Below are 55937 nucleotides of genomic sequence, written 5' to 3' on the forward strand. Positions count from 1 at the left end.
GGATCCTGGCGGGCGGCGGCCCGGGCCCCCGCCCGTGCCGCGTCCACGCACTGGATCTGCGCGAGCACCACCAGCAGGACCCAGACCAGCGTCGTCACCACGAGCACCAGCACGGGCAGGACCATGGCGGCCTCCGCCGTCACGAACCCCGCGTCGTCGCCCACCCGTTCGGCTCGACGTGCCCGCACCCGTGCTCGTGCCCGTGCCCATGCCCGTTCACATCCGCGCACTGAGCGCTCGCTTCACGATGTTCTGCAACTCCGTCTTGACCTGGCCGCTCGTCACCACCTCGTAGAGCAGTACGGCGAACGCCACCGCCGCGATGATCCCCATCGCGTACTCGGACGTCACCATCCCCGCGTCCCGGCTCGCCAGGGCACGCAGCCGTGCCCATACCTTTCCGTACATCTCAGCCCCCGTGAGGTCTCGGTCTGTTGCTTGGCCTGTCGCTCGGCCTGTTGCCTGACTGTCGGTTCTCTGCCGGTTCCGTTCCGCCGCTGCCCTCAGCCACCACCTCCGCCCAGCAATCCGCCCGCGAGGCCGATCAGCACGGGCAGCACGCCCACCGCGACGAAGGCGGGCAGGAAGCACAGCCCCACCGGTGCGGTGACCAGCACCGCCGCCCGGCGTGCCCTGGCCGTCGCGGTGCGCGCCCGGTCGGCACGGACGTCGGCCGCGAGCCGGGCGGCCGGGCCGGCGGCGGGAAGGCCCGACTCGTCGGCCCGTTCCAGCAGCCGCGCCAGGGCCGCGGCTCCCGGTATCGAGGCGAGTCCGCGCCAGGCATCGGCAGGCTGTCCGCCGAGCCGGACCTGTGCGGCTCCGCGGGCCAGTGCGTCCCCGACGGGACCGCCCAGGGCCTCCCCAACGGCCTGGGCGGCGATCACCGGGCCGGCACCGGCCGCGACGCAGGCGGCCAGCAGGTCGGCCGCGAGCGGAAGTTGACGGGCGGCTTCAGCCGCGCCGGACTCCGCTTCCGGACGGTTCGCCGTCCTTCGCCGCCACTCCCACATCCCGGCCGCCCCGGCGAGCCCGAGCACGAGCCCGGTCAGCCCGCCGACCAGCACCCACCCGGCCCCGGCCACACCCACCGCCGGCAAGCACTGCCGCAGGTCACCCGCCGCACGGAGCCGTGCACGCGAGCCCCGTGCCTCCTCCGCCGTCCGCTCCGTCCCCAGCAGCGCGGCCGTCCGCCGCCGCGCGCTCCGCTCCCGGCCCATCGCCTCCAGCCATCTCACCGTCAGCCACAGGAGCGCCGCCGCCCCCGCGGCCATCCCCAGCCTGTGGACAACACCGCCCGCGCTCACATCGCCTCCGCCGCTCGCACGATCCGCAAGGCCCACCACAGGCCCGCGCCCTCCAGCACGCCACCGATGACCAGGCAGCCCAGACCCGCTCCCGTGTGCAGCAGCACTCGCAAGGGGTCGGCCCCCATGGCCGTGCCCAGCAGGAGTCCGAGGGCCGGCAGGCCGGCGAGCATGACGGCCGTGGCCCTGGCCCCCGACAACTGGGCTCGCAGATCCGCACGTTGGTCGCGCTCCGCCCGCAGTGCCCCTTCGAGCCGGTCCAGTCCGGCCGCCAGGCCCGCACCCTGGTCCACGGCGACCCGCCAGCAGGCCGCGAGGCCGCGCAGGCCCTCGGCACCCGGCTGGCGGGCCGCCCCGGCGAGCGCGGCGGGCACGTCCCCGCCGAACCGGGCCGCCGCCAGCACCGCCGCCTGCGCGTCGCCGAGCCCACCCGAGTCCCGCGCGGCGCACAGCAGCGCCTCGCCCGGCTGCCGCCCGGCCCGTACCTCTCCGGCGAGGGCCCCGCACAGGGCGATCACCGCGTCCGCCCGCCGCTCCTGCCGTCGGCGTGCCGCCCAGGCGACCCGGGTGCGGCGCAGCAGCGGCACCCCGACCGCCCCCGCGACGACCGGCAGCACCGAGGCGCCCAGCACCGCGAGCACCAGCCCGGCGGCCAGTGCCCACCACTCGGCACGCAACCGCTGCCGGACCCGGGCCAGTTGGCGAAGGATCCGGTCGGAGGACGGCTGTCCCGTGCCCTCCGACCCGCCGTCGGCGAACAGCACCCGCGCCCGCCGTGCCGGGGAGTGCCACTCGCCCACCAGCCACAGGCCCAGCAACCACACGGCCGCCCCGGCACACACCGCGCCGACGGCCACCCGGGCCGAGTCCGAGAACCCCTCATCCATCGCGGTCCTCGCCCCCTCTCCCGCTCTCCCTCCGGAGCAGCCCCCGCAGCCGCTCCCAGCCCGGTTCCGCCACGAACGCCTCCGCGCCCCAGCGCAGCGCCGGCACGGTCCGCACCAGTCCCGACGCATCCCGCTCCAGCACCCGCACCTCGGCGATCCGCCGCCGCCCGGAGCGGTCCCGCACGAGGTGCAGCACCACCGACAGCGCGGCCGCCAACTGGCTGTGCAGCGCTGCCCGGTCGAGCCCGGCGGCGGTGCCCAGCGCCTCCAGCCGGGCGGGGACGTCCGCCGCGGCGTTGGCGTGCACCGTGCCGCAGCCGCCTTCGTGGCCGGTGTTGAGGGCGGCCAGCAGATGGACCACCTCGCCGCCGCGCACCTCGCCCACGACCAGTCGGTCCGGCCGCATCCGCAGCGCCTGCCGCACCAGGTCCTCGAGGGTGACCAGGCCCGCGCCCTCCTGGTTGGCGGGTCTGGTCTCCAGGCGGACGACGTGCGGATGGTCGGGCCGCAACTCCGCCGAGTCCTCGGCGAGGACGATCCGCTCACCGGGCCCGGCCAGCCCGAGCAGCGCGCTGAGCAGCGTGGTCTTGCCGGTTCCGGTGCCTCCGCTGATGAGGAAGGACAGCCGGGCCTCGATCAGCGCCCGCAACACGCGGTCCCCGCCGGGCGGCACCGTGCCCGCCGCGACCAGTTCCTCCAGCGTGAACGCGCGTGGCCGAACGACGCGCAGGGACAGGCAGGTGCAGCCGACGGCGACGGGAGGCAGCACCGCGTGCAGCCGGGTGCCGTCGGGCAGCCGGGCGTCTACCCACGGCCGGGCGTCGTCCAGCCGGCGGCCGGCCACGGCGGCCAGGCGTTGCGCGAGGCGCCGTACGGCGGCCGCGTCGGGGAAGGCGACGGCGGCCCGCTCCAGTCCGCCGCCCCGGTCCACCCACACCCGGTCCGGGGCCGACACGAGGACGTCGGTCACCGACGGATCGGCCAGCAACGGCTCCAGCGGACCACTCCCGATCAGCTCGGAGCGCAACCGCTCGGCCGCACCGAGGACTTCCGCGTCCCCGAGCACCCGGCCCTGTTCGCGCAGGGCCTGCGCGACCCGCGCGGGCGTCGGCTCGGCCCCGCTCTCGGCGAGCCACTGCCGTACGCCGTCCAGCAACTCCGCCGGCATCCGGGCCCCGTTGGCGGGCTCGCGCGGCGCGTCCGCAGGCGCCGTCCGCAGGTGTTCGGCAACCGTCCTCATGTCGCCGCCGCCTCGATCAGGGCCCGCTCCCAGAAGGCGGTGCAGAAGCGGGCGAGCGGTCCGCGTGCCACCGCGCCGGGCGGGGTCCTGCCCTCGCCGGAGCGCCGCAGTGCCGAATCCACGGGCACCTCGCCCGCCAGCGGCAGGTTCAGCAGCCTGGCCACCTCACGGTCGTCGAGCCCGGGCGCGTACGGCCCTCGGACCGCCACCCGCAGATCGCGCAGGACCATGCCGACCGCGGAGGCCACCCGTGCCGCGGCCGCCACGGCGCGCAGCTCGGCGGGGACCACGAGCAGGCCGAGGTCGATCTGGGCGAGGGCCTCGGCGACCCCTTCGTCGACGCGGCGGGGCAGGTCGACCACCACGGCGCCGCCGCGCCGACGGGCGGCGGCCAGCACCGCCCGGACGGCCTGCGGCGGGACGGCCACGCAATCGCCGCGGTCCCAGCTGAGCACGCGCAGCGAGTGCAGTTCGGGCAGGGACTCCTCCAGCGCGCCGCCGCCGACTCTTCCGCGCGAGGCGGCGAACGCGGGCCAGCGCAGTCCTTCGGCCGTCTCCCCGCCCAGCAGGACGTCGAGGCCGCCGCCCAGCGGATCCGCGTCCACGAGGAGGGTGCGCAGGCCCTCCCGGGCGGAGGTGACGGCAAGCGCGCAGGCCAGCGTGGACGCGCCCGCTCCGCCACGGCCGCCGATGACGCCCACGGTGAGCGCGGGACGGCCGACGCCCTCCGCGACGTCGGCGATGCGGTCGACCAGCCACTGCTCGCCGTCGGGCAGCACCAGCACATGGTCGGCGCCGATCTCGATGGCGCGCCGCCAGATCCCGGAGTCGTCCTGGTCGCGGCCGACCAGCACCACCCCGCGCCGGCGGGCGGCCCCGCGCACCCGCCGGGCGGCGTCGTCGCCGACCAGCACCAGCGGTGCCGTCTCCCAGCCGCCTCTGCGCTCGGGCAGGCCGTGATGGACCTCGGGTGTGGCGCCGGCCGCCGCGCACAGGCGCAGCAGGTCGTCGAGGAGTCCGGCGTCCTCGGTGACGATCAGTGGTCTGCCCTGCGGCCCTCCGGCCCCGGGCGGTGAATCGTGTGTGACGGTTCCGGCCACGGGTCGAACCCCCTTCACTGCTACCTGTGCGCGGCCGAGCGGCCCCGCGAATCCCGAACATGAGAAGAACCGGCGATCGGCCTTCCCTTTGGACGGCCGATACGGAACCGGCCGCACGCGCCCGGACAATCGGAACCGGCCAAGAACTCGCCGGGAGCGGTGCGCGTCGGAATCACGGTGCAGTGATCCGGAAAATCGTGTGGATCTTGGTCAAAAACTGTGGACGACTCGATGCCTGTGAATATCGCCGTCACCCATACCAGTGACCCGTGTGCTGGTTCCCGTGCGACTTCCACAGAGCAGCGTCACGACTACGCACCGTGACAGATCATGGAGATGGCCCAAAACACCGTGATGCGGCCGATTCGGCCCGGCAACCACGGACGGAAAGGGAGAAACCCACCCGGACATGCGACGACCCCCGCCGGGGGGGAGAGCGGGGGTCGTCTTCACGGCCGACTCGGGGGGGGAGGAGTCGGACCGCGTTGGCACGGTCGCGAACGATCCGTGACTTCCATGGTGTACCCGAGAGCCTTCTCAGGCAAACCCACACGCCCACCTTACGCCGAATGGGCTGCCCCTATGCTCAGGGGCGTGGAAAACCACTCCTTGCCCCGCACAGCGGCCTTCTTCGATCTGGACAAGACGGTCATTGCGAAGTCGAGCACGCTCACCTTCAGCAAGTCGTTCTACCAAGGCGGACTGATCAACCGCAGGGCCGTGTTGCGAACGGCTTACGCCCAGTTCGTCTTCCTCGCCGGCGGTGCCGACCACGACCAGATGGAGCGCATGCGCGAGTACCTGTCCGCGCTGTGCCGCGGCTGGAACGTGCGACAGGTCAAGGAGATCGTCGCCGAGACGCTGCACGACCTGATCGACCCGATCATCTACGACGAGGCCGCTTCCCTCATCGAGGAGCACCACAGCGCCGGCCGCGACGTGGTCATCGTGTCCACCTCGGGCGCGGAGGTGGTCGAGCCGATCGGCGAACTGCTGGGCGCGGACCGCGTGGTGGCCACCCGGATGGTGGTGGGAGAGGACGGCTGCTTCACCGGCGAGGTGGAGTACTACGCCTACGGCCCGACGAAGGCGGAGGCGATCCGCGAGCTGGCCGAGTCCGAGGGGTACGACCTCAGTCGCTGCTACGCCTACAGCGACTCGGTGACCGATCTGCCGATGCTGGAGTCGGTCGGGCATCCGCACGCCGTGAACCCCGACCGGGCGCTGCGCCGGGAGGCCGTCGCGCGCGCGTGGCCGGTTCTCGACTTCCACCGGCCGGTGCGGCTGAAGCAGCGACTGCCCGCCTTCTCGGTGCCGCCGCGTCCGGCCCTGGTCGCGATGGCAGCCATAGGCGCGGCGGCGGCCACCGCGGGGCTCGTCTGGTACACGAGCCGGCGCCGGAACTCGATCGCCTGATCCGCCGCTGGGCCACCTTGGAATGCCGCACGGCACTTGCGCGTCCGTTTAGTTCCTGTTTGAACCCGAAAGTAAAGAAGTGCAGCCGGGGGTTCCGCTTGTACCCCGCTTGCAGTACAAAGGACTCGACGGCCCGCGAGACCGAAGGACATCCGCAAGGATCACCTTCAAGAGCGCTATTGGCCCCACGGACCGAGCATGAACACCGGGCACCCACGCGACGTCGACCCGTCGATTACGGGCCAGCCGCACCAGGAACGGGCAAAGATCCCGACCTGATGGGCGACATTTCGAGGACGCTTGGTAACTCGATGCTCATGCCAGCGGCGGTACGAGTTCTCGTACCGCCGCATCCCTGTGTCCGGGTCCGTCACGCCGCCCCGCGCTGGAGCGCCTCACACACCGCCGTGGACTCGCGCGCGCCCAGTTCCACCGCCCTGGCGCAGTGGGCGATCCAGGCCGCCATGCCCTCCGGGGTGCCGGAGACATAGCCGTCGAGGGCGGCCAGGTAGGCCGCGCGGCCCAGTTCGGCGTGGCCGACCTCGGCGGGGCAGACCGACTTGGGGTCGAGACCGCTGCCGACCAGGACGATGCGCTCGGCCGCCCGGGCGATCAGCCCGTTGCGGGAGACGAAGGGGCGCAGCGCCAGAAGCTCGCCGTGCACCACGGCCGCCGTCACCAGGGCGGGCGCGGAGCTGCCGGCGATGAGCAGCTCCGACAGGCCCTCCAGCCGCCCGGAGACCTCGTCGGCGCTCGGCGGCGGCAGTTCGATCAGCGGCTCACCGACTTCCTCACCCGCCTGGCGCGGCCGTCCGACCGCGTCCTCCTGGCTCGCGGCGGCGACCAGGTGCAGCCGGGCCAGCACCCGCAGGGGCGACTGCCGCCAGATGGACAGCAGTTGCCCGGCCTCCGCCGTCAGCCGCAGGGCGGCGCCCACCACCCGCGCCTCGTCGTCACCGCTGAAGTCGGAGCGGCGGCGCACCTCCTCCAGCGCCCAGTCCGCACCGGACAGGGCGGCGGAGCCGCGCGCGGCGCGCAGCGCCGCCTCGGAGGTGACCTCGTTGCTCCTGCGCCGCATGACCCGGTGCCCGTACACCCGGTCCACGGCCTTGCGTACGGACTCCACGGACTCGGCCACACCGGGCAGCACACCCAGGGCCGCGAGGGGATCCCGCATGCTCGAGCTCGTTCGGGAGCTTGGCGGAGGCTCGGCGGTCGCGCCTGTCGTACTCATGAGTAAGACCCTACGGGCCCGAGCAACCCCGCCCCACGATGGAGTGGTCTTCTTCACGCACCCCTCCACGCTCAGCGATCGGGCCGCTACGCTTCGTGAACATGAAAATTGCTTTCGTCGGGAAGGGCGGCAGCGGCAAGACCACCCTGTCCTCCCTCTTCATCCGGCATCTCGCGGCCACCGGCGCGCCCGTCGTCGCGATCGACGCCGACATCAACCAGCACCTGGCGGCCGCGCTCGGCCTGGAAGAGGCGCAGTCCGCCGCACTGCCGGCGATGGGCGACCAGTTGCCGCTGATCAAGGACTGCCTGCGCGGCACCAACCCGCGCATCACCTCCGCCGAGACGATGATCAAGACGACCCCGCCGGGCGAGGGCTCGCGCCTGCTGCGCCTGCGCGAGGACAACCCGCTCTACGACGCCTGCGCGCACCCGGTGGAACTCGACGGCGCGGCCGTCCGTTTGATGGTCACCGGCCCCTTCACGGACGCCGACCTGGGGGTCGCCTGCTACCACTCCAAGACCGGGGCGGTGGAGCTGTTCCTGAACCACCTGGTGGACGGCCGCGACGAGTACGCCGTGGTCGACATGACGGCGGGCTCGGACTCCTTCGCCTCCGGCATGTTCACGCGCTTCGACATCACGTTCCTCGTCGCCGAGCCGACCCGGAAGGGGGTCTCCGTCTACCGCCAGTACAAGGAGTACGCCCGTGACTACGGGGTCGTGCTGCGCGTCGTCGGCAACAAGGTGCAGGGGCGGGACGACCTCGACTTCCTGCGCGCCGAGGTCGGCGACGACCTGCTCGTGACCGTCGGGCACTCGGATTGGGTGCGCGCCATGGAGAAGGGCCGGCCGCCCCGGTTCGAGTTCCTGGAGGACGCCAACCGCCGCGCCCTGCGCATGCTCCAGGTCGCCGCCGACGCCACCTACGAGCTGCGCGACTGGGACCGCTACACCCGCCAGATGGTGCACTTCCACCTGAAGAACGCCGCCTCGTGGGGAAACGAGCGGACCGGGGCCGACCTCGCGGCCCAGGTCGACCCCGGCTTCGTCCTCGGCGAGGGTGTCACCGCCCCGGCGTGAGTCCCGCTACGGCCTGGGCGCCCCGGGCACGCCCTTGGGGGCCGGGGCCGGACGGGACGACAGGAAGGACGCCCAGCCCTGCTTCGGGGCCTCGCCGACCTCGAGGGTCCGCAGCCGGTCGAGGGTCCGCGGGTCCTGGGCGTCCAGCCAGTCGGCCAGCTGGTGGAAGGAGACACAGCGCACGTCGGGCTTGTTGCACACCTCCTTCACGACGTCCTCGACGGCGCGCATGTAGGTGCCGCCGTTCCAGGACTCGAAGTGGTTGCCGATCACCAGCGGGGCGCGGTTGCCGTCGTAGGCCCGGCGGAAGCCCTTGAGCAGGCCGTCGCGCATCTCCTTGCCCCAGTAGGCGAACTTCGCGGGGTCGCCCTGGGTCTGCGTGCCGGACTGGTTGACCATGAAGTTGTAGTCCATGGTCAGCTGCTCGAAGGTGTGCCCGGGGAAGGGCACGAGCTGCATCGACAGGTCCCACAGGCCGTCCTTCTTCTTGGGCCACTCCTGGTTGTTGACGCCGCTGCTGTCGTAGCGGAAGCCCAGCCGGCTCGCCGCCTTGACGAAGTTCTTCTGGCCCTCCAGGCACGGGGTGCGGCCGCCGATGAGCTCCTTGTCGTAGTCGAAGGGCAGCGAAGCGGCCTTTTTCATGCCGGTGTTGGTCCTCCAGGTCTTCACGAACTGCTTGGCCTGGGAGATCTCGCTCTTCCACTCGTCGACCGACCACTTTCCGACCCCGCCGTCGGGGCCGCAGAAGTGACCGTTGAAGTGGGTGCCGATCTCATTTCCCTCCAACCAGGCCAGACGCGCCTGTTCGACCGTGTCGGCGATGCCCTGCGCGTCGTTGAAGCCGATGTCGGAGCTGCCGGGGGCGTGCCGGGGCGGCCGGTACAGGTCCCGCTTCTCCTCCGGGAGCAGGTACACGCCGCTGAGGAAGAAGGTCATGGTCGCGTTGTTGGCCTTGGCCACCTGGCGGAAGCGGGAGAACAGCTTCTGACTGTCCTCCCCCGCCCCGTCCCAGGAGAAGACCACGAACTGCGGCGGCTTCTCACCGGCCTTGAGCCGCCCGGGCCTCGGCAGGTGCGGCTGCGCTCCGGTGTACGCGGTGGACCCGTCGCCGATCAGGCGGACGACACTGCCGGGCAGTCCCGGGCCCTTCTGCGGGGCGCCGGGCGCGCCCTGCCTCGACGCCTCGGGGCCGCTCGCGCAACCGGCGAGTGACGAGGCGCAGACCGCGGCGACGGCGACGCCCACGGCGATCCTCTGGTTGGCGGCCATGTTCCGCCCACCTTCTTCCTTCTCTCGTCCAACGCCGAGACGGCGTGTGCTGGTGATGTGCCGGACGGGCCGACAGCGCCGTCAAGATCGCACGGACCGGAGAAGGAATTTGTATGACAAGCCGATAAAAGGTCCACTTCACTCAACGAGGTGATTTGCTGCCCCATTTGAGCAGACGATCTAGGCATGGGCTTTACGCGGCATTACGATTGCTTTACCAAGCGTTGAATCCGTTGTTCCCTCTGAATCCCCTTGCTCCAGGCGCGAGTTCCGCGCCCACGCCATCCCGAGGAGACGGTGAACATGCCGCCCTGCGCCCCCGACGACACCGCGAAGTCCGCCCGCACCGAGCGTGCCCACCCGCCCCACAGCCCGCCCCGGCGCCCACGTCGCCTCCGCCTCGCGGGCGCCGACATGTCGGCCTCCGTCGCGGTTTTCCTGATCGCCCTGCCCCTCTCCCTCGGCATCGCCCTGGCCACCGGCGCTCCGCTGCGGGCCGGCCTCGTGGCCGCCGCGGTGGGCGGACTCGTCGCCGGACGGCTCGGCGGTTCGCCGCTCCAGGTCAGCGGACCCGCCGCCGGACTCACCGTCGTCACCGCCGACCTGATCAGCCGTTACGGATGGCGTACGACCTGCGCGGTCACCGTTCTCGCCGGTCTCGCCCAACTCGCCCTCGGCTGCCTGCGCGTGGCCCGCGGCGCGCTCGCCGTCAGCCCCGCCGTCGTGCACGGCATACTCGCCGGGATCGGGGTGACCATCGCAGTCGCCCAGGTGCACATCGCCCTCGGCGGCAGCCCGCAGAGCTCCGTGCTCGACAACCTCCGTGCACTGCCCGCCCAGTTGACCGCTCTCGACCCGGCAGCCCTCGCGGTGAGCGCGCTGACCCTGGCGGTACTGCTGTCCTGGCCACGCATGCCCGGCCGGGCGGGCCGCCTGCTGGGCAGGGTGCCGGCCGCGCTCGTCGCCGTCGCCGCGGCCACCGCCGTCGCCTCCCTCACCGGGCTGGTGCTGCCCAGGGTCGACCTGCCGTCCTGGCGCAGCCACGCCCTGGCCGGACTGCCCCAGGGGCCGGTGCTCGGACTCGTCGCCGCGGTGCTCGGCACCACGCTGGTGTGCAGCGTGCAGTCGCTGCTCGGCGCCGTCGCCGTGGACAAGTTGGTCGCGAGTCGCCCGGGACCGGCCGTCCGGACCGGCCGCTCGGACCTGGACCGGGAACTGCTCGGCCAGGGCGCCGCCAACGTCGTCTCCGGCGCGCTCGGCGGCCTGCCGGTCGCCGGGGTGGCCGTACGGAGTACGGCGAATGTGCGCGCGGGTGCGGTGAGCCGGAACTCCACGATGCTGCACGGCGTTCTCGTAGTGATCGCCGCGCTGCTGATGGTCCCGGTGCTGGAGTTCGTCCCGCTCGCCTCGCTCGCCGCCCTGGTGATGGCCGTCGGCCTCCAGATGGTGTCCCCGCACCACATCCGCACGGTGACCCGCCACCGGGAGGCGCCGGTGTACGCCGCCACCGCCCTCGGCGTGGTCGTCCTCGGCATTCTGCAGGGCGTGGCTCTCGGTGTCGCCGTAGCCGTCGCCGTCGCCCTGCGCCGCCTCGCCCGCACCCGCATCACGCACGAAGAGCGGAAAGGAGTCCATCACCTTGAGGTGCGAGGGCAGTTGACGTTCCTCGCGGTGCCACAGCTCAGCCGGGCCCTGCATCTCGTGCCCCCGGGAACCACCGTGGTCGTCCGGCTGGACGGCTCGTTCATGGATCACGCGGCGTACGAGTCACTGCGGGACTGGCAGCGGACGCACAGCGCTCAGGGCGGCTCGGTCGAGCTCAGCGGCTGCCGTCACCCGGAGTCCTTCACCCGGACCGAAGCGGAAGTGACGGAGACTCCGCAGGCGGGAGCACCATCACTTACAGTCAGTGACAATCAGGGCGCGCTGAGCAAGAAAGGAGTCCAGGGCTGAACCTCCGGGGACCGTCACGCGTGACCCGTGAATGAGCGGGTGTCAGGATAAGAGGGGTTGACCGACACCCTGGAGCCCTCGGAGAATCGGGCGCGTTAATTGGTCTAAACCACTGGGACGGTGTGCGACGATGGCAGACAACGAGCGTTCTTCACTCTCCAACCTCCTGAAGGAGGAGCGACGTTTCGCACCGCCCGCCGACCTGGCCGCGAACGCCAACGTCACGGCGGACGCGTACGAGCAGGCCAAGACCGACCGGCTCGGCTTCTGGGCGGAGCAGGCCCGCCGGCTGACCTGGGCCGTGGAGCCGACCGAGACGCTCGACTGGTCGAACCCGCCGTTCGCCAAGTGGTTCAAGGACGGCACGCTCAACGTGGCATACAACTGCGTCGACCGGCATGTCGAGGCCGGACACGGCGACCGGGTCGCGATCCACTTCGAGGGTGAGCCCGGCGACCACCGCGCCATCACCTACGCCGAACTCAAGGACGAGGTCTCCAAGGCCGCGAACGCCCTGCTCGAACTGGGCGTCCGGAAGGGCGACCGGGTCGCGATCTACATGCCGATGATCCCGGAGACCGCGGTCGCGATGCTGGCCTGCGCCAGGATCGGTGCCACGCACTCGGTGGTCTTCGGCGGCTTCTCCGCGGACGCGCTCGCCACCCGCATCCAGGACGCCGACGCCCGGGTCGTGATCACCTCGGACGGCGGTTACCGCCGCGGCAAGCCGTCCGCGCTCAAGCCGGCCGTCGACGAGGCGGTCGGGCGCGTGGACAGCGTCGACCACGTGCTCGTGGTCCGCCGCACCGGCCAGGAGGTCGCCTGGACCGAGGGCCGGGACCTGTGGTGGCACGAGATCGTCGACCGCCAGCCGGCCGAGCACACCCCGGAGGCGTTCGAGGCGGAGCACCCGCTGTTCATCCTGTACACCTCGGGCACCACCGGGAAGCCGAAGGGCATCCTGCACACCTCCGGCGGCTACCTCACGCAGGTCGCGTACACGCACTGGGCGGTCTTCGACCTCAAGCCGGAGAGCGACGTGTTCTGGTGCACCGCCGACGTCGGCTGGGTCACCGGCCACTCGTACATCGTGTACGGGCCGCTGGCCAACGGCGCGACGCAGGTCATGTACGAGGGCACGCCGGACACCCCGCACCAGGGCCGCTTCTGGGAGGTCGTGCAGAAGTTCGGCGTGACGATCCTCTACACGGCGCCGACCGCGATCCGTACGTTCATGAAGTGGGGCGACGACATCCCCGCGAAGTTCGACCTGTCCTCCCTGCGCATCCTCGGCTCGGTCGGTGAGCCGATCAACCCGGAGGCGTGGATCTGGTACCGCAAGAACATCGGCGGCGACCGCACCCCGGTCGTCGACACCTGGTGGCAGACGGAGACCGGCGGCATGATGATCTCCCCGCTGCCGGGGGTGACCGACGCCAAGCCCGGCTCGGCCCAGCGGCCGCTGCCCGGCATCTCCGCCACCGTGGTGGACGACGAGGCGAACGAGGTGCCCAACGGCGGCGGTGGCTACCTGGTGCTCACCGAGCCGTGGCCGTCGATGCTGCGCACCATCTGGGGCGACGACCAGCGGTTCATCGACACCTACTGGTCGCGGTTCGAGGGCCGCTACTTCGCCGGTGACGGCGCCAAGAAGGACGACGACGGCGACATCTGGCTGCTCGGCCGCGTGGACGACGTGATGCTCGTGTCCGGGCACAACATCTCCACCACCGAGGTCGAGTCCGCCCTCGTCTCCCACCCGTCGGTCGCCGAGGCGGCCGTGGTCGGCGCGACGGACGAGACCACCGGACAGGCCATCGTCGCCTTCGTGATCCTGCGCGGCGCGGTCACGGAGACCGAGAACCTGGTCGGCGAGCTGCGTGACCACGTCGGCTCGGCACTCGGCCCGATCGCCAAGCCCAAGCGGATCCTGCCGGTGGCGGAGCTGCCCAAGACCCGCTCCGGGAAGATCATGCGGCGCCTGCTGCGTGACGTGGCGGAGAACCGGCAGCTCGGAGATGTCACGACGCTGACCGACTCCACCGTCATGGACCTCATCCAGACCAAGCTCCCCGCGTCGTCCAGCGAGGACTGAGCGGGGACCGCCCGGAATCCGGGCGGGGAGTGAGTACGGCGTCAAGGGGCACTCGGCGCGACAAGCGCCCGGTGCCCCTTCCGCACCGGCGAACGGAAGCCGGACCCGCTCGGCTCCGCCTTGGGTAAGGTGGGCGGGACAAAACAACGGAAGAAACCCTCAGGTGCGCCGGGAAGTCTGGTCGGCATGTGATCCGTCATGCCCACCGACCGGAGGTTCCCGTGACCGCGCCCCGCACCGATATCCCCACACGCAAGTTCCTCGGCCGGCTGTCCCTGCCCGAGCGGAACTTCGTGGCGGACGCGCTGCGCACCGAGACCGTCGGTGGTGTGATCCTCCTGCTCGCCGCGGTCGCCGCCCTGCTCTGGGCGAACATCCCGGCACTGCGCGGCAGCTACGAGAGCCTCGGGCACTTCCACCTGGGCCCCGGCTCCCTCGGCCTGAACCTCTCCGTGGAGCACTGGGCCGCCGACGGACTGCTCGCCGTCTTCTTCTTCGTCGCGGGCATCGAGCTCAAGCGCGAACTCGTCGCCGGGGACCTGAAAGACGCCAAGGCCGCGGTCCTTCCGGTGATCGCCGCGCTGTGCGGCATGGCGGTACCGGCCGTCGTCTACACCCTGACCAACCTCGGCTCGGGCGGCTCGCTCGGCGGCTGGGCGGTGCCGACCGCCACGGACATCGCCTTCGCGCTCGCCGTGCTCGCGGTCATCGGCACCTCGCTGCCCAGCGCCCTGCGCGCCTTCCTGCTGACGCTCGCCGTCGTCGACGACCTCTTCGCGATCCTGGTCATCGCCGTCTTCTTCACCGGCCACCTGAACTTCGCCGCGCTCGGCGGGGCGGCAGCCGGACTCGTCGTCTTCTGGCTGCTGCTGCGCAAGGGCGTGCGCGGCTGGTACGTGTATGTGCCGCTCGGTCTGGTCATCTGGGGGCTGATGTACAACAGCGGTGTACACGCCACCATCGCCGGCGTCGCGATGGGCCTGATGCTGCGCTGCGTCCCCCACGAGAACGAGAAGGCCTCCCCCGGCGAGCGCATCGAACACCTCGTACGGCCCCTCTCGGCGGGCCTGGCGGTGCCGCTGTTCGCCCTGTTCAGCGCGGGCGTCTCCCTCTCGGGCGGGGCGCTGGCCAATGTGTTCACCCGGCCCGAGACTCTCGGTGTCGTCCTTGGACTGATCGTCGGCAAGACGGTCGGCATCTTCGGCGGGACCTGGCTCACCGCCCGCTTCACCAGGGCGTCGCTCAGTGAGGACCTCGCCTGGGCCGACCTGTTCGCCGTGGCCACGCTCGCCGGGATCGGCTTCACCGTCTCCCTGCTCATCGGCGAACTCGCCTTCACCGGCGACGCGGCGCTCACCGACGAGGTCAAGGCCTCCGTCCTCGTCGGCTCCCTCATCGCGGCGATTCTGGCCACCGTTCTGCTGAAGATACGCAACGCCCGGTACCGGAGGCTGTGCGAGTCCGAGGAACGGGACGACGACCTCGACGGCATCCCGGACGTCTACGAGCAGGACGACCCCGCCTACCACCTGCGCATGGCCGAGATGCACGAGCGGAAGGCCGCAGAGCACCGCCGGCTCGCCGAGGAGAAGGCAACCGAAGGGACACAGGGGCTTGCCGAAGTGCCCGGCAGGGCAAGCGACGAGGACGGCGGTCCGGCATGATCTGACGGGACGGTACAAATGACAGGAGCGTTCCCAGTCGGGCAGAAGTCAGGCAGCGGCAGCAGCCGGACACAACCGACGGAACAGAATCCGCAGTCAGGCAGGAGAGGAAGACCGCGATGAGCGCACCCGACGGCAGCCCGGTCGGCGCCGAACGCAGCATCGGCCAGCTGTTCGCCTCGGCGACCACCGAGATGTCGGCGCTGGTGCACGACGAGATCGCACTGGCCAAGGCCCAGCTGCGGCAGGACTTCAAGCGCGGCGCGACCAGCGGCGGGGCGTTCAGCGTGGCCGGTGCGCTGCTGCTCTTCTCCCTGCCGATGCTCAACTTCGCGCTGGCGTACGGCATTCACACCTGGAGCAAGTGGAACCTCGCCGTCTGCTTCCTGCTGTCCTTCGCGGCCAACGTCCTCGTCGCCGGCGTACTGGCCCTGATCGGCGTGCTCATGGCGAAGAAGGCGAAGAAGAGCCAGGGCCCGCAGAAGGTCGCCGCGTCCATGAAGGCGACGGCCGGAGTGCTCCAGAACGCCAAGCCGCACCCCCGTCCGGAGCCGGCCGCCCTGGAGGACCGCTCCCCCGCGGCCATCGAGGCTGTGGCACGCTCGACCTCATGACGGAGCCCGCCACCCCTTCGGCGCAATCGACGCCGGTCGTCCGGATCGACCTGCCCGGCGGCAGGAAGGTGACACACCGGGACGTCGCGGCCAACGGAGCCCGCTTCCACATCGCCGAGCTCGGCGACGGACCGCTGGTCCTGCTGCTGCACGGCTTCCCGCAGTTCTGGTGGACCTGGCGGCACCAGCTGGTCGCCCTCGCCGACGCCGGTTTCCGGGCCGTCGCGATGGACCTGCGCGGCGTGGGCGGCAGCGACCGTACGCCCCGCGGTTACGACCCGGCCAACCTCGCCCTGGACATCACCGGCGTGGTCCGCTCGCTCGGCGAGCCGGACGCCGCGCTGGTCGGCCACGACCTCGGCGGCTATCTGGCGTGGACGGCGGCCGCGATGCGCCCCAAGCTGGTGCGGCGGCTCGCGGTGGCCTCGATGCCGCACCCCAGGCGCTGGCGTTCGGCGATGCTCGGGGACGTCCGGCAGACGGCGGCGAGTTCGTACATCTGGGGGTTCCAGCGGCCCTGGATCCCCGAGCGGCAGCTCGCCGCGGACAACGGCGCCCTGGTGGCCCGGCTCGTACGGGACTGGTCGGGGCCGCGGCTGCCGGACGACGAGGCGGTGGAGACCTACCGCCGCGCCATGTGCATCCCCTCGACGGCGCACTGCTCCGTCGAGCCGTACCGCTGGCTGGTGCGCTCCCTGGCCCGGCCCGACGGCATCCAGTTCTACCGCCGGATGAAGCGGCCCGTGCGTGTGCCGACACTGCATCTGCACGGCTCCCTCGACCCCGTCCAGCGCACCCGCAGCGCGGCCGGCTCGGGCGAGTACGTCGAAGCCCCCTACCGCTGGCGCCTCTTCGACGGCCTCGGCCACTTCCCGCACGAAGAGGACCCGGTGGCGTTCTCGACGGAGCTGGTCAACTGGCTGAAAGACCCCGAACCGGATCGGTGACCCGGCCGATGCGCCCGGTATCCGAACGTGAACAGCTGTCCTGCGAACTGCCAATTGCCCGGCGCATAGGCCAATTGGGGAGTCCGCGGGCGGTTATCGACCATGGGGCGGGGGCAGACGTCCCGGTATGGGCTGGACGCACGACTACAACGACGTAGCACGCACCCGCCGTTCGGTGAGCGGTCCCAACTCCCACCAGCGCGGCACTCCGCAGTCGGCGGACACGGACCCGAGGGTGGGCATTCCCCGCATCCTGCGCCGCCGAGCGCGCTGGGTCTCCGTACGGCTGCGTCACAGCCGCAGCTGACCCCGGCACGGGCCGGGAGGGCCTACAGCGCGCAGTCGTCGCTGCCCACCTGCTGGTCCGCGGTACGACCCCGCGCGATGTCCTGCTGGATCTCGTCGATCGTGAGCGCGTAGCCGGTGTCGGCGTCGTCGAGGGACTTGGCGAACACCACTCCGTACACCCTGCCGTCGGTCGTGAGCAGCGGCCCGCCGGAGTTCCCCTGGCGCACGGTGGTGTACAGCGAGTAGACGTCCCGGCGCACAGTGCCACGGTGGTAGATGTCCGGGCCGCTGGCCGTGATGCGGCCGCGCACGCGCGCGGCCCGGACGTCGTACGACCCGTTCTCCGGGAAGCCGGCGACGATCGCGCCGTCGCCGCTGCGCGCGTCGGTGCCGGTGAACTTCAGGGCCGGCGCCTTGAGGTCCGGCACGTCGAGCACGGCGATGTCGCGGTGCCAGTCGTACAGGACGACGGTGGCGTCGTACTTCCGTCCCTCGCCGCCTATCTGCACGGTGGGTTCGTCGACTCCGCCCACGACGTGCGCGTTGGTCATGACCCGGCGGTCGCCGAAGACGAAACCGCTGCCCTCCAGCACCTTGCCGCAACTGCGCGCGGTGCCCATGACCTTGACGACGGACTGCTTGGCGCGCAGGGCGACGACGCTGTTCGCCAGCGCCGGGTCCGGCGGCCGTACGTCGGTGATGGGCTCGTCGGCGAACGGGCTGAAGACCTGCGGGAAGCCGTTCTGCGCGAGGACGGAGGTGAAGTCCGCGAACCAGGTGTCGGCCTGCGCGGGCAGCACCTCGGAGACGCCGAGCAGCACCCGGGAGTTGCGCACCTCCTTGCCCAGCGTCGGTATCGTCGTGCCGCCGAGGGCCGAGCCGATCAGCCAGGCGACCAGCAGCATGGCGACGACGTTGACCAGGGCGCCGCCGGTCGCGTCCAGGGCGCGGGCCGGTGACCAGGTGATGTACACGCGCAGCTTGCTGCCGAGGTGGGTGGTCAAGGCCTGGCCGATCGAGGCGCAGACGATCACGACGACGACGGCGACGACGGCCGCGGTGGTGCTGACCGGCGTGTTGTCCGTCATCGCGTCCCAGATCACCGGGAGCGTGTAGACGGCGAGGAGGCCGCCGCCCAGGAAGCCGATCACCGACAGGATGCCGACGACGAATCCCTGGCGATAGCCCACGACCGCGAACCACGCGGCGGCGATCAGCAGCAGGATGTCCAGCACGTTCACCGCGTCGAGCCTCGCCTCATCATGTTCCGATCACCCCAGGCCGGCCTGTGTCTTCCTGGAGTTCCGCCCCCGGCAGCACCGCCGCGGTGCCCACCCTGTCACGACCCCCAGTCGAGCGGGACCTGCTTGTCGCGGTCCCAGGGCCGCTCCCAGCCCGCGTAGTGGAGCACGCGGTCGATGATCCCGGCGGTGAAACCCCACACAAGGGCCGATTCGACCAGGAATGCCGGGCCGCGGTGGCCGCTGGGATGGACGGTCGTGGCCCGGTTGTCGGGGTTCGTGAGATCCGCCACGGGCACGGTGAACACGCGTGCGGTCTCCGCCGGGTCGACGACGCCCACCGGGCTGGGCTCGCGCCACCAGCCGAGCACGGGCGTGACGACGAAGCCGCTGACCGGGATGTACAGCCGGGGCAGCGCGCCGAACAGCTGGACCCCGGCCGGTTCGAGCCCGGTCTCCTCCTCGGCCTCGCGCAGCGCGGCCCGCAGCGGGCCGTCGCCCTGCGGGTCGCCGTCCTCGGGGTCGAGCGCCCCGCCGGGGAACGACGGCTGGCCGGCGTGCGAGCGCAGCGAGCTCGCCCGCTCCATGAGCAGCAGCTCGGGTCCGCGCTCGGCCTCGCCGAAGAGGATCAGGACGGCGGACTGACGCCCCGCGCCGTCCTTCGGCGGCAGGAAGCGGCTCAGCTGGACCGGCCGGACCGTCTCGGCCACACGCGCGACCGGCTCGAGCCAGCCGGGCAGCCCTTCCCTGCTGAGCGCCACCGAGCCGCCCTGCGTCCCGCTCGCCTCACTGGCCCGCGTCATCGCCACCCCCGTTCCCCTCGCCGTCCTGCCCGCCGCACCGCTCGGGGTCCTGCCGTGCCCCGTGTCCGAGCTTCTCGGCGTCCCGCCGTGTCCAACGCCCGACGGCGCCGAGATCGTTCCGCCGGTGTCATCCGGCCCCCAGCGGCGGTGCCGGCCGGCCGCCCGCGTCCAGGTAGGACTGCGGGGGTTTGAGGCGCTGGCCGGGGAAGCCGCCCTTCTCGTACTTCAGCAGCTTCTTCGCCTTCTCCGGGTCCGTCTCGCCCTCGCCGTAGGCCGGGCAGAGCGGGGCGATCGGGCAGGCGCCGCACGCGGGCTTGCGGGCGTGGCAGATGCGGCGGCCGTGGAAGATCACACGGTGCGAGAGCATCGTCCAGTCGCTCTTGGGGAAGAGCGCGGCGACGGCGGCCTCGATCTTTTCGGGCTCGGTCTCCTCGGTCCACTCCCAGCGCCGCACCAGCCGCTGGAAGTGCGTGTCCACGGTCAGGCCGGGCCTGCCGAAGGCGTTGCCGAGGACCACGAAGGCGGTCTTGCGGCCGACGCCGGGGAGCTTGACGAGGTCCTCCAGCCGCCCCGGGACCTCGCCGCCGAACTCCTCCACCAGAGCGTTGGACAGGCCTATCACCGACTTGGTCTTGGCCCGGAAGAAGCCGGTGGGCCGGAGGATCTCCTCGACCTCCTCGGGGTTCGCGGCGGCGAGGTCCTCGGGGGTGGGGTACCTGGCGAACAGCCCGGGCGTGGTCTGGTTGACCCTGAGGTCCGTGGTCTGGGCCGACAGGACCGTGGCCACCAGGAGCTGGAAGGGGTTCTCGAAGTCCAGCTCGGGGTGGGCGTAGGGGTACACCTCGGCCAGCTCGCGGTTGATCCGGCGGGCCCGGCGGACGAGGGCCGCGCGCGACTCGTTCCTCGGCGGCTTCGGGGCGAGCGTCTTCACCGGCGCGGCCTTCTTGGCGGCGGCGGTGGCCTTCTTCGGCGCGACCGTCACCTTCTTCGGAGCCACGGCCTTCCTGACGGGGGCGGCGCTTCCGCCGGAGGCCGCACCCTTGGCGCGGGCAGCCTTCTTCTCGGACGCGGCGGGTGCGGCACCCTTCTCGGCTGCCGCGTTCTTCCCAGGTGCCGCCTTCTTCACCGGTGCCTTTTTCGCCGCTTTTGCCATGTTCGTTCCATCGTCGGGCCCTTGTTCGCCCACAGCGGAATCCTCACCTGCAACCACCCGTCCAGCCCCCTCGGCCTGCGCTCTCACCGGCGATTTGGACACCCGGCCAGCCTAAAGCCCAGCACCGACATCCGCTCCGGACCCCGGAGATCGGCCCCCGATTGGCCCCCTGCCGCGTAAGCGGGCACACCAGTGCGGCATCCTTGTGACAGATCACACTGTTTGGACCGTCCGGCAAAATGGGGAACACGGACCCCTGGCACACGGGGGAGCAAGATCCTCTGAGCAGGTCGACAAGGAGAGAACTCGTGGACGACGTTCTGCGGCGCAATCCGCTCTTCGCGGCGCTCGACGACGAGCAGGCCGCGGAGCTCCGCGCCTCCATGACGGAGGTGACACTCGCACGAGGCGACTCGTTGTTCCACGAGGGCGACCCGGGCGACCGGCTCTACGTGGTCACCGAGGGCAAGGTCAAGCTGCACCGCACGTCCCCGGACGGCCGCGAGAACATGCTGGCCGTCGTCGGTCCCGGCGAGCTCATCGGCGAGCTGTCGCTGTTCGACCCCGGCCCGCGCACCGCGACCGCGACCGCGCTGACCGAGGTCAAGATGCTCGCCCTCGGCCACGGCGACCTCCAGCCCTGGCTGAACGTGCGGCCCGAGGTGGCAGGCGCCCTGCTGCGCGCCGTCGCCCGGCGCCTGCGCAAGACCAACGACCAGATGTCGGACCTGGTCTTCTCCGACGTCCCGGGCCGTGTCGCCCGTGCCCTGCTGGACCTCTCCCGCCGCTTCGGCGTGCAGTCCGAGGAAGGCATCCACGTGGTGCACGACCTCACGCAGGAGGAGCTGGCCCAGCTGGTCGGCGCCTCCCGTGAGACCGTGAACAAGGCCCTGGCCGACTTCGCCCAGCGCGGCTGGCTCCGCCTGGAGGCCCGTGCGGTGATCCTGCTCGACGTGGAGCGCCTCGCGAAGCGCTCGCGCTGACCCGTTCCCGCGGTCCTCGAAGGCCCCGTTCCCAGCCCGGGACGGGGCCTTCGCCGTCGGCAGGAGTACCGGGGCTCGCCGGCGGCCGTCAGATGAGTCCGTGCCCCCGCAGGTACTCCAGCTGGGCGCGCACCGACAGCTCGGCGGCCGGCCACAGGGAGCGGTCCACGTCGGCGTACACGTGCGCGACGACCTGGGACGGGGACCGGTGGCCGGCCTCGACGGCCGTCTCGACCTGGGCGAGCCGGTGGGCCCGGTGGGCGAGATAGAACTCGACGGCCCCCTGGGCGTCCTCCAGGACGGGTCCGTGGCCGGGCAGGACCGTGTGGACGCCGTCGTCGACCGTGAGGGACCTGAGCCGCCGCAGCGAGTCCAGGTAGTCGCCGAGACGGCCGTCGGGGTGCGCGACGACGGTCGTGCCGCGGCCCAGGATGGTGTCGCCGGTGAGCACGGCGCGGTCGGCCGGCAGGTGGAAGCACAGGGAGTCGGCGGTGTGGCCCGGGGTCGGCACGACTCTCAGCTCCAGCCCGCCCACCTTGATCACGTCCCCCGCGCCCAGGCCCTCGTCGCCCAGCCGCAGGGCCGGATCGAGCGCACGCACGCGCGTACGGGTCAGCTCGGCGAAGCGGGCGGCGCCCTCGGCGTGGTCGGGGTGGCCGTGCGTCAGCAGGGTCAGCGCGATCCGCTTGCCCGCCCCCTCGGCGGTGGCGGTCACCCGGGCCAGGTGGCCCTCGTCCAGCGGCCCCGGGTCGATCACGACGGCCAGGTCGGAGTCCGGCTCCGAGACGATCCAGGTGTTGGTGCCGTCCAGGGTCATGGGGGACGCGTTCGGCGCGAGGACGTTGACGGCCCGCGCGGTGGCGGGGCCGGCCAGTGCACCGCCCCGGGGCTGTCCGGGCAGCGCTGCTGCGTCCGTCATGCGAGGGGGCCTTCCTGGACGTCGGTCGGACGGGAGCGGCGGCTCACGCGCGCGCCGTGCCGCTCGGGACGTGCTTGGTGAACTCGTCGTGCCCCGGCCAGGTCAGGACCACCTCGCCCTCGACCAGGCGGGCCCGGGCGAGCACGGGGGTCAGATCGCGGGACCGTGCGGCGGTGAGCGCCTCCGCGGGGCTGGCGCAGGGCATCAGCTGGCGCAGGGTGGCGATGGTGGGCGGCATCATCAGCAGCTCGCCCCGGTCGTAGGCGGCCGCCGCCTCCACGGGCCTGATCCACACCGTGCGGTCGGCCTCCGTGGAGGCGTTCCGGGTCCGCTGGCCCTCGGGAAGCGCCGCCACGAAGAACCAGGTGTCGTAGCGGCGGGGCTCGAACTCGGGCGTGATCCAGCGAGTCCAGGCGCCCAGCAGGTCCGAGCGCAGGACGAGGCCCCTGCGGTCCAGGAACTCCGCGAACGACAGCTCGCGGGCGACCAGGGCGGCGCGGTCGGCCTCCCAGTCGGCACCCGTGGTGTCGCCGACGACACTGTCCTCACTGGGCCCGGCGAGCAGGACGCCGGCCTCCTCGTACGTCTCGCGGACGGCCGCGCAGACGATCGCCTGGGCCGCCTTCTCGTCCACGCCCAGGCGATCGGCCCACCACGCGCGCGAGGGACCCGCCCAGCGCACGTGGTGGTCGTCGTCACGGGGATCGACGCCCCCGCCCGGGTACGCGTACGCGCCTCCGGCGAAGGCCATGGAGGCGCGTCTGCGCAGCATGTGCACCGCGGGGCCGGATCCGGTCTCCCTCAGGAGCATGACGGTGGCCGCGCGCTTCGGCGTCACCGGTGTGAGGGTGCCGTCCGTGAGCGCGCGGATACGGTCCGGCCAGTCCGGGGGAAACCACTGCCCATTCGCCATGGGCGGAGGCTATCCCCTGGTGAGCGAATGTTCGAGAGGTGGCCGAGGTCAGAGCCCGTTCCGGGCTCGCCTACGGCTCCAGCTCGACCTGGATCTCCACCTCCACGGGCGCGTCCAGCGGCAGCACCGCGACGCCGACCGCGCTGCGCGCGTGCACGCCCTTCTCCCCGAGGACCTCGGCCAGCAGCTCGCTGGCGCCGTTGACGACCCCGGGCTGGCCGGTGAAGTCCGCCGCCGAGGCGACGAAGCCCACGACCTTCACCACGCGCGCGACACGGTCCAGATCGCCCGCGACGGACTTGACGGCCGCCAGGGCGTTGAGCGCGCAGGTGCGCGCCAGGTCCTTGGCCTCCTCCGGGGTGACCTCCAGGCCCACCTTGCCGGTGACCGGGAGCTTGCCGTCCACCATCGGCAGCTGGCCGGCCGTGTAGACGTACACGCCGGACCGCACGGCCGGCTGGTAGGCGGCCAGCGGCGGCACGACCTCCGGCAGCCTCAGGCCCAGCTCCGCCAGCCTCGCCTCGACCGCGCTCATGCCTGCTTCTCCCGCTTCAGGTAGGCCACCAGCTGCTCGGGGTTCGGTCCGGGCACGACCTGGACGAGCTCCCAGCCGTCCTCGCCCCAGGTGTCCAGAATCTGCTTCGTGGCATGGACGAGCAGCGGCACGGTTGCGTATTCCCACTTGGTCATGAGCCGACTGTATCCGCTGCCTCCGGCGGCCCACGCGGCCCACTACGGCGCGGTTGTCCACAGCCTCCCGCGTGACCCGAGCGCGAACTGGTTAGTCTCGAATACGTGAGCAGGCTCCAGGTCGTCAGCGGCAAGGGCGGGACCGGAAAGACGACGGTCGCCGCCGCCCTCGCGCTGGCCCTGGCCACGGAGGGGAAGCGGACGCTCCTCGTCGAGGTCGAGGGCCGGCAGGGCATCGCACAGGTCTTCGAAACAGAGGCGCTGCCCTACGAGGAACGGAAGATCGCCGTCGCTCCCGGGGGCGGGGAGGTGTACGCGCTGGCCATAGACCCCGAACTGGCCCTGCTGGACTACCTCCAGATGTTCTACAAGCTGGGCGGTGCCGGCCGGGCCCTGAAGAAGCTCGGCGCCATCGACTTCGCCACCACCATCGCGCCCGGACTCAGGGACGTCCTGCTGACCGGCAAGGCGTGCGAGGCGGTACGGCGCAAGGACCGCGACGGCCGGTTCGTCTACGACTACGTGATCATGGACGCGCCGCCCACCGGGCGCATCACCCGCTTCCTCAACGTCAACGACGAGGTGGCGGGCCTGGCGAAGATCGGCCCGATACACAATCAGGCCCAGGCGGTGATGCGGGTGCTGAAGTCACCCGAGACGGCCGTCCACCTGGTGGCGCTGCTGGAGGAGATGCCGGTCCAGGAGACCGTCGACGGCATCGCCGAACTGCGCTCCGCGCGGCTGCCGGTGGGCCGCATCATCGTGAACATGGTGCGCCCGCAGGTGCTGGACGCCGACGACCTGGACCTCGTACGGACCGCTTCGCGCACCGCGCTCGCCCGGTCGCTGTCCTCCGCCGGGCTCGGCGGGGCACGGCGCGGCCAGAACGCGGAGCGGCTGGTGGGTCCGCTGCTGGAGCAGGCCGAGGAGTACGCCGAGCGTTACACGCTGGAGGAGGAGCAGCGGTCCGTGCTGAGCGAGCTGGGTCTGCCCCTGCACGAACTGCCGCTGCTCGCCGAGGGCATGGACCTGGCGGGCCTGTACGAACTGGCGACCGAGCTGCGGAAGCAGGGGATGTCATGAGCCCGGACCCGGCACCCGAGCGGGAGGCCGCGCGCACCTCCGCCCACGCGTACGACGGCGCCCGCCGTCTGGCACCCACGCGCGTGCTGGAGATCGACCCGCTGCTCGACGACCCGGCGACGCGCATCGTGGTGTGCTGCGGCTCGGGCGGGGTCGGCAAGACCACCACCGCGGCGGCCCTCGGCCTGCGCGCCGCCGAACGCGGCCGCAAGGTGGTCGTCCTGACCATCGACCCGGCCCGCCGGCTCGCCCAGTCCATGGGCATCGACTCCCTGGACAACGTCCCGCGCCGGGTGAAGGGCACCGAGGGCGAGGGCGAGCTGCACGCCATGATGCTCGACATGAAGCGCACCTTCGACGAGGTCGTCGAGGCGCACGCGGATTCCGAGCGGGCGGCCGCGATCCTGGCCAACCCCTTCTACCAGTCGCTCTCCGCGGGCTTCGCCGGCACGCAGGAGTACATGGCGATGGAGAAGCTGGGCCAGTTGCGGGCCCGGGACGAGTGGGACCTCATCGTCGTCGACACCCCGCCCTCCCGCTCCGCCCTGGACTTCCTGGACGCGCCCAAGCGGCTCGGCTCCTTCCTCGACGGCCGGCTGATCCGGCTGCTGACCGCCCCGGCGAAGCTGGGCGGGCGCGCGGGGATGAAATTCCTGAACGTCGGGATGTCGATGATGACCGGCACGCTCGGCAAGCTGCTGGGCGGTCAGCTGCTCAAGGACGTCCAGACGTTCGTGGCCGCGATGGACACGACCTTCGGCGGCTTCCGGACCCGCGCGGACGCCACGTACAAGCTGCTCCAGGCACCGGGAACCGCGTTCCTGGTGGTCGCGGCCCCGGAGCGGGACGCGCTGCGCGAGGCCGCGTACTTCGTGGAGCGGCTGGCCGCGGAGAAGATGCCGCTGGCCGGTCTGGTGCTCAACCGGGTGCACGGCAGCGGAGCCGGCGAGCTGTCGGCCGAGCGGGCGCTCGCCGCCGCGGAAAATCTTGAGGACTCCCGCATTGTGGATCAGCGGGACGGGAAAGCTGGACTTCGTAACTCTCCCGAAACGTACGGCAGTTCAGACTCTCCCGCTGCTCATCCCGATTCCGGCGCACCTCCCGCGGACCCCGAGGCGCCCGCCGACGACGACTTCGCGCCGGAGCCGTCCGTCGACCAGGTCACCGCGGGTCTGCTGAGGCTGCATGCCGAGCGCATGCAGCTGCTCTCCCGTGAGCAGCGCACGCGTGACCGCTTCGCCGCCCGGCATCCCGAGGTGGCGGTGGCCGAAGTGGCCGCGCTGCCCGGGGACGTGCACGACCTCACGGGGCTGCGGGACATCGGAAACCGGCTCGCGGAACACCGCCACGAGCTGCCCGACCCGGGCGCCTGACACGCGCCCGACGGGTCTTCCGCTGTCCCTCCCCGCGGCGGGACAGCCCGGGACAGCCACCGAAACACACGGACAACCGCAGACCGCCCGCGAAGCCGCTTCGACCGCCCAGGAGGGACGAGGTCCCAGCCCGACGTCAGCCCACCGCCGCGTAGTCCTCGTACACCTGGTCGTCGGCGAGCGACACCAGTCCCGCCCCCCGCTCGTACTCCATGCGCGCGGTCTCCAGCAGCCGGCGCCAGGAGGTCACGGTCGGCCGCCGGCGCAGCAATGCGCGACGCTCACGCTCCGTCATGCCTCCCCAGACGCCGAACTCGACACGGTTGTCGAGCGCGTCCGCGAGGCATTCGGTGCGAACCGGGCATCCGGTGCACACCGCCTTGGCCCTGTTCTGCGCTGCTCCCTGAACGAACAGTTCATCCGGATCAGTAGTGCGGCAGGCCGCCTGCGCACTCCAGTCGGTAACCCAGCCCATACCGGCGCCGTCCTCTCCCGAATCGAGGCTCCCCCACGGCGGCAGCGGCATATTCACCGCCGCCAGTTGAGGACGTTACGGAAGGTGGGCACGGCGCAACACCCCCAGCGGGCCCAATCTTGAATGGTCCGAACGGACTATGGGTAAGCGGCAGATCACCCGGGGGAGTGAGCTGGCGACATGCGCGGCATTCCCGGCACAGTGAGGTATTTGCCGCGTGCCGCAATGGTCACCGGATGACACACAGGGGGAATTCGGGCACCCGTCCCACCCGCCCCGGTCGCGCCCTCTCGACACCTCCCGGACCACCCGGCCAAAAAAGCCGAACGGAGCCGGAACGTTTCGGAGCTGCCGGACGTATGGATACGTGGCCGTACCGCTGTGACAGTCGAGAGCAGCTTAGGCCAAGGCATATACGCGTGTCCGGCGAATGAGAACACAGGCCGGCTCGCCGCCTCGGCCAAGCTTCGCGGCACCGGCGCACCCCGCCCGCCGGCCCCCGGATGTCACGATCCTGCATTCGAACATTCCGAGACGCCCTGCTCCGTCGGAACGCTCATCACTACGGATTAGGCTGCCCCCATGCCAAAGAAGCGCTCGGGCGGTGGTCTGTCGCCAACGCAGCAGGCCGCGAAGTTCCTCGGTGTCAGTGTGCTCGCGGGAGCCGTGATGGCGGGCATCGCTCTGCCCGCGGCCGGCGCGCTGGGCCTGGCCGCCAAGGGATCGGCCACGGGGTTCGACGACATCCCCGCCAACCTCAAGCGTCCGCCGCTCAGCCAGCGGACCACGATCCTGGACCGCCAGGGCAACCAGATCGCCCAGGTCTACTCCCGCGACCGTACGGTGGTCGAACTGAAGGACATCTCGCCGTACATGCAGAAGGCGATCGTCGCGATCGAGGACTCCCGCTTCTACGAGCACGGCGCGATCGACCTGAAGGGCGTGCTCCGCGCGCTCAACAAGAACGCGCAGAGCGGCGGGGTCTCCGAGGGCGCCTCCACACTCACCCAGCAGTACGTCAAGAACGTCTTCGTCGAGGAGGCCGGCGACGACCCGACGAAGGTCGCGGAGGCCACCCAGCAGACCATCGGCCGCAAGGTCAAGGAACTGAAGTTCGCGATCCAGGTCGAACAGGACCTGGGCAAGCACAAGATCCTCGCGAACTACCTCAACATCACGTACTTCGGGCAGCAGGCCTACGGCGTCGAGGCCGCCTCCCAGCGCTACTTCTCCAAGCACGCCAAGGACCTGACCCTGCCCGAGGCGGCGCTCCTCGCCGGCATCGTCCAGTCGCCGAGCCGCTTCGACCCCGTCAACGACGAGGCCGAGGCCACCAAGCGGCGCAACGTCGTGCTCCAGCGGATGGCCAGCGTCGGCGACATCTCGCAGGCGGAGGCCGACAAGGCCACGAAGGAGCCGCTGGGCCTGAAGGTCACCCAGCCGCGCAACGGCTGCATCACGGCGGTCAAGGGCGCCGGCTTCTTCTGCAAGTACGTCGAGCGGATCTTCCTCAACGACCCGGTCTTCGGCAAGACCCGCCAGCAGCGCGCCAAGATCTGGAACCAGGGCGGTCTGACCATCCGCACAACGCTGGACCCGCAGGCCCAGCAGTCCGTGCAGGACTCGCTGAAGAAGCACGTCTACCAGTCCGACTCGGTCGCGGGCGCGGCGGTGCTGGTCGAGCCCGGCACCGGCAAGGTCCTCGCGATGGGCCAGTCCAAGCCGTACGGCTACGGCAAGAACGAGACCGAGATCAACTACTCGGTCGGCAGCGACCTGGGCGGCTCGAACTACGGCTTCCCGACCGGTTCGACGTTCAAGCCGTTCGTGGCGGCGGCAGCGCTGGAGCAGGGCAGGCCGCCGACGCAGGAGTACTCGTCGCCGTACGAGATGCCGTACCCGCAGCCCGTGCAGACGTGCAGCGGCAAGCCCTGGATGAACCAGGCGAACGAGAAGGTCCCGAACGAGAGCAAGTCGGAGGTAGGCCCGTACCAGCTGAAGGAGGCGATGGCCAAGTCGGTCAACACCTACTTCGTGCAGATGGTCGCCGACATCGGCCTCTGCCCGTTGATGCAGATCGTCGACAAGCTGCACGTGGTGCAGGGCAGCGGCGACAAGCTGCCCGAGGTGCCCGCGATCTCGCTCGGCTCCAAGGGCATCTCCCCGCTGACGATGGCGAGCGCCTACGCGGCCTTCGCCACCCGCGGCACGTACTGCACGCCGGTCGCCATCGAGTCGATCACACAGAAGGTCGGCGGCCAGGAGAAGCCGCTCGCGGTGCCGAAGTCGACCTGCACGCGGGCCATGTCCGAGACGACCGCGGACACCGTCAACACGCTGCTCCAGGGCGTGATCGACTCCGGTACGGGTTCGCAGGCGGGCCTGTCCGACCGCGCCAACGCGGGCAAGACGGGTACGACGGACGAGCGCAGGAACGCGTGGTTCGTCGGCTACACGCCGAACCTGTCGGGCGCGGTGTGGGTGGGCAGCGCCTCCCAGACCGTCAAGATGATCAACATCAACATCGGCGGGGTCTTCAACCCCCTCGTCTACGGCGGTCAGGTGCCCGGCCCGATCTGGCGTGACGCGATGACCGGCGCCCTCGCCGGCAAGGAGGCCCCGGCCTTCAACCTCGTCGACATCCCGGACGCGCCCAAGAACCAGGACAAGCACAACGGCAGGGACCGGGGCGACGGCCACGGGAACGGCGGCGACAACGGCGGCCCCGGCGACAACAACGGCGGCGTCCCGAACCCGTCCATCTCCCTCCCGAACGGCTTCTTCCAGGGCCAGAACGGCGGAGGACCGCGGGGCAACGGCAACGGAGGCCGGGGACACGGCTGACGGACAGGCGGCGGGGGCGCGTCCCCCGCCGCCGCCACGACGAAGGGGCGCCGGCGGATGGCCGGCGCCCCTTCGTCGTACGTGCCCTCGAACCGGCCGGGTCAGCCGGCCAGAAGCCTCTTCACCACTGCGGCGACGCGGCCGCCCTCGGCCTGGCCCGCGACCTTGGGGTTCACGATCTTCATGACCGCGCCCATGGCCCGCGGCCCCTCCGCACCGGCGGCCTTCGCCTCCTGCACGGCCTGGGCGACGATCCGCTCCAGCTCCTCGTCGGACATCTGCTGGGGCAGGTACGTGGCGAGCAGCTCGCCCTCCGCCTTCTCCCGCTCGGCCGACTCCGCACGACCACCCTGCGCGAAGGCCTCGGCCGCCTCGCGGCGCTTCTTGGCCTCCTTGGTGATCACCTTGAGGACCTCGTCGTCGGAGAGCTCGCGCTTCTCCTTGCCCGCGACCTCCTCCTTGGTGATCGCGGCGAGCGTCAGCCGGAGCGTCGAGGAGCGGAGCTCGTCACGCTCCTTGATCGCGGCGTTGAGGTCATCGTGCAGCTTCGACTTGAGCGTGGTCATGGGTCCGATTGTCGCAGGTACGGCAAGGCACTCGCGCGCCGATTTACGGCGCCCCGGAAAAGCGCCGATCTCCGGGCGTGGCGCGCCCGTTGGCCCCACGGCCGGGACCACCGGGCGATTTCCACCGGACGGCACCGGCCTGAGACGATGGACGCATGCGCGCGCGATACGGAGTACCCCTGGGCATCACGGCGGTCGCGGCCGCCGGTCTCCTCTACTCGGCGGGGTTCGAAGCCCGCTCCTTCCGCCTGAGGCGGGTGACGGTCCCGGTCCTGCCCTCCGGCATGCGCCCCCTGCGGATCCTTCAGGTCTCCGACATCCACATGGTCGGCGGCCAGCGCAAGAAGCAGCGCTGGCTGCGCTCGCTCGCGGGACTGCGGCCCGACTTCGTGATCAACACCGGCGACAACCTGTCCGATCCGGAGGGCGTTCCGGAGGTCCTCGACGCCCTCGGCCCGCTGATGGACTTCCCGGGCGCGTACGTCTTCGGGTCCAACGACTACTACGGCCCCAAGCTGCGCAACCCGGCCCGGTACCTGCTGGAGAAGACCAGCGGCCGGCACGGTCTGAACGGCAACGCGCCCGCCGTGGGGGTGATCCACAACCCGTGGGAGGACCTGCGCGACGGCTTCGACGCGGCCGGCTGGCTCAACCTGACGAACACCCGCGGCACCCTCAAGCTGGAGGGCCTCTCGGTGGAGCTGACAGGCCTGGACGACCCGCACATCAAGCGGGACCGCTACACGCGGGTGGCGGGCGGCCCGTCCACCGAGGCGGACTTCTCGATGGGCGTGGTGCACGCCCCGTACCTGCGCGTCCTGGACGCCTTCACGGCCGACGACTACCCCCTGGTCCTGGCCGGTCACACCCACGGCGGCCAGCTCTGCATCCCCTTCTACGGCGCCCTGGTCACCAACTGCGACCTGGACACCGACCGGGTGAAGGGCCTGTCCACCCACACCGCCGAGGGTCGCACGTCCTACCTGCACGTCTCGGCCGGCTGCGGCACCAACCGCTACACCCCGGTCCGCTTCGCCTGCCCCCCGGAGGCGACGCTGCTGACGCTGGTGGAACGGCAGTGACGGGGTAGGGGCGGGGGGCGGTTTCCGCCGCACGGCAATGCCTGGCGCCGGGCGGCATTCTGTCACCCACACGGACTACCCGAATCGCCCCCTATGTCCGCCCTCCCTACCGTGAGGGCATGGCCGCCGAGACCCCCGAACCACCCGATGTGCCGGAGATACCTCCGACGCCTTTCATACCTCGGGACATACCGGAGCTCCCCGTGATCCCGGGCATCGTCAAGCTGATGCCCTCCTCCTTCGTCCCCCCGGCCGCCGTCATGGCGCCCACCCGCCACCTCGGGGCGGCGGCCTGCCGCCTCCTCACCGCCGCGGCGATCGCGGCCGCGGTGGCCGTGGAACTGCACCTCGGCTCCCCGGCCCGCGTCCTGAGCACGTTCGCGATCCAGAGCAGCATCCTTCTCGCCCTGGTCCTCTGTCTCTCTGCCCGCAGGGCCCGGACGGCCCGCCGGCCGCTGCCGGCCTGGCTGACCGGAGCGACCGTGCTCTACGCCGTGATCACGGCGGTCGTGCACCACGCGCTGCTGACCCGGACCTCGCCGGCGTTCTCGATCACGGGCGAGCCAGGCATCCATCCGCTCTGGCAGAGGACGGCCACGCTGATCCTGCTGACGGCGGCCCCGGTCGCCGCGCTCCTGGACTGGCTCCTGCTCACCGAGCCCGACCGCCTCCATCTGCACCAGGCCGCGCCGTGGCTGCTCTACCCCCTGGCCTACCTGGCCTTCTCCCTCGCCCGCGGCGAACTGCTCCCCGCCGACGCCCCCGACCGCTATCTGCACCCCTTCCTGGACGTCTCCCAGCACGGCTACAAGCACGTCCTCGCCAGCGCGCTCCTCCTGGGCCTCGCCTTCTACGCCCTGGCCCTGCTCCTCGTGGCCGTCGACCACACCCGCCCGAACCCGATCCGCCGCCGCGCCAAAACCGGATTTCGCCTCTGGCCACCGGTGGGCTAAAGTAAACGTCGTCGCCGCGACAAGCAGCGACATCGGGGTGTGGCGCAGCTTGGCAGCGCGCTTCGTTCGGGACGAAGAGGTCGTGGGTTCAAATCCCGCCACCCCGACGCCGTAGTACCAGGTCAGGGGCCTGATCCGCTTCGCGGGTCGGGCCCCTGAGTGGTTCCTGGGGTCATTTTGGGAAAGAAAGCGGCGCTGCCCAGGCCCGCCGCACGCGCTGTCGCGCGATACCTTGCCGATCGCCGTGCCTACCCGGTTCTCGACGTCGTTGACGTGCTTGCAGTGCTCGCCCAGCCTGGCCTCCTGCAGACCCAGAGCACTTCCGCTCCGACCTCGTACGGTCTGGCGGAACGTCCGCCGATGTGATCACTTCAGCGGTGCTTGACCGAGCCCGAGGTTCCTCTCTCCCTGAACGCCCGGGGCGTGCAGCCCCAGGTATTCCGCAACCATGCCTATGCGCCCATGCGTCGCCTCTGCAGCAAGGTGTCCAACACGCGCACCGGTGACATGGGCATATAGTCAGGCGATCCTCGACTGCAGCCTCCCACTGCTCGGTCAAACCAAGCATGAGGCGCCTGCGCATGCCTGAGGTGACGGGGGCGTAGCGAGCGGAGACGGAACTGTCGACGTGGTCCATGCGCTCGTCCATGAGGACCTTCTCGGTGCCGAGGTCCTCCATCACGGTCCGGTGGGTGTGGCGAAGCCATGGGAGGTGAGGCTCTTGGCGATCGGCAGCCAGCAGGTATCGGCCCGCTCACCGGCGCAACGCCCTCGCGCTGGCACACGCTGACCACGTCCTTCAGGAGTGTCAGTGGTCGAACGGGGCGAAGCACAAAGCAACGTTGGCGGCCAGCCACTGTCACTGCTCGCCCTTACCCTCAACTGCGCATCCCCCGAAAGCACGTGAGAGGCCGCTCGACATGGTCAACGACGACGACATGTCCCCCGAAGTGCAGCGCATGCTTCAAGAAGCGCAGGCCATGATGACCGACGAGGTCATGGAGGAGACCCTTCGCAGCAAGGCCGGCGCGGACCCCAGCCACCTGGCCACATTGCTGGACCTCGTAGCGATCGGCATCACCAACGGCGCCTGGCGGAACAGCTGCATCGAGAACTGGCACGCCGAGGGCCGACTGTCGGACGGCGACATGATGCGCATCAACAGCTACACCACGGATGCCATACGTCGGCGCCTGAAGGGTTGGTGCATCGAGTCGGGGATCACTTCGGCGAACAGCACCGCACTGGCGAGGACCGACGCGGAGGACGTGGACGTCCTTGCCGGTCGTCTCTTCCGATGGCTGACGAATGCTGAGCGCAGGCTCCCCACCGGAATGACTCTCGGCGAACTGGCTCGCTCCAGGGAAGACCTCGAAGAGTACGAGGACCACGCGGATCGGGTCCTCGGCGGCTTTACCGGACAGATGGAGGACAAGGGCGTCCGATTCGGTCTGCTGCGCACCGCCTGCCACGGTGCCCTGGCCTGCTCCCGGTGGTGGGCGCATCCCGCATGGCCCGACCGCGTCGAACGCTTCATTCGCGTCCTTGACGATGCGACCGACTCTCATTGGGGTTCCAACGGTGAGCGGAAGAAGAAACTGGGCGCCGAGCCGCCCTCCGTGCAAGACCGTGACGTTATGCGTGCCGCGCTGCTGGAGAGCCCGTGGAAACTCGATCCCATGGCCGCTGAGTGGATCGTGGATGCCGGGATCGGCCACATGACGCCCGAAACGGGGCTGCCGGCCGCAACCGCATCCGATTAGAAGTTGCAGTAGGCATCGAGTCTGGAAGCCATTTGGGGGCCGACGCGCTCCCGAAGCTCCTCCCACTCAGAAGCGCTCCGCCCAGGTAGACGGTCACGATGCTGTCGAGGAGATCAACGTCCATGCCGTCGGGTCCCTTGATGGCCTAGACCGATCCCCGGAAGCTCTGGGCTACGGGCTGGCTGGGGTGTGGGCGGACGCTGTGACGGGCCGACGCAGGTCCACCCTGACGGCTCCCAGTGCGGCGACCGCAGCGAGGCAGCGCAGGCCGCCGCTGATCAGCGGCGCAGCTCCGGAGGTGGCGTCGCCCACAAGGCCGGCACGCATGTTGCCGATGTCCGATAGCCCTGAGGCAGAGTGCACGACGGGCTGGAGACAGTACGCTGAACCGAGCGGGATCGGGCCCGCCGCACAGTGTCCGGGAGGTGCTTCATGACGGCCGAGATGGTGGCCCCGGCGTGGATGCACGAGCAGATCACGGCGGAGGAGTACGAGTCCTGGTCCGAGGAGCAGTGCGCCGGCATCGAGATCGTTGACGGGATGGTCGTCGTGAGCCCGAGTGCGTCCAAGCGGCACAACCGGCTGGCCCGGATCCTGGCAAACGCCCTGGATGCCGCCGCGGGGCCGGACTGGAACGCGGACACGGACTTCGACGTCCGGCTCCAGGACGTCCCGCTGACCAATCGCCGCCCGGACATCGTGGTGTACCGCGCGGACACGATCGACGTCACGCCCACCCGGCCCGAGCACGTACTGCTGGTGGCGGAGGTGGTATCACCGGGCTCGGAGACCACCGACCGGGTCGTGAAGGTCGACCAGTACGCCAAGGCAGGCATCGGCTTCTACTGGCGGATTGAGCAGGCCGCGACAGGTGTTCCTCTGGTGTACACCTACGTGCTCGACCCTGCGACGAAGACCTACCGGGACGGGGACGTGTTCACCGGCGTCCTCAAGGTCACGGCCCCCTTCCCGGTGCAGATCGACCTCGGGCAGATCTGACCCACGTGCTGCCGAGTGGTCCGCTGTGCGTGGGCGGACGGTGCCGCGCAGGGCATCACTGAGAAGGCCGCGCGACACCTGTCACGGGCTCTGACCAGACAGATCCGCCCAGCGGAGTCATTCGGGACGAAGAGGTCGTGGGTTCAAATCCCGCCCCCCCGACAGCCGAGGCAGCAGATCAGGCAGGTACTGGATTCAGTACCTGCCTGATCTGTTTCCGCCTGCGTGCCAATCTGTCCTCCTGTGGTAAGTGCAGGTCATCGGTCGATGGGGAGCCGGCCCGCGCGCGGTCTTGAAGACCGTCGTGGCGCAAGCCACGGTAGCGGTGCAGTGTGGAAGGCGTGGACGCCAGGCAGGGACGTGTGGATCTCGGGCAGCCGTGGCAGCCGAGCCAGCTGCTGCTGCTGATTCCTGTCGTGCTCATCGTTGTGATCACTGCTGCGGACATCGCTACTGGGCCAGAAATCGTTCTCGGCCCCCTGCTGGTGGTCGCGCCCACGCTCACCGCGTGGTTCGCGGGCCCCTGGACAACGGCCGGGATCGGGGTCCTGGCCATGGCGGGCGAGGCGGCCAACGGCTGGTACGCCGGAAGCGTGTCTTCGCGGAACGTGATGGTGGAGGTGATCGCTATCGCGGTGATCACCTCGTTGATCGTGGTCCTATGTGCGGTGCGCGACCGGCACGCACGCCAGATGGCCCGGGTTCGATCGGTTGCCGAGGCCGCCCAGCAGGTGGTGATGTGGCCGTTGCCGAGGCGGCTCGGCCCGCTGCGGCTCGCCTGTGTCTATCTGGCTGCCGAGGAGGGGGCCGCTATCGGTGGCGACCTGTATGCCGCCACCCGCACCGGCAGCGCGGCCCGCCTGATGATCGGCGACGTGCGGGGCAAGGGCCTGCCCGCCATCGGCGAGGCCGCCCTCCTGCTTGGCGCCTTCCGCGAGGCCGCCCACCAGCAGGCCTCCCTGCCCAAGCTGGCCGCTTCCCTGGAACGGAGCATGACCCGCTACCTCGCCGACTTCGAACCGGAGGGCGAGGCGGGAGAACGCTTCGTGACCGCTCTTCTGGTCGAGATCGCCGACAACGAGGCCCTGGTCCGCATGACCAGCTGCGGTCACCCGGCACCGCTGCTGCTCGGCCCGGACAACACCATCCACGTGCCCCGCCTCCACCCCGCGCCCCCACTTGGCGTCGGCGTCACGGATCCCGACAACCACGTCGTCGATGTCATGCCCTTCGGCCTTGGGGACACGCTGGTCCTGCACACCGACGGTGTCATCGAAGCCCGTGACCACAACGGCGCCTTCTACCCGTTCGCAGAACGCGCAGCCCAGTGGACCGACCACCCTCCCGAGGTGCTGCTCCAGCACATCGAACGCGACCTGCTCGCCCACACCGGCGGACGCCTCGGCGACGACGTCGCCCTCCTCGCCATCCACCGGGCCGATATCCCCCATGACGAAGCCGACAGCCGTAGCAACAGGTGAGGCACCCACTGGGTTCAGTAGGTGCCTCGCTTGTTTCCGGCAGTGGGGCCCGTGTGTCGGCGGGCGGGTCAGTGTCCGAGCAGGGGGACGTCGATCTCGCCCAGGTGGTAGGCGCGGAGGGCCTGGACCAGGTCGTCGGCGGAGAGTTGGTCGGCGCCGTTGGTCTGCATCTGGCGGAACGCGTCGGACGGGTCGATGTTCTCGACTCCCATGGCGTCCAGCCAGGTCTTGAACTCGGTCGGGCTGATCTGGTCGTCGTCGTCCACGTCCGTCAGCTCGATCATGGCCTGGACGGTGGGCTTGACGGCCTTCCCGAAGTCCGGGCTGCCGTTCTCCAGGACGTGTTCCTCGACGATGTCGTGGAACTGCTCGGGGGTCAGCCGGCCGTTCTCCTTGTCGGTCCCGGCCTTGCCGGCGAAGAAGTTCCACATGCCCAGGTAGGCGTCGCTCAGCGCGCGGCTCCTCGGGGAGTCGGGGGCTTCACCGAAGGCCCGCAGGATGCGCTTGGACTCGGCGTCGAAGTCGGACCTGTCGATGCGGCCGTCGCCGTTCACGTCCCAGCTGTCGAAGCGCTGCTTGATCCGGTCGCGCTGCACGGAAGTGGTCATCTCGGGATCTCCAGGTGGTTCGGGCACGAACCGTCACAGTATCGACACTTTCGGCGATGACGGGTCGTGCGCGTATTGCCAACCGAGTGATACGGGGCCGGCCTGGGCGTGCGCGCCCGGGACCACCGGTGCCTCGATGCCCGGTCGCCGTGCGTCGTCGTCGGAGCCCGGGGCGTCGTCGACGGGAACCAGCCCGAACACGGAGAAGCTGATGGCCCAGTAGGCGGTGTAGGCCACAAGGAGCACCGCGCCGTGCCAGCGCCTGAGGTGCCCGGTGAGCAGTGTGTAGGCGGCGAACCCGTTGATCGCCACAAGGGCCGGCAGGTGCCAGCTGAAGATCTCCGGGGTGATCACGAGCGCGCCACCGGCCAGGGCGATGATGCCCACCTTCGCGGTCACCGAGAACACGACACTGCCGATGACGTTGCCGACACCGATCGAGGGCGCGCCCCGCCGGGCCGGCTCCGCGGTCAGGAAGATGTCCTCCAGGGAGAGCACCAGCGTCGCGATCGTCGCCCCGAAAACGGTGCCGCTGATCGCGAACCTCTCCAGGATGCCCTCGGTTCCCTTCGTCATGATCCAGGCGCCGACGACGATCCCGGTCAGCGCGAGGAGCGCCAGAACGAGCAGCAGCCACCCCGGCCGGTTGGCCGACTTCGCCGCGCCGACCCGGCCGGTCTCGTAGAGGCCACCGGAGCCATGGCCCCGGTCCCCGCTGCCACCACCCGCGACCTCGGCCGCCCCGGCGGCGACGCCGACGAGTTCGGGGCTGTCCACCGCTTCGAGTACTTCCGCGCTTCTGAACGTCGGCACCGCCCGACGCGACTCGCGGTAGGCGATGTAGGCGACGAACACCACGAACAGCAGGACGAGAACGATCGCGAAGACGGTCCCCAACTCACCGAGCAGCGCCGGCCCGATCAGGATCAGCGGAGAGACCGCGAACAACGCGATGTAGTCCTTGGGGACCTCCACCCGGCAGGGCGCGACGAGGGCGGCGATCGCGAGCACCAGGCCCGACAGCGAGATGACGGTTCCGAAGACGACGCCGAGCGCGACGTCCTCCAGGCCCTCGACGTTGAGCACCACACCGAAGGCGAGGTCGTCGAACTCGATCCCGGTGAACACGATGGCCAGCAGGAACAGCGAGATCGCCAGGCCGCGCGCGGCCCCGACCAGGTAGGTGATCAGCTTCTCGGCGCTGTAGATCAGCAGCGCCACTCCGGCGGCGAAGACGAGAATGGACGTCATCCGATTGCTCCCCCTTGAGCAGAACGGACTGGCCAGGCCCCGTGGGGCCTGGCCAGCGCCAATCAATCGGAAGCTAGCAGGGATGAGGGCGAGTGACAGCCGGGCGCACTGGTGCACACGGGCCCCAGGGCGTGCGCCCACCTCATCTGGTGGGGGTGAGCGGCAGCGCGTCGGTGTACGCGTTCGCCGGCTTGGCCACCTTCTTCACGGAGCGGGCGTCGAGCGCCGCGGGCGCGGAGCTCGTGCCCAGCGTGCCGCCGGGGTGCCAGGTGCCCGCGACGGCCACCCAGGTGTTGGCCGGCGGGGCCGGGGTGCCGTGGATCCGCACCTTCACGGACTGGGCGTCCGCCGCGCAGCAGGAGATGATGATCCGGTTCAGGGTCCAGCTCCCACCCTGCCGGCCGGAGGTGACGAAGCCGGTCAACCGGACCGTACGCCCCTCGATGGCCCGTGTGCGGTCCTGCTGCACACGGCGGGTGAAGTCCGAGAGCGTCAGCGGGAGCGGCGAGGTCGCGGGCAGCGGGTCGAAGTCGTCCTCGTGCGTGATGGCCTTGGGCGGCTGGCGGGAGGCGGTGTACGCGCCGAGCGCGGGCGGGGCGTAGAACAGCAGGCTCAGCGCCGGGAGGAACAACAGCCACGCGGCGCGGGGTGTGCCGGAGTGGTGGTGCCCGTGACCGCCGTCGTCGTGGTCGTCGTGGTCGTCGTGGTCCGTGTGTGCGTCGTCCTCGCGTCGTCGCGCGTACGACACCGCTTCCGCCACGCCGAGCAGGATCAGCAGGGCGCCGGAGGCGATGAGCAGCGAGCGCATCCCCTCGTTGACGTACCGCAGGTACAGGTCGGTGAACAGGGACACGCGCAGCAGGCCGACGCCGCTGAGGACGAGCAAGGTCATCTGGAGTGGCCGTCTCACAGCAGTGCTCCTCCGACCAACGCGCTGAACACAACCGCCACGACCACCGTGGCGGCGGAGAACCGGACCGCGAAGGCCCGGCCGAAGGTCCCCGCCTGAAGGGCGATCAGCTTCATGTCGACCATCGGGCCGACGACCATGAACGCCAGCCGCGCGACCGGCGAGAACCCGGTCAGTGAGGCCGCCACGAACGCGTCCGCCTCCGAACACACCGCCAGCACGATCGCCAGCCCGGCCAGGAAGAGCACCGACAGCCAGGGCGAACCGGAGAACGCGTCCAGCACGGAGCGAGGCACCGCGACATTGAACGTGGCCGCCGCCATCGCACCCACCACCAGGAAACCGCCCGCGTGCAGGAAGTCGTGCTGGAAGCCGGTCCGGAACTCCCGCCACCGGCTGCCGCCCGCCTGGTGCCCGCCGTGCCGCACGGCCGGCCGCAGCCACTCGGCCCGTCCCAGCCAGAGCCACAGCCAGCCCATCGCCAGCGCCGTGCCCAGCGAGGCCAGCAGCCGGGCGGCGACCATGGCCGGCTGCCCCGGGAAGGCCACCGCGGTGGCCGTCAGCACCACCGGGTTGATCGCGGGCGCCGACAGCAGGAACGCGAACGCGGCCGCCGGTGTGACGCCCCGCCCGATCAGGCGGTTCGCCACCGGCACCGACGCGCACTCGCAGCCCGGCAGCACGGCTCCCGCGACGCCCGCCACCGGCACGGCGAGCACCGGCCGGCTCGGCAACACACGGCTGAACACCGTCGCCGGCACGAACGCGTTGATGGCACCGGACAGGGCCGTACCCAGCAGAAGGAAGGGCAGCGCCTGAACGGTCACGGCGAGACAGACGGTCCGCCACGCCTCCATCGCCGGTGTCTCCATCCACCGGCCGCCGAGGTAGAGCACCGTGCCGGGAACGACGGCCGCCCCCAGCAGCAGGAGCGGCCAGTGCCTGGGCCAGCCGGCAGCCGCGTCGTCCCCCGCCGCCCCGTCCGCGTCCCCGTCCCCGTCCACGTCCACGTCCCCGTCCGCGTCCGCGGTCCCGGCCTCCCCGACCCGCTCTTCTGATCTCTGCATGCCGCGCCCCACCTGTCGGATGTCCCTGTCAACATAGCGGGCCCCGAACTGACGAGCGGCGCTCAACCGGCCTCGCTGGAAAGGCAGCCGACCTCGGCCCAGACCGTCTTGCCCACAGGGTGACGAGGTGTCCAGCCCCAGCGCAGGGCCAGGGCGTCCACCAGGAGCAGGCCGCGGCCCGACTCGCCGTCGGGGTGGGCCGAAGGGGCGGTCGCCGGAGGGTGTTTGGCCGACGCGTCCGCCACCTCGACGCGCATCAGGCCCGCCGTCGCGTCCAGGGCGAGCCCGAGAGCGAACTCATGGCCCGGCGCCCGGCCGTGCCGTACGGCGTTCGCCACGAGTTCGCCGACCACGAGCGCGATCGCGCACGACGTGTCCGAGTCCGGCGGATACCCCCACTCCTCCATGTGCCGCACGGCCAGGCGCCGGGCCAGCCTCGCGCCTCGCGGGGTCGCGGCGAACTGGGCCGCGAAGTGACGGGAGTCGGGCGCTACGCCCTCTTCCGGTGTGGTCGTTCCTGCCAGCACGGCCTGTCTTCCTTCCCGCACAGTGCACGAGTCATCACGTTCCGTACTCAAGAGTCGTCCGCCGGCCCTACGCTCGGAAGACGGCCCAGCCTTACCTTTCAGCTCGTAAGAAACGGAAGTAACGCCTTGGCCAAGGGAATCGACCCCAGTACGTCCATGGCGGCGCTGTTCGGTGCACGGGTGCGCAGACTCCGCACGGCGGCCGGACTCACCCAGGCCGAACTCGGCGCCAGGACCCATGTGGTGAGCACCCGGATCACCCAGATCGAGCGCGCCTCCGGGGCCAAGCCCACCCTGGAACTGGCCCGCGCCCTCGACGCCGCCCTCGACGCGGACAACCTGCTCGTCGAGTTGTGGCCTTACGTGTACCGGGAGGCGTTCCCCGACTGGTCGAGGGCGTTCATGGCCCATTCGGAGAGGGCGGTGTTCGTCGGGGAGTACGCGGCACATGTGGTGCCCGGCCTCCTGCAGACCGAGGAGTACGCGCGGGCCGTCCTGAGCGTCGGCCTGACACTCAGCGGTGAGGCGCAGTTGGAGGAAAGGCTCACTGCGCGCATGGGTCGGCAGAAACGGCTCGACTCAGCCGATCGCCCGGTGCTCTGGGTCGTCCTCGACGAGGCCGTACTGAGGCGTCCGATCGGCGGCCCGGCAGTGATGCGCGGACAGTTGGAGCGACTGCTCGAAGCCGCGGCGCAACCTCATGTCACGGTGCAGGTACTGCCGTTCGACCAAGGCGAACACGACGTAATGGGCGGCTCGTTGACCATTCTCGCGCTGCCCGACGAAACGGAGATCGCCTACACGGAAGGCGCCCACTACGGCCAACTCGTCGAGGATCCGGCCGAGGTCGGAACGTTCTCCTTGTCCTACGATCGGCTACGGGCAGCTGCCCTGCCCCCGCTCATGTCGCTCGGCATGATCCGATCCGTGATGGAGGGCAACCACCGTGGAACGAATGTCCCGTCCCGATCTGCATGGCGCCGCGTGGCGCAAGAGCAGCTACAGCAATCAGGAGGGTGGCAACTGCGTGGAGGTGGCCGACGCGTTCCCCGGCATCGTCCCCGTTCGTGACAGCAAGGTCCCGGACGGGCCCTCGCTGGTCTTCGGCGCCGGCTCCTGGGGCTCGTTCATACGCGACCTGAAGTCCGGCGCCACCGCAGCGAACTGACGCAAGGCACTGATCAGTGAATTCGGTGACCGAAAGAGATCTCGGTCACCGAATTCATTTATGACCTGCAATTCTCACGCTCCTCCCACAATCCTGTCGAACGTTCGCACTCTCTCCACAAACAGTCGACGCATGCCCGCAGCCTGCGGCATCATGAGACCTGATCGCGATCAAAACGATGTTGTAGGCCGGAAAATATCCGGACATCAGAGGCAGGCGAACGGAACTTTCACGTGGCGCACCCCACTGTGGAATGTCAAGCGGTTCGACCGGAATACCCAGTCGGGTTGCCCGGGGCATCTGGAAAGTGGTTCCATCACGGCTGACCGCGGTGACTGGGAGTCACAATGCGGCTCTGTGTCGAATTCCCGAACGTTTTGTGATCGTCAATCGGGCGCCGCAAGGACAAGAATCAGGAGGGAGCAACGTGGGTTGCTCGCACGCCGTGGGATGCCCCCTTTTCCCCCTGCTCAGGGCGAGCTTGCAGGGTTGGCGCGACTACTACTGCGACAGCACGGACCAGTGGCACGACTGTGCGCGCTACCAGTTGTCGCTCACCGGCGAGCGCGTGCCGATCAGTCTGCTGCCCAACGGAGCGACGGCACGGCACCTCGAAAGTAATCCCCAGCCCCAGCCCCAGCCGCAGCCGCAGCCCCAGCCCCAGCCGGACGCCTGGTCCCAGGCCGCACCGGCCGGTCCGCCTGAGCCCGCCTCACCCGGACCCGAACAGCCGGGGCCCTCGGCCTGGTTCGGGGCGCCGCCCCCGGCTCCGGTCGCGGCTCACCCATCGTCACCACCCCACATACCGGCCCCCCGGCCCTCGGACCGTCCCGCTCCGCACCCGGCGCGTACCGCCGGCCCGAAGCGCGGCCTGCTGGGCCGGGTCGCCGACTGGATGAGAGGTCCGGCATGAACTACTGGCCCTGGTGGGCGGGCGCGGTCGGACTCGCCCTGGTCACCGTCAACTACACCCTCACCACCGACCGGTCCTTCGGGGTGTCGTCCGCCTGGGACCGCGTGCTGCACTGGCGCAGCGAACGCCGTCTGGAGAAGATGGACGACGAGTTCGCCGACGATCAGGCGCTCGCCGAAGCCCTCGCCGCGGCCACCGCGGAACACTTCGGAACGCTGCCCGGCGCGCCCACCTCGGCCCAGCCTCCCTACGGGAACCCGCAGCCGCCCGCGCCCGAGCCCGCAGCCGAACCGGTCACCAGCCAGCGCCCCGCTCCCCTCGTCACCCAGGCCGCCCTGCTGGTGTCGATCTTCCTGGGCGGGCTGATCGCCTCGCTCGTGTCCGGGCGGTTCGAGATCCGTCACGACATGGGCCCCGGGTTCCGGGACCTGGTCACCTCCGATCCGGTCACCATGGTCGTCCTGCTGTTCCTGGGCGGCGTGCTGGTCGGCTTCGGCACCCGGCTGGCCGGAGGGTGCAGCTCCGGCCACGGGCTGAACGGCTGCGGCAGGCTGCGCCCGGTCAGCATCGTGGCGACCGCCGTGTTCTTCGGCACCGCCGTCGGGGTGTCGTTCCTCCTGTGGAAGGTGATCTGATGCGTACCCGCGGCGCGATTCTGCTGGCCAACATCATCACCGGGCTGGCCCTCGGCTTCACCGTCTCCAACATCGGCTTCGGCGACTACGCCGAGCTGAACCGCATGTTCACCTTCCAGGACCTGCGGATGTTCCTGTCCTTCGCGGGCGCCGTCGCGATCATCGTGGTCGCGTTCTTCCTGCTGAGGGTGCGCCGGACCCCCGGGCGCATCCACGCCGGTGTGATCCCCGGCGCGGTGCTGTTCGGTACCGGGTGGGCGATCTCGGGCGGCTGCCCGGCGATCCCGATCGTCCAGGTCGCCTCCGGTTATCTGCCCGCCCTGGTGACCATCGCCGGTGTCGCCGTCGGCATCTGGCTGTGCCGCTGGGCCAACGCCCGGTTCTTCCACCTGGACCGCGGCTCCTGCGGGCTGTGACCGGGCGTCAACCCCTACCTGAAGGTGTTTGCCCCGTTTTGACCTGAGGCGCCATCCGATTCCTGATTCGGGACGTATCCCCCTACGAGACATGTTCCATCAGGAGGAAACCCATGGCGATCTTCACTGCACTGTTCCCCGCCCTGAATCGTGATCACGGCGGTGGCCACGGCGGTCACGGCGGTGGCCGCGGCGGCGACCACGGCGGGCGCGGCGACCACGGGCGCGGCGGACGCTACGGCCGTAGCGGACACGGCGACCACCGGGACCGCGGGTCGCGGGGCAACCGTCACGGTTACTGATTTTGGCCACACCGGCTGACTCGGAGCGGAGCGGACCGGAGCCCCAGGGAGCCGGTCCGCTCCGTCAGTACGTCCTGAGCCGCCTGCTGTCGGTGGGGGCGGACCAGGAGGGCGTGGTCACGGCCGCGCCACCGCTGCCCCTGCGCGAGGTGTTCCGGCGATTCTGGCCCTACACCCGAGGGCGCCGGGGCTGGCTCGCGCCGCTTCTCCTGCTCAGTACGACGGGCCCCCTCGTCGACGCGGCCGAACTGTGGCTGTTCAAGATCCTGGTGGACGAGGTGCTCGTCCCGCGGGACCTGCGTCCCTTCATCTGGATCGCGCCCACCTATGTGGGGCTGATCCTCCTGTCCGGCGTCTTCGGGTTCGCCGACGACGTGACCTCCGCGTACGTCAGCGAACGCTTCCTGCTGTCTCTGCGCTCCGACGTCTTCCGGCACGTCCAGGGGCTGTCGCTGGGGTTCTTCGAACGGCGGCGGCTCGGTGACGTGCTGTCACGGATCACGGGGGACGTGGACTCCGTCGAGACGTTCCTGCTCTCCGGCGTCGCGGACGTGTTCTACGACCTGCTCCAACTGGGCGTCTTCCTCGGCCTGCTCTTCTATCTGAGCTGGGACCTCACGCTCCTCGCGATCGTCATCGTGCCGCTGTTCTGGGGCGCCGCCCGCCACTTCTCCCGGCTGACCAAGCAGGCGTCGCGGGAGCGCACGCGCCGCAGCGGCTCGCTCAGCGCGGTCGCCGAGGAGTCGCTGGGCAACGCGACCCTGGTCCAGGCGTACAACCGGCAGGACTGGGAGCAGCACCGCTTCGAGCGTGAGAACGTGGGCCGCTTCCGCGCCGCGATGGCCTCGACACGGATCCGGGCCGTCTACCGGCCGCTGGTGGAGCTGATCGAGGTGTGCGGCGGTCTCGCCGTCATGGGACTGGGCACCTGGAAACTCACGCAGGGGCAGCTCACCCTGGGCGGGCTGCTGGTGTTCCTGGCGCTGATCGGCAAGCTCTACGGACCGGTCCGCGACCTGTCCCGCCTCGGCCCCACCTTCTACGCCGCCTCCGCCTCCGCCGAACGCATCGTGGAGCTGCTCGACCAGCGGCCCCAGGTCCGGGAGGCGCCGGACGCGCGGCGGATCGGCCGGGCCCGCGGGGAGGTCGAGTTCGACGGGGTCTGCTTCCGCTATCCCGAGACGTCCCGCTGGGCCCTGTCGGACGTGTCGTTCCGTGTCCGCCCCGGCGAGACCCTGGCCCTGGTGGGCGCGAGCGGGGCCGGGAAGTCCACGGTGGCCAAGCTGCAACTGCGCTTCTACGACCCCGACCGGGGCGCCGTCCGCCTCGACGGCACCGATCTGCGCGAGCTGGCCCTGACCGATCTGCGCGACAGCGTCGCGGTGGTGCTCCAGGAGACGCTCGTCCTGCACGGCACGGTGCGGGAGAACATCGCCTACGGCCGTCCCGACGCGGGCGACGCGGAGATCGTCGAGGCGGCCCGCGCCGCGGACGCCGACGAGTTCATCCGGCTGCTGCCGGACGGCTACGACACCGTGGTCGGCCAGCGCGGCCGGACGCTGTCCGGTGGGCAGTGCCAGCGGCTCGCCATCGCCCGCGCGATGATCAGGGACGCGCCCGTGCTGCTGCTCGACGAGCCCACCACCGGCCTGGACGCCCTGTCGGGCCGGCGGATCATGGACCCGCTGCGCCGGCTCATGGCCGGCCGGACCACCGTCGTCATCTCCCACAATCTGCTCACGGTCCGCGACGCCACCCGGATCGTGGTGCTCGACCACGGCCGGGTCACCGAGTCCGGGACCCACGACGAGCTGTTCGCGCGCGGCGGCACGTACGCGCGGCTGCACCGGCTGCACAGCGCGGCCGCGCCCACGGGGCCGCCGCCGCAGGGCACGGTGCTGTCATGACCGCCGCCACGCGGACGGCGGTGGAGCCGCCGCTGCCCGCGGGCACCCGCCCGGTCCCCGGCTACGAGATCCTCGGGCATCTGGCCCGCACGGGCTGGCTGGACCTGTACGACTCCTGGAGCGAGGAACGGGCCTGCCGCTGCGTCATCAAGGTGCTGCGCCCCGACCTGCGCGACGACCCGGGACTGGGCGCCGAGCTGCTGCGGGAGGGTGGCTGGCTGCGCGACTTCACCCACCCGCACCTGGTCCGCGCGTACGAGACGTTCGCGGAGCCCGAGCCGCTCGTCGTGATGGAGACGCTGACCGGGGAGACGCTCGCGCATCTCCTCGGCCGGCTGCGGCGCCGGCCCAGCGCGACCGACGTGGCGCTTCTCGGGGTGCAGCTGTGCTCCGCGGTGCACTACCTGCACGGCCGGGGGCTGCTCCACCTGGACCTCAAGCCGGCCAACGTCGTCGTGGACCGCGGACACGTCAAGGTGCTCGACCTCAGCGTGGCCCGGCCGCCCGGTAACGCGCCGCGCGGGACGGGCACGTTGGGCTACCGCTCGCCGGAGCAGGCGCGCGGCGGGCCGCTGACGGCCGCGGCCGACGTGTGGGGCATCGGCGTCACGCTGTACGAGACGGCCTGCGGTGACGTGCCCTTCCCCGAGGGCGAGGAGGACGAGAGCGAGGACAGCGCGGGCGGCGTCCGATGCCCGCTCCTGGAGGACGCCGCTCCGCCGGTCGCGTCGCTCCGCCGCCTGCCGCGCGCGCTCGCCGGAACCGTCGACGCCTGTCTGGGCCTTGACCCGGCGAGCCGGCCCACGGTCCCCGGACTGGCCGAGGCCCTGGGCACGGTGCTCCCGAGCGCGTGGGCAGCCCCCCAGGACACGGACTAGGACGTCTCCTCGCCCGTGGCGAAGTGGGTTCTGGCCAGGACGGTGCCGTCGGAGGCGAGTACCCGTGCGCCGGCCAGCTTCGCGGGGTCGACGGTGGCCGGGCCGCCCCAGGAGCCGCGGCCGCGGTGCAGGGTGAGGTCACCGACGCGGACGGTGGTGCCGTCCTTGCGGACCAGCCGGCAGGTGACCTTGCCCTCGTGGGGTCCGCCGGCCCTGGTGAGGTCGACGTTCATGTAGATCCAGCCCGGGGAGCCGGGGTGGGCGTAGACCTCGCCGGCCGGCCTTCCGACCGCGTCGGCCGAGGTGAGACCGCCCCACAGCATGCCCGTCCCGGCGGCGGTCGCGGCGGGCCGGCTCATCGTGGACTCGATCGCCGTGCCGACCGCCCAGCCGCCGAAGCCTACGACGAGGAGGAGCGTGCCCGCGGCGGCGGCGACCCGGGGCCGCAGCCGGCCGAGCACGCCCGGACGCGGGATACCCGACGCCCGCGAGCGCGGACGCTTCTCGTGCGCCGCCCGCTGCGTCAGCGCCTGCGCCACCCGGCTCTCGAACCCGACCGGCGGCTCGCTCGCCGGCAGCAGCCCGATCAGCCGGTCACCGAGCAGAGTGAGCTGTGCGATGTACTCGCGGCAGTCCGCGCACCTCTCCAGATGCGCGACGGCGCCGGCACGCTCGCGGCCGGGCAGCACGCCCAGCGCGAGTTCGGCGCCGATCTCGCGGAGTTTCTCGCAGCTGGTCTCACCGGTCATGGTCGCCTCGCTGGAAGGAGGCGAGGGTGGTGCGCAGCTTCCCCATCGCCGCCCTGACCCGTGTCTTGGCGGTGCCCAGCGGAATGTGCTCCCAGTCGGCGATCTGCTGGGCGGTCATGCCGTAGATGCCGGCCATCACCAGGGCACGGCCCTGTTCACGTGGCAGCTCGGCCACGGCGGCCCGCAACCGGGACGAGGCCTCGTCGGCCAGTGCGTGCCGCTCGGGGGTGTCGCTGACGACGTCCAGGATCGCGTCGAGGTCCTCCGGCGCCACCGGCTCCTGGCGCCGTGACCGTACGGCGTCGATGGCGAGGTTGTGGGCGATGGTGGTCAGCCAGGTCGTGACCGACCCCCGGCGCGAGTCGTAGATCTGCGCGTGCCGCCATGCCCGCTCGAATGTCTGCTGTGCGATGTCCTCCGCCAGTTGGGGATCCCCGGTGACCGCGACGGCGACGCCGTAGACCCGGTGCTGGAACCTTCTTACGAAGCTGACCGCGAGTTCCGGATCACCGGTGGCGAGCCCGGACAGCAGAGCCTCGTCCGGGAGCCGGCCCACGGGGAACCAGAATCTCGACACATCGGTATATACGGACCATCCCCGTCCAGGGATTGCCCGACCGGAACGGAATCCCATACTCCGATTCTCACGCGGGACCGCCCTCACCGCGCCCCGCCGCGGAACGCCCCCGGGCAGGGGCCGTGCGGTGACCGCGCGGGGCCGGGGCGGAGGGTGGAACCACCCGTCCCGGTACGGCAGTCTCTTCCCTCGTGGGGAGCGTTCCGTATCAGAGTGGCGTGCCGGACGGCACGGGCGCGCACATGGTGGTGTGCGGGGACGACGGGCTCGCGCACCGGCTGGCCGCCGAGTTGCGGGGGGTGTACGGCGAGCACGTGACACTGGTCGTGCCGCCCTCCGAGCGCACGGTACGGCCGCCGGTGGTGGGCCGGACCCGTACGGCGTCGGCGCTGCTCGACCGGGTGGACCGGGTGGTGAGCGCGGCCGTGAGCCGGGCCGGAGTCGGCGCCGGCGGCGCGGGCGGCTCGGCCAACGGCACCGGCGGCGGCACGGGCGGTCAGCCGACGGGCCCGGACCGGCTGCTGGAGGCCGCCGAGCTGACCGAGGCCGTGCTCGCGGACGCGGGCGTGGACCGGGCGGCGGCGCTGGCCCTGGTCTACGACGACGACGAGACCAACATCCGCGCCGCCCTGACCGCCCGCCGCCTCAACCCGCGGCTGCGGCTCGTGGTGCGCCTGTACAACCGGCGGCTGGGCCAGCACATCGAGGAACTCCTCGACCAGGCCGCCGCGCTGGCGGTCGGCGGCGACATGGCGGCGGGCACCGACGCGTCCACGACCGTGCTGTCCGACGCGGACACCGCCGCCCCCGCGCTGGCCGCCAGCGCCGTCGTGGGCACCAGCAAGGTCGTCCAGACCGACGGACTGCTGCTGCGCGCGGTGGAACGTCCGCCGCCCGCGCCGGGACAGGTCGCCGACCCCGGGCTGTGCACCCTGGCCCTGCTGTCCGCGACGAGCAGCGACCCGGCCGGCGCGGACGGCTCCGAGGACAGCGGCGACCAGCGGCCGCAACTGCTCCCGGACGAGGCGGCGGTGGAGGCGGCCACCGGGCGCGGGACCGTGGTGCTGGAGCAGGTCTCGTACGGCGGCGGTCAGCCGCTGTCCGCCCGGCGCGTGGTGGCGGCGGCCGTTCCTCCGCTGACGTCGCTGTTCTCGCGGCGGCTGCGGTGGACGGTGGCGGGCCTGCTGGCGTGCGTGATCGCGCTCGCGGTGGCGCTGTGGGTGGTGGCCGGGGTCCATCCGCTGGGCGCGGTGTACCTGACACTGCTCGACCTGTTCGCCATCGACGACCCGGCGCTCGGCGAACCGGTCGGACGGCAGCTCCTGCAACTGCTGACCGGGCTGGTGGGCGTGCTGCTGCTGCCCGTGGTGCTGGCGGCGGTGCTCGAGGCGCTGGGCACGTTCCGGTCGGCGTCCGCACTGCGCAGGCCGCCGCGGGGGCTCGGCGGGCACGTCGTCCTGCTGGGACTCGGCAAGATCGGCACCCGGGTGCTGACGCGGCTGCGCGAACTGCGGATCCCCGTGGTGTGCGTGGAGTCGGACCCGGAGGCGCGCGGGGTGGCCACGGCGCGGCGGCTGCGGGTGCCGGTGGTGCTCGGGGACGTCACGCAGGAAGGCGTGCTGGAGGCCGCGAAGATCCACCGCGCGCACGCGCTGCTCGCCGTGACCAGCGCGGACACGACGAACCTGGAGGCCGTGCTGTACGCGCGGTCCGTGCGCCCCGACCTGCGGGTGGTGTTGCGCCTGTACGACGACGACTTCGCCACCGCGGTGTACCGCACCCTGCGGGCCGCGCACCCGCACGCCCTGACCCGCAGCCGGAGCGTGACGCACCTGGCGGCGCCCGCGTTCGCCGGCGCGATGTTCGGCCGGCAGATCCTGGGGGCCATCCCGGTGGAACGGCGGGTGCTGCTGTTCGCGTCCGTGGACGTGGCCGGGCATCCGCAGCTCGAGGGCAGGACCCTCGCGGAGGCCTTCCGCCCCGGGTACTGGCGGGTGCTGGCGCTGGACGTGGGGATGACCGCGGACCAGCGGCGGGAGCCGGCGGCGCCGGAGGCGGCGGCCGAGCACCCGGACCGGGCCTCGGCCCTGGTGTGGAACCTGCCCGGCACCTACGTCCTGCGCGGGGAGGACCGGGTGGTGCTCGCGGCGACCCGGCGCGGGCTGGCGGAGCTGCTGGGCCGCAGGCCGCGGGGGCGGACGGGAACCCAGGGATCATAGAAGGCACGCGGGGCGGGCGCGGGTGGCTCAAGGGCGCTCCGCCGCCCGTGAACCGCCCGCGTCCCGCGGCCCGGCTGCCCTACTTCCGCTTCCCCTTCGGCAGATGCCGCTCCGCGAAGTCCAGTTCCAGGCGGATCTGCTTGATGCGTTCGTCGACGACCAGGGAGCCGTGGCCGGCGTCGTAGCGGTACACCTCGTGGACGACCTCGCGCGCCTCCAGGCGCTTGACGTAGTTCTCGATCTGGCGGATCGGGCAGCGCGGGTCGTTGACCCCGGCGGAGATGTAGACCGGCGCCGCGACCCGGTCGACGTACGTCAGCGGCGAGGAGGCCTCGAAGCGCTCCGGCACCTCCTCGGGGGTACCGCCGAGCAGGGTGCGGTCCATGGCCTTCAGGGCTTCCATCTCGTCGTGGTACGCCGTGACGTAGTCGGCGACCGGGACCACCGCGATGCCCAGCGCCCACAGCTCGGGCTGGGTGCCGAGACCGAGCAGGGTGAGATAGCCGCCCCAGGAGCCGCCGGTGAGGATCAGACGGTCCGGGTCGGCCAGTCCCGAGCCGACGGCCCACTCGCGGACCGCCGCGATGTCCTCCAGCTCGATCAGGCCCACCCGGTGCTTGAGCGCGTCCGTCCACGCCCGGCCGTACCCCGTCGAGCCGCGGTAGTTGACCCGGACCACCGCGTATCCGTGGTCGACCCAGGCGGCCGGGCCCGCGGCGAACGAGTCGCTGTCGTGCCACGTGGGGCCGCCGTGGATGTCGAAGACCGTGGGGAGCGGTCCGGTCGCGCCCGCGGGCCTCTGCACCAGGGCGTGGATACGGCCGCCGGGGCCCTCCACCCACACGTCCTCCACCGGCACCGACCCCGGCGACTTCATGCCGGGCGGGTCGAGGACCACCCCGCCGTGCGTCGAGCGGACCGCGGAGGCCTCGGCCGACGAGGACCACAGGTACTCCACGCTGCCGTCCGGGCGTGCGGTCGCGCCGGAGACCGTGCCGGGCGGGGTGGGGACCCTGGTCAGCTCGCAGGTGGCCAGGTCGTAGCGGAACAGCTCGCTGCGGGCCTCGAAGCCGTGCACCACCAGCAGGCCGGCGCCGTCCGGGCACCACTCGGCGCTCACGTCGCCGGGCAGGTCGAGGGCCAGGTCGTGCTCCTCGCCCGTCGCCACGTCCCACACCAGCGGCTCCCAGCGGCCGCGCCTCTGGTGGCCGACCAGCAGCCGCGTGTCCCCGTCGACCGGGGCGAAGCCCAGCACGTCCAGGCCCAGTTCGACCGTTCCGCCCTTGGTGTCGTCCAGCTCGGCGACCGTCGTGCCGTCCGGGCGCAGCACGCGCAGCGCCGAGTGCATCGCGTCGCCGTGCTCGGTGTGCTCCAGGGCGATCAGCGAACCGTCGTGGGAGAGGTCGCCCACGCCCGCCGACTCGCGGTGCCGGTAGATCTCCGTCACCTGCCCGTCGCGGGCCAGGTGCAGGGTCGTGCCGTCCTCGTCGGTGGAGCGCCCCACGACCGCCGTGCGGCCGTCCCGGCCGAGCGCGAGTCCCGCCGGATACGACGCGCCGAGACCGGGCACGGCCGCCTCGTCGGCCCCGCCCTCGAAGGGCTGGCGCCGCCAGACGCCGAACTCGTCGCCGTCCTTGTCGTCGAACCACCAGATCCAGTGCCCGTCCGGCGAGAGCACACCGTCCGTCGTGCCGTTCGGCCTGTCGGTGACCTGCCGCTGGTCACCCGTCGTCCGGTCCCAGGCGTACAGCTCGTACGTCCCCGTCGCGTTCGACACGAACAGGGAGCGCTCCGGCGCGTCCTCCGCCCAGTCGGGCAGGGACACCCGGGGCGCTCGGAAGCGCTTCTCCCAGTCCGGCATCTCCTCGATCAGTGGCCGCCGGTCGAGCTGCTGCGGCGAGTCGGACCCGTTGCTCTCAGTCATGACCCCATACTGCACGCTTCCGGGGACAACGCGCTGTCCGGTCTCCCCAGCCTGTGGAAAACTCCGCCCGGACTCTTCGCAACCTCTTGCCTTTTCCACACCGTTCCCGCCCGCCCGGCGCCCCGCGCCCCGTCCCCCGGAGGTGGGAACGGGCCGACCCCGCGACCGGAGTGCGGCGCGCGGCACCGTACCTTTGAGGGCGTGTACCGGTTTCTGCTGACACCTCGCTGGTGGGGCATCAACGTCTTCGTGCTGCTCGCCATCCCCTTCTGCGTGTTCATGGGGTCCTGGCAGCTGAGCCGGTTCGAGGCGCGCGTGCAGGACCACCGGACCGCGACCGAGCAGGCCGCCTCCTACCGCAAGGAGGCGCCGCGCCCGCTGGACCGGCTGCTGCCCGTGGACAAGCGCACGTCCGGCATGCAGACCACCGCGACCGGCCGGTACGCCGATCAGCTCCTGGTCCCCGACCGCGATCTGGACGACAAGTCCGGGTACTACGTGCTGACGCTGCTGCGCACCGGCTCCGGCAAGGCGCTGCCGGTCGTCCGCGGCTGGCTGCCCGGGAAGCCGGACGCGGCCAGGGTCCCGGCGCCGCCCGCGGGCGAGGTCACGGTCACCGGAGCGCTCCAGGCGTCGGAGACGCCCGGTGACAACGGGGTCAGTGCCCGGGGCGGGCTGCCGTCGGGACAGACCGCGGCGATCAGCGCGGCCTCACTGGTGAACCTCGTGCCGTACCCCGTGTACGACGCCTGGGTCACCCTCAACCACGCCGACGCCGGGATGACGGCCGTACCGGCGAAGGCCCCGGACAACACCGGCCTTGACCTGAAGGCGTTCCAGAACCTCGGCTACACCGGCGAGTGGTTCGTCTTCGCCGGCTTCGTCGTCTTCATGTGGTTCCGGCTGGTGCGCCGCGAGGTGGAGGCCCTGCGGGACGCGGAGCTGGGGCTCGCGCCCGAGCAGGCCCCGGTGCCGGCGTCCGCGTCGAGCGGCGCGTCCGGCGCCTGAGCGGCTTCTAGCCTAGGACGCCGGGAGTACTCCGGTCCGGTAGATCGTCCCCGCGCACGCGTTCGTGACCGTCACCGACGTCGAGGGCGAGCCGGCCTCCGGGGTGTGGGAGACCACGACGCCGCCGTCGGCCGTGCCGTCCGCCAGGAGCATCTGCGTGGAGACGCCGGAGTCGCCGCCCGTGGTCGTGGCACCCGTGGTGCTGACGCCCTGGGTGGGGGACGGGTCGGACGAGGGTCCGCCGGTCTCGTTGCCGCCGGTGCTGCTGCCGCCGCCGGTGGTCGGACAGGTCTGGGAGGGCACCCAGGCGAACTTCACCTCGTACGCCGAGCCGGACGGCAGGAGCAGTCCTGCCACCTCGGTGGAGGGGTCGGGCAGTCCGGCCGCCGCGTCCCCGGAGGTGTGGGCGACCACGGTGATCCTGGTGGCGTCGGCCGCGCCCTGCGCGAGGGTGCTCACCGAGCCCGAGCCGCCGACCCGGCAACTGCCGCCGGAGACGTTGGTGACGTGGAAGGTGCCGTAGACCACGCCGGCCGAGTCGGGGACGTCGACGGTGGCGGTGGCGGAGCCGAGCTGGGAGGCCGTGCACACCGGGGCGTCGCTGCCCGAGGCGGCCGCGGGGCTGTCCGGACCGCCCGTGGGTCCGCTGTCGGCGGCGCTGCCCGTACCCCCCTTGCTGGTGTCCTTCGGGTCCTTCGTGCCCTCGCCCGCGGTCTTGCCCGAGGAGCCGCCGATGCCGCTCTCGCCGCCGTCCGGGCCCTTGCCCCCGCCCGCGTCGCCCTGGGCCTGTGAGGCCTGGCCCGCGATGGCCGGGTTGGCCTCGGAGGCGGCGGTGTTGGAGACGTGCACGAGGGCGGGGATGGCGGTGCCGACGAACAGGGCGGCGGCCGCCATGCCGACGACGGCCTGCCGCTTGCGGGCCCGCCGCGCCGGGACCGCGCGCCGCAGGTGGTCCAGTGTGCCGTCCCGGGGCTCGACGTCCTGGACCGCCTCGTGCAGCATCCTGCGCAGTGCCAGCTCGTCCGAGTCGAACCCGTCCGGGCCGAGTTCGTCGGGGCTGTGGTTCACGGTTCCGTTCCCAGCGTGCGATGACGTGTGCTCTTGGTGGTCCGGCTCGCGCGACGCGTCGGGTTCGTGTTCCTCGTACGCGTCGCGGTCCTCGTCGCGCTCCCTCATGCCGACGCCCCCATCGCGACCCGCAGCGCCGCGATGCCGCGCGAGCCGTACGCCTTGACCGAGCCCAGCGAGACGCCGAGGGTCTCGGCGACCTGCGCCTCGGTCATGTCCGCGAAGTAGCGCAGCACCAGGACCTCGCGCTGACGGCGCTGGAGGCCCTTCATCGCCTTGATCAGGGAGTCGCGCTCCAGCTGGTCGTAGGCGCCCTCCTCGGCGCTGGCCATGTCCGGCATCGGCTTGGACAGCAGCTTCAGGCCGAGGATGCGGCGGCGCAGGGCGGAGCGGGAGAGGTTGACGACCGTCTGCCGCAGATAGGCGAGGGTCTTCTCCGGGTCCCGGACGCGTTTGCGGGCGGAGTGGACCCGGATGAATGCCTCCTGGACCACGTCCTCGCAGGAGGCGGTGTCGTCGAGGAGGAGCGCGGCCAGGCCCAGCAGGGACCGGTAGTGCGCGCGGTAGGTCTCGGTGAGGTGATCGACGGTGGTGCCGGCCGCCGTGGTCTCCTCGGCGGCCTCACGCTGACTGGGTATGCGGGCTGGCCGCGCGGCGGGCATGGGCGCGATCACCGGCATGCCGCCGGGCACGCGCGGACGGAGCGCCGCGCGGGGCGGCCGCAGGGCGACGCCGCGGGCCGCCGACGGGGATGCCCCCCGCTCGAAGAGCTTGGGGGTGAACTCGAGAACCTCTGCCACGCCAGTTGGACACGTCTCCCCCCACCGAGGTTGTACGTGCCGGGAAAGTCGATTGCGCCAGGTATCACGTCCGGCACCGTTCTCGTGGCAGGCGGCACAACCGAATGCGCCTTGTATGCCCTCATGCGTCCCGCTCATCCCCTATGCCTGAATCGCCGGAACGTCCCCACGTCCCGCAGCGTCCCCACGCCCGCGAAGGGCGACCGCAAAGACGCTCCCCGCCCTTCGCGCGGTTGCAAAGGACGGGGAGGCAAATCGTCGGCCGCCGAACAGCGAACAGCATGGATCAAGTGGCCCAGCCCACCACCGGATTGATTCTCACATGGATCCTACAAACGGAAAGGCTCCTGGCCACGGTATTTCCGGCGGTGACGGTCCCGTGCGACAGGAGTCACGGTGCCTCGGCGGCCACCAGCTCCGCGATTTGCGCGATGTTCAGCGCCGCGCCCTTGCGCAGGTTGTCACCGCACACGAAGAACTCCAGCGCCGTGGGATCGTCCAGCGCCCGGCGCACCCGCCCGACCCAGGTCGGATCGGTGCCCACCACGTCGGCGGGCGTGGGGAACTCGCCCGCGGCCGGATCGTCGTAGAGCACC

The 55937-nt window shown here is 71.4% G+C and carries 52 protein-coding genes, 1 tRNA gene and 2 pseudogenes (2 of these 55 running past the window's edge); 26 read left to right on the plus strand and 29 right to left on the minus strand.

The features are described 5' to 3' along the window. The 6 genes from ACIP4X_RS11120 to ssd form a co-directional block, all read right to left on the minus strand. Positions 1-188: the start of a TadE family type IV pilus minor pilin gene (locus ACIP4X_RS11120; RefSeq protein ID WP_401347850.1), read on the minus strand. The gene continues 205 nt to the left of window position 1, outside the view; the window shows 188 of its 393 coding nt (coding positions 1-188); it begins with the start codon at positions 186-188; its stop codon lies beyond the left edge, outside the window. Positions 189-216: 28 nt separating this feature from the next. After that, positions 217-408: a DUF4244 domain-containing protein gene (locus ACIP4X_RS11125; RefSeq protein WP_358733471.1), complete on the minus strand. Its 192-nt coding sequence runs from the start codon at positions 406-408 to the stop codon at positions 217-219. Between the two features lie 95 nt (positions 409-503). Continuing rightward, positions 504-1271 carry a type II secretion system F family protein gene (locus ACIP4X_RS11130; protein ID WP_358733473.1) on the minus strand — a complete coding sequence of 256 codons (768 nt, stop codon included), beginning with the start codon at positions 1269-1271 and terminating at the stop codon, positions 504-506. 29 nt (positions 1272-1300) lie between these two features. Then, the gene (locus tag ACIP4X_RS11135) at positions 1301-2191 is read right to left on the minus strand and encodes a type II secretion system F family protein (RefSeq protein ID WP_401347855.1); all 891 of its coding nucleotides are present in this window, start codon (positions 2189-2191) and stop codon (positions 1301-1303) included. Then, entirely contained in the window at positions 2184-3359 is a 1176-nt protein-coding gene (locus ACIP4X_RS11140) for a TadA family conjugal transfer-associated ATPase (protein ID WP_401348115.1), read from the minus strand. The genes ACIP4X_RS11135 and ACIP4X_RS11140 overlap by 8 nt, the downstream gene beginning before the upstream one ends. A 68-nt stretch (positions 3360-3427) precedes the next feature. After that, a complete protein-coding gene (gene ssd / locus ACIP4X_RS11145; RefSeq protein WP_391458760.1) occupies positions 3428-4531 on the minus strand; it encodes a septum site-determining protein Ssd in 1104 nt (367 codons plus the stop codon). 582 nt (positions 4532-5113) lie between these two features. On the opposite strand from ssd, the gene ACIP4X_RS11150 reads away from it, so the two are divergent. Further along, positions 5114-5947 carry an HAD-IB family hydrolase gene (locus ACIP4X_RS11150; RefSeq protein WP_358733480.1) on the plus strand — a complete coding sequence of 278 codons (834 nt, stop codon included), beginning with the start codon at positions 5114-5116 and terminating at the stop codon, positions 5945-5947. A gap of 370 nt (positions 5948-6317) precedes the next feature. Here the strand turns inward: ACIP4X_RS11150 and ACIP4X_RS11155 are convergent, their stop codons facing one another. Further along, positions 6318-7181, minus strand: coding sequence for an oxidoreductase (locus tag ACIP4X_RS11155; RefSeq protein WP_391458758.1), 864 nt, complete (start codon positions 7179-7181; stop codon positions 6318-6320). A 101-nt stretch (positions 7182-7282) separates the two neighbouring features. Between ACIP4X_RS11155 and ACIP4X_RS11160 the strand changes: the two genes are divergently transcribed. Beyond that, positions 7283-8263 (plus strand): ATP-binding protein, encoded by a 981-nt coding sequence (locus tag ACIP4X_RS11160; protein WP_358733483.1) that lies wholly within the window; start codon positions 7283-7285, stop codon positions 8261-8263. 6 nt (positions 8264-8269) lie between these two features. Here ACIP4X_RS11160 and ACIP4X_RS11165 read toward each other — a convergent pair whose 3' ends face one another. After that, positions 8270-9532 carry a hypothetical protein gene (locus ACIP4X_RS11165; RefSeq protein WP_391458755.1) on the minus strand — a complete coding sequence of 421 codons (1263 nt, stop codon included), beginning with the start codon at positions 9530-9532 and terminating at the stop codon, positions 8270-8272. A gap of 303 nt (positions 9533-9835) precedes the next feature. Here ACIP4X_RS11165 and ACIP4X_RS11170 point away from each other — a divergent pair. The 6 genes and pseudogenes from ACIP4X_RS11170 to ACIP4X_RS11195 form a co-directional block, all read left to right on the plus strand. Continuing rightward, positions 9836-11365 (plus strand): annotated as a pseudogene (locus ACIP4X_RS11170) (SulP family inorganic anion transporter); the annotation flags it as partial. A 250-nt stretch (positions 11366-11615) separates the two neighbouring features. After that, positions 11616-13580 (plus strand): acetate--CoA ligase, encoded by a 1965-nt coding sequence (gene acs, locus ACIP4X_RS11175; protein WP_391458753.1) that lies wholly within the window; start codon positions 11616-11618, stop codon positions 13578-13580. Positions 13581-13801: 221 nt separating this feature from the next. Next, positions 13802-15244: a Na+/H+ antiporter NhaA gene (gene nhaA, locus ACIP4X_RS11180; protein WP_401347860.1), complete on the plus strand. Its 1443-nt coding sequence runs from the start codon at positions 13802-13804 to the stop codon at positions 15242-15244. 119 nt (positions 15245-15363) lie between these two features. Then, on the plus strand, positions 15364-15858 hold the full coding sequence (locus ACIP4X_RS11185; RefSeq protein ID WP_358733490.1) for a phage holin family protein: 495 nt from the start codon (positions 15364-15366) through the stop codon (positions 15856-15858). Further along, complete coding sequence (locus ACIP4X_RS11190) at positions 15855-16805, plus strand: alpha/beta fold hydrolase (protein WP_401347862.1); 951 nt, start codon at positions 15855-15857, stop codon at positions 16803-16805. The genes ACIP4X_RS11185 and ACIP4X_RS11190 overlap by 4 nt, the downstream gene beginning before the upstream one ends. 127 nt (positions 16806-16932) lie before the next feature. Further along, positions 16933-17112, plus strand: coding sequence for a hypothetical protein (locus ACIP4X_RS11195; protein WP_401347865.1), 180 nt, complete (start codon positions 16933-16935; stop codon positions 17110-17112). Positions 17113-17134: 22 nt separating this feature from the next. On the opposite strand, the gene ACIP4X_RS11200 is transcribed toward ACIP4X_RS11195, so the two are convergent. From ACIP4X_RS11200 to nth, 3 genes are all read right to left on the minus strand, one after another. Continuing rightward, positions 17135-18334 (minus strand): MarP family serine protease, encoded by a 1200-nt coding sequence (locus ACIP4X_RS11200; RefSeq protein ID WP_401347868.1) that lies wholly within the window; start codon positions 18332-18334, stop codon positions 17135-17137. A gap of 98 nt (positions 18335-18432) precedes the next feature. Beyond that, on the minus strand, positions 18433-19137 hold the full coding sequence (locus tag ACIP4X_RS11205) for a CoA pyrophosphatase (RefSeq protein WP_358733497.1): 705 nt from the start codon (positions 19135-19137) through the stop codon (positions 18433-18435). A gap of 127 nt (positions 19138-19264) precedes the next feature. Continuing rightward, positions 19265-20290: an endonuclease III gene (gene nth / locus ACIP4X_RS11210; RefSeq protein ID WP_358733499.1), complete on the minus strand. Its 1026-nt coding sequence runs from the start codon at positions 20288-20290 to the stop codon at positions 19265-19267. A gap of 308 nt (positions 20291-20598) precedes the next feature. Here nth and ACIP4X_RS11215 point away from each other — a divergent pair, with 308 nt between their 5' ends. Beyond that, complete coding sequence (locus tag ACIP4X_RS11215) at positions 20599-21273, plus strand: Crp/Fnr family transcriptional regulator (protein WP_100568471.1); 675 nt, start codon at positions 20599-20601, stop codon at positions 21271-21273. Between the two features lie 88 nt (positions 21274-21361). Here the strand turns inward: ACIP4X_RS11215 and ACIP4X_RS11220 are convergent, their stop codons facing one another. The 4 genes from ACIP4X_RS11220 to ACIP4X_RS11235 all read right to left on the minus strand — a co-directional run bounded on the left by ACIP4X_RS11220 (position 21362) and on the right by ACIP4X_RS11235 (position 23795). Further along, positions 21362-22192 carry an MBL fold metallo-hydrolase gene (locus ACIP4X_RS11220; RefSeq protein ID WP_358733501.1) on the minus strand — a complete coding sequence of 277 codons (831 nt, stop codon included), beginning with the start codon at positions 22190-22192 and terminating at the stop codon, positions 21362-21364. Between the two features lie 43 nt (positions 22193-22235). After that, positions 22236-23105: an NUDIX hydrolase gene (locus ACIP4X_RS11225; protein ID WP_358733503.1), complete on the minus strand. Its 870-nt coding sequence runs from the start codon at positions 23103-23105 to the stop codon at positions 22236-22238. Positions 23106-23175: 70 nt separating this feature from the next. Continuing rightward, a complete protein-coding gene (locus tag ACIP4X_RS11230; protein WP_358733505.1) occupies positions 23176-23640 on the minus strand; it encodes a RidA family protein in 465 nt (154 codons plus the stop codon). Then, positions 23637-23795: a DUF4177 domain-containing protein gene (locus ACIP4X_RS11235; RefSeq protein WP_009189813.1), complete on the minus strand. Its 159-nt coding sequence runs from the start codon at positions 23793-23795 to the stop codon at positions 23637-23639. Before ACIP4X_RS11235 ends, ACIP4X_RS11230 begins: the two co-directional genes overlap by 4 nt. Positions 23796-23900: 105 nt before the next feature. Here ACIP4X_RS11235 and ACIP4X_RS11240 point away from each other — a divergent pair, with 105 nt between their 5' ends. Together ACIP4X_RS11240 and ACIP4X_RS11245 are read left to right on the plus strand one after the other, a co-directional pair. Beyond that, positions 23901-24878: an ArsA-related P-loop ATPase gene (locus tag ACIP4X_RS11240; RefSeq protein ID WP_358733507.1), complete on the plus strand. Its 978-nt coding sequence runs from the start codon at positions 23901-23903 to the stop codon at positions 24876-24878. Beyond that, positions 24875-26251, plus strand: a complete 1377-nt coding sequence (locus ACIP4X_RS11245) for an ArsA family ATPase (RefSeq protein WP_358733509.1) — start codon at positions 24875-24877, stop codon at positions 26249-26251. The genes ACIP4X_RS11240 and ACIP4X_RS11245 overlap by 4 nt, the downstream gene beginning before the upstream one ends. A 136-nt stretch (positions 26252-26387) precedes the next feature. On the opposite strand, the gene ACIP4X_RS11250 is transcribed toward ACIP4X_RS11245, so the two are convergent. Next, on the minus strand, positions 26388-26726 hold the full coding sequence (locus ACIP4X_RS11250) for a WhiB family transcriptional regulator (protein WP_172632898.1): 339 nt from the start codon (positions 26724-26726) through the stop codon (positions 26388-26390). A 582-nt stretch (positions 26727-27308) separates the two neighbouring features. On the opposite strand from ACIP4X_RS11250, the gene ACIP4X_RS11255 reads away from it, so the two are divergent. Further along, positions 27309-29570 carry a transglycosylase domain-containing protein gene (locus ACIP4X_RS11255; RefSeq protein ID WP_358733511.1) on the plus strand — a complete coding sequence of 754 codons (2262 nt, stop codon included), beginning with the start codon at positions 27309-27311 and terminating at the stop codon, positions 29568-29570. 101 nt (positions 29571-29671) lie between these two features. Here ACIP4X_RS11255 and ACIP4X_RS11260 read toward each other — a convergent pair whose 3' ends face one another. Continuing rightward, positions 29672-30136 (minus strand): GatB/YqeY domain-containing protein, encoded by a 465-nt coding sequence (locus tag ACIP4X_RS11260; protein ID WP_358733513.1) that lies wholly within the window; start codon positions 30134-30136, stop codon positions 29672-29674. Between the two features lie 155 nt (positions 30137-30291). On the opposite strand from ACIP4X_RS11260, the gene ACIP4X_RS11265 reads away from it, so the two are divergent. From ACIP4X_RS11265 to ACIP4X_RS11275, 3 genes are all read left to right on the plus strand, one after another. After that, on the plus strand, positions 30292-31218 hold the full coding sequence (locus ACIP4X_RS11265) for a metallophosphoesterase (RefSeq protein WP_358733515.1): 927 nt from the start codon (positions 30292-30294) through the stop codon (positions 31216-31218). A 119-nt stretch (positions 31219-31337) separates the two neighbouring features. Continuing rightward, entirely contained in the window at positions 31338-32171 is an 834-nt protein-coding gene (locus ACIP4X_RS11270) for a Pr6Pr family membrane protein (protein WP_358733517.1), read from the plus strand. Between the two features lie 33 nt (positions 32172-32204). Next, a tRNA-Pro gene (locus tag ACIP4X_RS11275) sits at positions 32205-32278 on the plus strand. 345 nt (positions 32279-32623) lie between these two features. Here the strand turns inward: ACIP4X_RS11275 and ACIP4X_RS11280 are convergent. Beyond that, positions 32624-32954: pseudogene (locus ACIP4X_RS11280) on the minus strand (LacI family transcriptional regulator); the annotation flags it as partial. Between the two features lie 137 nt (positions 32955-33091). On the opposite strand from ACIP4X_RS11280, the gene ACIP4X_RS11285 reads away from it, so the two are divergent. From ACIP4X_RS11285 to ACIP4X_RS11295, 3 genes are all read left to right on the plus strand, one after another. Continuing rightward, positions 33092-33934 carry a hypothetical protein gene (locus ACIP4X_RS11285; protein ID WP_401347878.1) on the plus strand — a complete coding sequence of 281 codons (843 nt, stop codon included), beginning with the start codon at positions 33092-33094 and terminating at the stop codon, positions 33932-33934. Positions 33935-34366: 432 nt separating this feature from the next. Beyond that, positions 34367-34933, plus strand: a complete 567-nt coding sequence (locus ACIP4X_RS11290) for a Uma2 family endonuclease (RefSeq protein WP_326803423.1) — start codon at positions 34367-34369, stop codon at positions 34931-34933. 341 nt (positions 34934-35274) lie between these two features. Continuing rightward, positions 35275-36414, plus strand: a complete 1140-nt coding sequence (locus tag ACIP4X_RS11295; protein WP_391458712.1) for a SpoIIE family protein phosphatase — start codon at positions 35275-35277, stop codon at positions 36412-36414. A gap of 68 nt (positions 36415-36482) precedes the next feature. On the opposite strand, the gene ACIP4X_RS11300 is transcribed toward ACIP4X_RS11295, so the two are convergent. The 5 genes from ACIP4X_RS11300 to ACIP4X_RS11320 all read right to left on the minus strand — a co-directional run bounded on the left by ACIP4X_RS11300 (position 36483) and on the right by ACIP4X_RS11320 (position 40777). Beyond that, positions 36483-37022 carry an EF-hand domain-containing protein gene (locus ACIP4X_RS11300; RefSeq protein WP_358736943.1) on the minus strand — a complete coding sequence of 180 codons (540 nt, stop codon included), beginning with the start codon at positions 37020-37022 and terminating at the stop codon, positions 36483-36485. 33 nt (positions 37023-37055) lie between these two features. Next, positions 37056-38273, minus strand: a complete 1218-nt coding sequence (locus ACIP4X_RS11305; protein WP_401347883.1) for a sodium:calcium antiporter — start codon at positions 38271-38273, stop codon at positions 37056-37058. A gap of 142 nt (positions 38274-38415) precedes the next feature. Continuing rightward, the gene (locus ACIP4X_RS11310; protein WP_391458707.1) at positions 38416-39183 is read right to left on the minus strand and encodes a TIGR03943 family putative permease subunit; all 768 of its coding nucleotides are present in this window, start codon (positions 39181-39183) and stop codon (positions 38416-38418) included. Then, positions 39180-40250, minus strand: a complete 1071-nt coding sequence (locus ACIP4X_RS11315) for a permease (protein ID WP_391458705.1) — start codon at positions 40248-40250, stop codon at positions 39180-39182. The genes ACIP4X_RS11310 and ACIP4X_RS11315 overlap by 4 nt, the downstream gene beginning before the upstream one ends. A 62-nt stretch (positions 40251-40312) precedes the next feature. Then, the gene (locus ACIP4X_RS11320) at positions 40313-40777 is read right to left on the minus strand and encodes an ATP-binding protein (protein ID WP_391458703.1); all 465 of its coding nucleotides are present in this window, start codon (positions 40775-40777) and stop codon (positions 40313-40315) included. 156 nt (positions 40778-40933) lie between these two features. On the opposite strand from ACIP4X_RS11320, the gene ACIP4X_RS11325 reads away from it, so the two are divergent. From ACIP4X_RS11325 to ACIP4X_RS11350, 6 genes are all read left to right on the plus strand, one after another. After that, on the plus strand, positions 40934-41848 hold the full coding sequence (locus ACIP4X_RS11325) for a Scr1 family TA system antitoxin-like transcriptional regulator (protein ID WP_391458701.1): 915 nt from the start codon (positions 40934-40936) through the stop codon (positions 41846-41848). Next, positions 41811-41945, plus strand: a complete 135-nt coding sequence (locus tag ACIP4X_RS11330; RefSeq protein ID WP_401348118.1) for a DUF397 domain-containing protein — start codon at positions 41811-41813, stop codon at positions 41943-41945. Before ACIP4X_RS11325 ends, ACIP4X_RS11330 begins: the two co-directional genes overlap by 38 nt. 909 nt (positions 41946-42854) lie before the next feature. Beyond that, positions 42855-43493 (plus strand): YeeE/YedE thiosulfate transporter family protein, encoded by a 639-nt coding sequence (locus ACIP4X_RS11335; RefSeq protein ID WP_358736931.1) that lies wholly within the window; start codon positions 42855-42857, stop codon positions 43491-43493. After that, the gene (locus ACIP4X_RS11340) at positions 43493-43909 is read left to right on the plus strand and encodes a YeeE/YedE thiosulfate transporter family protein (RefSeq protein WP_358736929.1); all 417 of its coding nucleotides are present in this window, start codon (positions 43493-43495) and stop codon (positions 43907-43909) included. Before ACIP4X_RS11335 ends, ACIP4X_RS11340 begins: the two co-directional genes overlap by 1 nt. Before the next feature lie 304 nt (positions 43910-44213). Continuing rightward, a complete protein-coding gene (locus tag ACIP4X_RS11345) occupies positions 44214-46118 on the plus strand; it encodes an ABC transporter transmembrane domain-containing protein (protein WP_391458696.1) in 1905 nt (634 codons plus the stop codon). Then, complete coding sequence (locus tag ACIP4X_RS11350) at positions 46115-46996, plus strand: serine/threonine-protein kinase (RefSeq protein WP_358736925.1); 882 nt, start codon at positions 46115-46117, stop codon at positions 46994-46996. Before ACIP4X_RS11345 ends, ACIP4X_RS11350 begins: the two co-directional genes overlap by 4 nt. Here ACIP4X_RS11350 and ACIP4X_RS11355 read toward each other — a convergent pair. Both ACIP4X_RS11355 and ACIP4X_RS11360 read right to left on the minus strand, forming a co-directional pair. Continuing rightward, on the minus strand, positions 46993-47745 hold the full coding sequence (locus tag ACIP4X_RS11355; protein ID WP_391458693.1) for a hypothetical protein: 753 nt from the start codon (positions 47743-47745) through the stop codon (positions 46993-46995). The two genes, ACIP4X_RS11350 and ACIP4X_RS11355, sit on opposite strands and share 4 nt — an antisense overlap. Further along, complete coding sequence (locus ACIP4X_RS11360; RefSeq protein ID WP_358736922.1) at positions 47735-48322, minus strand: sigma-70 family RNA polymerase sigma factor; 588 nt, start codon at positions 48320-48322, stop codon at positions 47735-47737. Before ACIP4X_RS11360 ends, ACIP4X_RS11355 begins: the two co-directional genes overlap by 11 nt. A 242-nt stretch (positions 48323-48564) precedes the next feature. On the opposite strand from ACIP4X_RS11360, the gene ACIP4X_RS11365 reads away from it, so the two are divergent. Then, positions 48565-50541: an NAD-binding protein gene (locus ACIP4X_RS11365; RefSeq protein WP_358736958.1), complete on the plus strand. Its 1977-nt coding sequence runs from the start codon at positions 48565-48567 to the stop codon at positions 50539-50541. A gap of 79 nt (positions 50542-50620) precedes the next feature. Here ACIP4X_RS11365 and ACIP4X_RS11370 read toward each other — a convergent pair whose 3' ends face one another. Continuing rightward, positions 50621-52465, minus strand: coding sequence for a prolyl oligopeptidase family serine peptidase (locus tag ACIP4X_RS11370; RefSeq protein WP_401347888.1), 1845 nt, complete (start codon positions 52463-52465; stop codon positions 50621-50623). Positions 52466-52666: 201 nt separating this feature from the next. On the opposite strand from ACIP4X_RS11370, the gene ACIP4X_RS11375 reads away from it, so the two are divergent. Beyond that, the gene (locus tag ACIP4X_RS11375; protein WP_358736918.1) at positions 52667-53473 is read left to right on the plus strand and encodes an SURF1 family protein; all 807 of its coding nucleotides are present in this window, start codon (positions 52667-52669) and stop codon (positions 53471-53473) included. 12 nt (positions 53474-53485) lie between these two features. Here ACIP4X_RS11375 and ACIP4X_RS11380 read toward each other — a convergent pair whose 3' ends face one another. The 3 genes from ACIP4X_RS11380 to ACIP4X_RS11390 form a co-directional block, all read right to left on the minus strand. Further along, positions 53486-54649, minus strand: a complete 1164-nt coding sequence (locus ACIP4X_RS11380) for a hypothetical protein (protein WP_391458688.1) — start codon at positions 54647-54649, stop codon at positions 53486-53488. Continuing rightward, on the minus strand, positions 54646-55341 hold the full coding sequence (locus tag ACIP4X_RS11385; protein WP_391458686.1) for a SigE family RNA polymerase sigma factor: 696 nt from the start codon (positions 55339-55341) through the stop codon (positions 54646-54648). Before ACIP4X_RS11385 ends, ACIP4X_RS11380 begins: the two co-directional genes overlap by 4 nt. A 391-nt stretch (positions 55342-55732) precedes the next feature. Further along, a protein-coding gene (locus ACIP4X_RS11390; protein WP_358736915.1) for an aspartate-semialdehyde dehydrogenase crosses the window boundary here: on the minus strand, positions 55733-55937 show its final stretch. Its footprint extends 899 nt past the window's final position; 205 of the gene's 1104 nt are visible here — the last part of the coding sequence; the start codon falls outside the window, past its right edge; the stop codon is at positions 55733-55735.

It is taken from the genome of Streptomyces sp. NPDC088817 (genome assembly GCF_044750345.1).
Classification (GTDB): Bacteria; Actinomycetota; Actinomycetes; order Streptomycetales; family Streptomycetaceae; genus Streptomyces.

Coding starts and splice junctions, on each gene's coding strand:
- ACIP4X_RS11315 (WP_391458705.1), bottom strand. CDS start 40,250: ATGCAGAGATCAGAAGAGCGGGTCGGGGAGGCCGGGACCGCGGACGCG.
- ACIP4X_RS11370 (WP_401347888.1), bottom strand. CDS start 52,465: ATGACTGAGAGCAACGGGTCCGACTCGCCGCAGCAGCTCGACCGGCGG.
- nth (WP_358733499.1), bottom strand. CDS start 20,290: ATGGCAAAAGCGGCGAAAAAGGCACCGGTGAAGAAGGCGGCACCTGGG.
- ACIP4X_RS11190 (WP_401347862.1), top strand. CDS start 15,855: ATGACGGAGCCCGCCACCCCTTCGGCGCAATCGACGCCGGTCGTCCGG.
- ACIP4X_RS11325 (WP_391458701.1), top strand. CDS start 40,934: ATGGCGGCGCTGTTCGGTGCACGGGTGCGCAGACTCCGCACGGCGGCC.
- ACIP4X_RS11350 (WP_358736925.1), top strand. CDS start 46,115: ATGACCGCCGCCACGCGGACGGCGGTGGAGCCGCCGCTGCCCGCGGGC.
- ACIP4X_RS11245 (WP_358733509.1), top strand. CDS start 24,875: ATGAGCCCGGACCCGGCACCCGAGCGGGAGGCCGCGCGCACCTCCGCC.
- ACIP4X_RS11185 (WP_358733490.1), top strand. CDS start 15,364: ATGAGCGCACCCGACGGCAGCCCGGTCGGCGCCGAACGCAGCATCGGC.
- ACIP4X_RS11305 (WP_401347883.1), bottom strand. CDS start 38,273: ATGACGTCCATTCTCGTCTTCGCCGCCGGAGTGGCGCTGCTGATCTAC.
- ACIP4X_RS11335 (WP_358736931.1), top strand. CDS start 42,855: ATGAACTACTGGCCCTGGTGGGCGGGCGCGGTCGGACTCGCCCTGGTC.
- ACIP4X_RS11160 (WP_358733483.1), top strand. CDS start 7,283: ATGAAAATTGCTTTCGTCGGGAAGGGCGGCAGCGGCAAGACCACCCTG.
- ACIP4X_RS11135 (WP_401347855.1), bottom strand. CDS start 2,191: ATGGATGAGGGGTTCTCGGACTCGGCCCGGGTGGCCGTCGGCGCGGTG.
- ACIP4X_RS11195 (WP_401347865.1), top strand. CDS start 16,933: ATGGGCTGGACGCACGACTACAACGACGTAGCACGCACCCGCCGTTCG.
- ACIP4X_RS11220 (WP_358733501.1), bottom strand. CDS start 22,192: ATGACGGACGCAGCAGCGCTGCCCGGACAGCCCCGGGGCGGTGCACTG.
- ACIP4X_RS11165 (WP_391458755.1), bottom strand. CDS start 9,532: ATGGCCGCCAACCAGAGGATCGCCGTGGGCGTCGCCGTCGCCGCGGTC.
- ACIP4X_RS11340 (WP_358736929.1), top strand. CDS start 43,493: ATGCGTACCCGCGGCGCGATTCTGCTGGCCAACATCATCACCGGGCTG.
- acs (WP_391458753.1), top strand. CDS start 11,616: ATGGCAGACAACGAGCGTTCTTCACTCTCCAACCTCCTGAAGGAGGAG.
- ACIP4X_RS11205 (WP_358733497.1), bottom strand. CDS start 19,137: ATGACGCGGGCCAGTGAGGCGAGCGGGACGCAGGGCGGCTCGGTGGCG.
- ACIP4X_RS11155 (WP_391458758.1), bottom strand. CDS start 7,181: ATGAGTACGACAGGCGCGACCGCCGAGCCTCCGCCAAGCTCCCGAACG.
- ACIP4X_RS11125 (WP_358733471.1), bottom strand. CDS start 408: ATGTACGGAAAGGTATGGGCACGGCTGCGTGCCCTGGCGAGCCGGGAC.
- ACIP4X_RS11380 (WP_391458688.1), bottom strand. CDS start 54,649: ATGAGGGAGCGCGACGAGGACCGCGACGCGTACGAGGAACACGAACCC.
- ACIP4X_RS11260 (WP_358733513.1), bottom strand. CDS start 30,136: ATGACCACGCTCAAGTCGAAGCTGCACGATGACCTCAACGCCGCGATC.
- ACIP4X_RS11130 (WP_358733473.1), bottom strand. CDS start 1,271: ATGGCCGCGGGGGCGGCGGCGCTCCTGTGGCTGACGGTGAGATGGCTG.
- ACIP4X_RS11140 (WP_401348115.1), bottom strand. CDS start 3,359: ATGCCGGCGGAGTTGCTGGACGGCGTACGGCAGTGGCTCGCCGAGAGC.
- ACIP4X_RS11250 (WP_172632898.1), bottom strand. CDS start 26,726: ATGGGCTGGGTTACCGACTGGAGTGCGCAGGCGGCCTGCCGCACTACT.
- ACIP4X_RS11265 (WP_358733515.1), top strand. CDS start 30,292: ATGCGCGCGCGATACGGAGTACCCCTGGGCATCACGGCGGTCGCGGCC.
- ACIP4X_RS11270 (WP_358733517.1), top strand. CDS start 31,338: ATGGCCGCCGAGACCCCCGAACCACCCGATGTGCCGGAGATACCTCCG.
- ACIP4X_RS11290 (WP_326803423.1), top strand. CDS start 34,367: ATGACGGCCGAGATGGTGGCCCCGGCGTGGATGCACGAGCAGATCACG.
- ACIP4X_RS11365 (WP_358736958.1), top strand. CDS start 48,565: ATGGTGGTGTGCGGGGACGACGGGCTCGCGCACCGGCTGGCCGCCGAG.
- ACIP4X_RS11300 (WP_358736943.1), bottom strand. CDS start 37,022: ATGACCACTTCCGTGCAGCGCGACCGGATCAAGCAGCGCTTCGACAGC.
- ACIP4X_RS11255 (WP_358733511.1), top strand. CDS start 27,309: ATGCCAAAGAAGCGCTCGGGCGGTGGTCTGTCGCCAACGCAGCAGGCC.
- ACIP4X_RS11150 (WP_358733480.1), top strand. CDS start 5,114: ATGCTCAGGGGCGTGGAAAACCACTCCTTGCCCCGCACAGCGGCCTTC.
- ACIP4X_RS11285 (WP_401347878.1), top strand. CDS start 33,092: ATGGTCAACGACGACGACATGTCCCCCGAAGTGCAGCGCATGCTTCAA.
- ACIP4X_RS11235 (WP_009189813.1), bottom strand. CDS start 23,795: ATGACCAAGTGGGAATACGCAACCGTGCCGCTGCTCGTCCATGCCACG.
- ACIP4X_RS11355 (WP_391458693.1), bottom strand. CDS start 47,745: ATGACCGGTGAGACCAGCTGCGAGAAACTCCGCGAGATCGGCGCCGAA.
- ACIP4X_RS11230 (WP_358733505.1), bottom strand. CDS start 23,640: ATGAGCGCGGTCGAGGCGAGGCTGGCGGAGCTGGGCCTGAGGCTGCCG.
- ACIP4X_RS11225 (WP_358733503.1), bottom strand. CDS start 23,105: ATGGCGAATGGGCAGTGGTTTCCCCCGGACTGGCCGGACCGTATCCGC.